This window comes from Streptomyces sp. RPT161 (assembly GCF_027533845.1).
Taxonomy (GTDB): Bacteria; Actinomycetota; Actinomycetes; order Streptomycetales; family Streptomycetaceae; genus Streptantibioticus_A; species Streptantibioticus_A silvisoli_A.
On the sequence record NZ_JAPZVN010000004.1, the window covers coordinates 339,990 to 397,060 of the forward strand.

Consider the following 57,071-nt stretch of genomic DNA (forward strand, 5'->3'; position numbering starts at 1 on the left):
GTCTCCTGGACCACGACCTCCTGGCGCGCCGCGGCCTCCGACAGCGGGCCGGCCTGGCGGGCGGTGGCCGCCGCCTTGTCGCGCTCCGCCTGGTAGCCGGCCTGGAGGATCTCGCTGTCCCGGGTCGCCTCGGACATCCGGGCGGCGGCCTTCTGCTCGGCCTCGGTGGCCAGCCGGTCCGCCTCCGCCTGCGCGATACGGGCGTCCCGCTGGACGGCCGCGGCGTGCGGCGCGGCCAGGTTCTTTATGTAGCCGGTCGGGTCCTCGATCTCGTGGATCTGCAACGAGTCGACGATCAGGCCCAGCTTCTCCATCTCCGTACCCGAAGCGGAGCGGGTCTGCGCGGTGAGCTTCTCGCGGTCGCGGATCATCTCCTCGACCGTCAACCCGCCCACGATGGACCGCAGATGACCGGCGAACACGTTGTGCACCCTGTCGCCCATGTACTTCTGCTGGTCCAGGAAACGGCGGGCGGCGTTGGCGATCGACACGAAGTCGTCGCCTACCTTGAAGATGACCACGCCGCGGACCTTCAGCGGAATGCCCTGCTTGGTCACGCAGTCCACCGACAGCTCGGACTCGTTGAGGTCGAGCGAGAGCTTGCGGACCGCCTGCATACCGGGGAGGACCAGCGTTCCGCGCCCGGTGACGATGCGGAAGCCCATCCCCTCCTCCAGGCCCTCGGTACGGTGCTTGGAGCCGGAGATGACCAGTGCTTCGTTGGGCTCGGCCACGCGCCACATCAGCTTGAACAGCGCGACCAGGATGATGATTGCGACGAGTACCGCACCCGCCACGACGCCGATGACCATCGGCACATGCCCCCTCTTACCACGGCTCCCTGATGGAGCCGACATACGTGAGTCTGCTCCTGCCTACGGCGGGCACCAAGACCCCGACCCGCACAGGACGCGGTTGTCGAACCCTTGGTTCACACCCGCGTCCAGACCGTTATCGATCTTCGGGTTCAGCCGGGGGTTCACACGAAGGGCGCGACGTAAACGGTGCGCGGCGGCTGGTACTCCACGACCACGACCAGCGTGCCGGTCTCGATGCGCTGGCCCGCGTCCATCGGGTAGGCCAGGAAGTGCTCGGCGCCACCCCGGATCCGTACGATCACTTCGCCCACCAGACCCGGGCCGATCGTCCCCGTCACCCGCCCTTGAAGCCCCACCATGTCCGGAGCGTAACTCAGGCCCTGCGCCGACGCCCCCTGCGGTGTGCCCGTTCCGGGCGGTCCGAGCAGACCACCAGGGCCGCCAGCAGCGTGGTCAGCGGTACGGACGCGACCAGTCCGATGCTGCCCACCAGCGTGCGCACGATCTCCTCGGCGACGATCTCGCTGTTCGCCACCGTCGCCACCCCGCTGCGCGCGATGGAGAACAGCAGCAGCAGTGGTAGCGAGGCGCCCGCGTACGCCATCACCAGGGTGTTCACCACGGAAGCGATGTGGTCCCGGCCGATGCGCATGCCCGCCCCGTACAACCGGCGCCAAGTGGCCGCCGGGTCCGCGTCCTTGAGCTCCCACACAGCCGCGACCTGGGTCACCGTCACATCGTCGAGCACCCCGAGCGAGCCGATGATGACGCCGGCGAGCAGCAGGCCGCGGATCTCGATGCCCGGGTAGAGGGTGTGCACCAGACCGGTCTCGTCGGAGGTGTCGCCGGTCAGCAGCGCCCAGTCGATGAACACCGAGCCCAACAGCCCGATCAGCAGCAGTGAGCACAGGGTGCCGAGCACCGCGACCGAGGTACGGGCCCCCACGCCGTGGCACAGGTAGAGCGCCACCAGCATGATCGCGCTGGCCCCGACCACCGCGACCAGCAGCGGGTTCGCGCCCTGAAGGATCGCCGGAAGCACGAACAGGGTCAGCACCGCGAAGCTGATCACCAGCGCCACCAGCGCGGTCACCCCGCGCAGCCGTCCCACCGCCACCACGGCGAGCGCGAACACCGCGGCGAGCGCGGCCATCGGAACGGTACGGTCGACGTCGATGACCGAGTACCTCAGGTTCGCCGGAGCGCCCGGCGAGTAGGCGACCACGACCCGCTGCCCGGTCGTGTAGCGGCGCAGCTGGCCCGGCTGGACGATCTCGGTGAACGTGTGGCCGGTGTCCCTGCCGGAGGTCACCTGGACGACGGTGCGCTGGCAGACACCCGAAGTGGCGGTCGATATCGGGCCGTTGGTGCACGGCGTGTCGACGACCTGGAGGACCTGGGCGCTCTGCGTCTGCTGGTCGAAGCCGACGCCGGTGTGCGTGTGCGCCGGGGCGCCGTTCGGCCACAGCACGACCAGGCCGATGGCGACGGCCGCCGCGAACGGGACCAGGACCGCGGCGATCACCTTGCGCAGGTGCGCGGAGACCGGATGGGCGGGGCCGTGCGCATGGCTGTGGCAGTGCCCCTGAGCGCGGGCGCGGGTCGGGTCGGCGCCAACGGGGTGCGCCGCCCGGGTGAAGCCTGCCGTATCCGACGTGTCCGTCGTGTCCACCCGCAGATCATGGCAAGGGCCCCTGGCGCCGCGCCCGGGTGACCCGCTAGCGTTGTGCGTACCTTTGCAATCGCGGGAGCTCGGAGCACCGGGCTGAGAGGGCGCTGATCTCCGTACCACGGGACGTACGGAAACCGCTGCGTCGACCGCTGAACCTGTTACCGGGTAATGCCGGCGTAGGGAGTGGGTCTCATGACCATGCAGGATGCACGCACGCCTGAAACCTCTTCGGAGATCGGCTGGCACAAGGGCTACCTCGAAGGATCCCGTCCGGATCTGCGGGTGCCCGTGCGCAGGGTGCACCTCACCAACGGCCGCGATGTGACGCTGTACGACACCTCCGGCCCGTACACCGACCCCAACATCGAGACCGATGTGCGGCGTGGGCTCGCCCCGCTCCGGGAGAACTGGATCATCGCCCGGGGCGACACCGAGGAGTACCCGGGCCGTGAGTTGCGCCCCGAGGACGACGGACTGAAGCACACCTCCCCGCGCGGCGGTCTGCGCAACCTGGACGCGGTCTTCCCCGGGCGTCCGCGGCTGCCCCGCCGGGGGCGCGGCGGGCAGGCGGTGACCCAACTCGCGTACGCCAGGCGCGGTGAGGTCACCGCGGAGATGGAGTACGTGGCGCTGCGCGAGGGCGTCTCCCCCGAGGTGGTCCGCGAGGAGATCGCCGCCGGGCGCGCCGTGCTGCCCGCCAATGTCAACCACCCGGAGATCGAGCCGATGATCATCGGCAAGCGGTTCCTGGTGAAGGTCAACGCCAACATCGGCAACTCCGCGGTCACTTCCTCCATCGAGGAGGAGGTGGAGAAGATGACCTGGGCGACGCGCTGGGGCGCCGACACGGTCATGGACCTGTCCACCGGCCGCAACATCCACACCACCCGTGAGTGGGTGCTGCGCAACTCGCCGGTCCCGATCGGCACCGTGCCGCTCTACCAGGCGCTGGAGAAGGTGGACGGCAAGGCCGAGGAACTCACCTGGGAGATCTACAAGGACACCGTCATCGAGCAGGCCGAGCAGGGCGTCGACTACATGACGGTGCACGCCGGTGTGCTGCTGCGGTACGTACCGCTGACGGCGCGGCGCAAGACCGGCATCGTCTCGCGCGGTGGCTCCATCATGGCCGCGTGGTGCCTGGCGCACCACAAGGAGAGCTTCCTGTACGAGAACTTCGAGGAGCTCTGCGAGATCCTGCGGGCGTACGACATCACGTTCTCGCTGGGCGACGGTCTGCGTCCGGGCTCCATCGCGGACGCCAACGACGAGGCGCAGTTCGCGGAGTTGCGTACGCTCGGCGAGCTGAACCAGATCGCCAAGTCGCATGACGTGCAGACGATGATCGAGGGCCCCGGCCATGTCCCGATGCACAAGATCAAGGAGAACATCGACCTCCAGCAGGAGATCTGCGAGGAGGCCCCGTTCTACACCCTCGGCCCGCTGACCACCGATGTCGCACCGGGGTACGACCACATCACCTCCGGCATCGGCGCGGCGATGATCGGCTGGTGGGGCACGGCCATGCTCTGCTACGTGACTCCCAAGGAGCACCTGGGACTTCCGGACCGCGACGACGTGAAGACCGGTGTCATCACGTACAAGATCGCGGCCCATGCGGCGGATCTGGCCAAGGGCCACGCGGGCGCGCAGGAGTGGGACGACGCGCTGTCCGACGCGCGCTTCGAGTTCCGCTGGGAGGACCAGTTCAACCTGGCCCTGGACCCCGACACGGCCCGCTCGTTCCATGACGCGACCCTCCCCGCGGAGCCCGCGAAGACGGCCCACTTCTGCTCGATGTGCGGGCCGAAGTTCTGCAGCATGAAGATCTCGCAGGACATCCGCCGGGAGCACGGCGGTACGGCCGAGGAGATCGAGGCCGGGATGGCCGAGAAGTCGAAGGAGTTCGCGGAGGCGGGGAACCGGGTTTACCTGCCGATCGCGGACTGAGGTTCCGGTCTACCGCGGAGGGGCTCCGGCTGCTGCTGGAGCCCCTCCGGTCTGCCCGAACGCCACTGTGCGCGTGCCCGGATGTTGGCGGCGCGGGAGTCCGGCGCTTCGCTCAGCGGGATGTCCGGTCCGCGCACCGATCGGCTGCTCAAGTACCCCCGCTCACGAGCCCCTTGCGGGCGGCTTTGGCGGACCGTGGCCCGCAGTACGGGATTGGTGCCTCAACCGACCAGTTCTGCCAGGCGGTTGACCTGATCGGGGTCCGAAGACCAGCAGTAGAGCATCACCTCGTCGGCGCCGATGTCGGCGAAGCCGGTGAGCGCCTCGCGGATCTGGTTGGGGGTGGTGAGCATGGTGTCGGCCGGACGGTAGCCGTTGTCGACGAACCCGTAGTACGCGGTGATGGATTCGCGGGCCTCGGCAACCACCCTGTCCGGTCCCAGGACGACGTTGACCTGGGCGACGAGCCGGGGCCGTCCGGTGCGGCCGGCTGACTGCCAGCACTGTTCGACGCGTCGGAACAGGCCGTCCATGTGCTCCGGCGGAAGCGCCGCGCCCAGGAAGCCGTCGCCCCAGCGCGCGACGCGTTCCATCACGACCGGAGCGAAGCCGCCGAAGAGGACCTCCGGTCCGCCGGGGCTCGCGGGCACCGGACCGATGGGGCCGATGTCCGTCGAGAGCGGTTTCCCGGACCAGAGTTGGCGAAGGGCCGCCAGTTGCCCGTCGAGGCGGCGGCCACGGTGGTGCAGGTCGACATCGGCGGCGAGGTAGTCGTCCGCACGGCCGCCCACGCCGATGCCGAGGGTGAAGCGACCGCCGGAGATCCGGTCGAGCGTCGCGCACTGCTTGGCGAGCAGGACGGTGGAGCGCAACGGCACCAGCAGCACCTCGGTCTGCACCCGGACGCGTGAGGTGGCACCGGCGAGCGCGGCCAGGGTGACCATGGGCTCGGGGTTGTCGTACACCAGCCGGTCGAGCAGCCCGAGGGTGCGGTACGGACCCTCGTCGGCGCGCCGCGCCCAGGTCAGCAGCGTGGCCGGGTCATTGATGGGCAGGCCGAGGCCCACCTCGATGCGGGACATGGATTCGATCCTCCGGAAGGGCTCAGGAAATGACTGACCAACTGCCGCCCCTCCATGGCCCGTTGCCGGGCGCGCTCCCACACTGCGGCGTACTTCTGGAGAGCCTGATCCTCAGAGTGCGTCCACATTAACCGCGGTTCCGGCTACGTGCGACAGGGTTTCCGGATGGCACGTCCGGAAACCCTGTCGGCGTTGCGTCAGTGGTGACGGTGGGCGCACCAGCGGGGGGCGTGGCCGAGGGGCTGGACGTAGCGGGCGGACGACCAGCCGTACGTGCCGTCGGTCAGCAGGTACCAGCGCGGGTTGCCCTTGATCGACTCACCCCTGACCGCGCAACGGATGCTGAGGATCGAGCCGGTGGCGTGCCAGCCGACGACGCGGCTGTGCGTGGTCGGGCGCTGGCGGACGTTGAGGCCGAGACGGGCGATGACGCGGCCCCGGTAGTGGCGGTGGTGACGACGCCCGTTGTGCAGGCGGTGGTCGTGGCGGCGGTGTTGACGGTGGTCGCGGCCGTGGTCCCGGCCGTGGTCGTACCCGCCGTCGCCTCTGTGGTCGCGGCCGTGGTCGCGGCCGTGGTCGTACCCGCCATCGCCTCTGTGGTCGCGGCCGTGGTCGTAGCCGTCGTCGCCTCGGTGGTCTCGGCCGTGGTCGTAGCCGCTGTCGCCTCTGTGGTCGCGGCCGTGGTCGTAGCCGTCGTCGCCTCTGTGGTCGCGGCCGTGGTCGCCGTCATGGCGTCCGCCGTGGTGGTGGGGGTCGTCGGTGGGGGAGGACACGGCGGCCGGGTGCACGTCGGCGACCGCGGGGACGACGGCGGTGGCGGTGAGGAACGCGCTCGCGGCGACTGCGATCAGTGCCCTGTTGAGCTTCGACTGCGGAACCATCTGCTCACTCCTGGGAACGGAAGACCGACCCGTCCGCGACCCGTGCCGAAGGGCAGGCGGACAGGCAGGTGGGTGGGGTGGGGGGAAGTCCTGATGAACCGAAGCTAGTTCGCGGTGCGCCGGATGCCCCTCAACGCCTGGTGTGATAGGCCGATTAACCACCCGTCTGCGGAGTACGCGCAGGTCAGCGGGCAGGCCGAATGCCCTTCTGGCCGCCCTGGCATGTCGGTGCCGGCGCCACCCGGCGTACGAGCCGGTCAGCCGCGCCCGGTGTCCGAGTCGCCGAAGTCGGGGCTGCTGAAGTCCGGGCTGGAGTACCGCGGGCTGCTGAACCGCGGCGGACCGGAGTCCGGCTCCTCGCCGCCCGGGCTGGAGAAGCCGGGGCGTGAGTACCCCAGACCGTGCGGCATATGGGGCCGGTCGTCGATGGGCGCGTCCTCGGAACCCGGCAGCCCCGGACCGGCGTTGGCCCGTCCGCTGCTGGCCTGCGCCTCGTGCAGGAACGGCAGCATGCCGCGCTCCAGCAGCGCCGTGAGCCAGGCGTCCTTGGCCGCCATGACCTCGGCCGGGTCATCGTGTTCGGTCGCCCGGATCGCCGACGAGCCGTCGCGCAGCGCGGTCAGCACCAGGCCGACCGTGCCCGCCAGCACCCCGGCACCGGCAATCGCCAGGAACAGCCAGCCCGCCGTGCGTAGCGGTGCCGCTATCGCGGGCTCCGGGTCCATCGCCGCCAGTACGTACCCGACCAGCAGGAAGATCAGCGCGGCGGTTCCGGCCAGGATCGGGGTCAGCACCGCCACGATGGCGAACAGACCGGCACCGCCCGAGGTGTCCCCTGCGCCGCCACCCGCCGTGGCGTGCCCGTTGTCGGCACGCGGCGGCTCGGGGACGACGGCGCGCTGCGCTTCGCGCACCCGCAGGTAGTGGTCGTACTCGGCGGCGGCGCATGCCGAGATCGCGGCGGCGGCACTGAGAGCCATGGTGCGCAACTGCGCGGAGCTGAGCCGGGTGCCGTTGGCGGCGGGTGCTTCCGCCGCCGCTCGCAGCGCCTCGTCGAGGACCCGCTCGAAATCCGGGCGGTCCTCGGTCAGCAGGTGCGGAGCGCTGTTCATGTACATCCCCCGATGCTCCGTTCCCCTCCGACCTGCCATGTCCCGGTCCTGCGCCGGGGCGGCTGGTCGAAAGCGGAAGGCGAGCGTATGACGGATAAACCGATGGTAGAGCGCGGCACTGACACGGTGACAGAGTGTTTACCGAATTCGGCTGCTCAGGCTGGTACTTAAGGTCCTTCCAGGTCGGGACGTTGTCCGGCTCGCGCGGATTGCCCTCTTACCGGAGCTCTATGCGGCAAGGGGCCAAAACCTATACGGTGAGCGGCAGTTGGGCCACCAGTAGCTTGCCCTCCATGGTCACCCCGCCGTCCATCGCGACCGCGAGGTCGTCGGCGTAGACGTGCGGACCGGACACCGCGGGCGCGCTGACCTCGCCGCCGTCCTCGGTGCCCACCTCGCCCAGCAGGTACGGGATGGGGCTGTGGCCGTGGACGACGCGCTGTCCGCCGTAGGCGTCGAGGAGTTCGCGTACCGCCGTGGTTCCCGTGTCGCCGCGGAAGGCGAAGCGTTTGGTGAACTTGCGGAACAACTCCCAGCATTCGTCCGCGTCGGCGCGTTGCAGCACACCGGTCACCGCGTCGTTGACCGCGTCGATGCTGGTGCCGTACTCCAGGTACGCGGTGGTGTCGGAGTGCAGCAGCAGGTGGCCGTCCTCCAGTGCCACCGCGTCCAGCCGGGACATCCAGGCGACATGGTGGTCCTGGAGGCGTTCCATGTCGGTGGGCTGGCCGCCGTTGAGCCGCCAGGCGGCGAGGAACGAGGCGGTTCCGGCCGTGGAGTTGACGGGTGTGTCGTCGAACTTCTTGGCGCCGATCAGCAGTAGTTCGTGGTTGCCCATCAACGCCTTCGCGTAGCCGCCCGCGGCGGCGGCCTCGGCGGACAGCTGCATCACCAGGTCGATGACGCCGATGCCGTCCGGGCCGCGGTCGGTGAAGTCGCCGAGGAACCACAGCCGGGCGCGGCCCGCCGACCAGTGCCCTTCGGCGTCGATGAGCCCTTCGGCGTGCAGCGCGGCGCGCAACTCGTCGAGGTAGCCGTGCACATCGCCGACGACGTACAGCGGTCCTGGCGGTGCCTCGTCCGGGTCGGCCACGGCCTCCAGCTGGACGGTCGGGGTGTACTCGGCGCGCTGCACGACGGGCAGGTCATGGGCGGTCGGCGTGTACTCGACCACGGGCGGCGCGGGTGGAGCCGTCGCGCCCGTGGGCGGGAAGCCGGGTGCGACGGGGGCACCGGTCAGGCCGGGCGCCGGCGGTGGCCCCGGCGGAAGGCCCTGGCCGGTCATGGCGGACCGGCCGGAGGCCGCGGGAAAGCCGGGCGGAGGCGTGATCACCGGGAGGGCGGTCGCCTCCTCGAACACGGTCGGGCCGTCCGGAAACGCCACCGCGCCCTGCGGATAGGCGGGGGGTAGCTCCACACCCGGCGGAACGACGGGGTCGGCCGGGTGCCAGCCCCCCGACGCACTCACCCCGGGCGTTACGGGTTCCTGACCGGCCCCCTGAGTCATCGACCCCTCCACCTTCGCGCCGCCGTGCACCGCCGCCGCGCCCTGCGCGGCCTGCGCCGACGCGTCCTCCGGTGTCATCCGCCCATCATAGGAATGCCGCTCTCGCGTTGCGACGCACCTGCCACCTGCCAATTGGGGCGGAGCGGACAATATCCGTGAAATTGTCCGCGCGCTGTCTGCGGGACACCGTGAAGACGACCGCCGGACCGCCGAAATCCGTTCAATCGTCGTCCGGGGAGCGCGGTGGACTCACCGTGGTGCGCGGGGGACGCCGTTGCGAGGAGGCCCGCACGATCAGATCGGTCGGCATGACCTGCGCCACCGGACGGCCGGCGCCCACTCCCTCGATCGCGTCGATCAGCAACTGGACGACCGCGGTGCCGATCCGGCCGGGCTTGAGGGAGAGTGTGCTGATCGGCGGCTCGGTGGTGGCGTAGGCCGCGCGCTCGCTACAGCAGACCAGCAGCAGGTCCTCGGGAACACGCAGCCCGTACCGCCTGGCGGCGGCCAGCAGGTCGGTGCCGTTGGGGTCGAACAGGCCGTAGACCGCGTCGGGCCGGTCGGGCCTGGCCAGCAGCCGGTCGGCGGCGACCGCGCCCGCGCAGGGGTCGTGCGCCGGGTACGACTCGTACACCGGCTCCTGGCCCACGCGCTCGCACCAGTTGAGGTAGGCCGTGGTCGACAGCCGGGTGTACGTGTCGGTGCTGGTGCCGGTGAGCAGGCCGATGCGACGGGCGCCGGAGTCCGCGAGGTGTTCGAGGATGCCGAGAACGGCCTGTTCGTGATCGTTGTCCACCCAGGCGTGCACCGGAAGGTTGCCCGCCGGGCGACCGTCGCTGACCACCGGGATGCCCTGCCGGACGAGATCGGCCACCACCGGGTCGTGGTCCGACGGATCGATGACGACCGTGCCGTCCAGCGCCACGTTGCTCCAGACGTCGTGCCGGGAGGACGCGGGAAGGATCACCAGGGCGTAACCGCGGGCCAGCGCGGCGGAGGTCGCGGCACGTGCCATCTCGGCGAAGTAGGCGAACTCGGTGAAGGTGAAAGGTTCTTCCCCGTATGTGGTCACCGTCAAGCCGATCAGCCCGGATCTACCCGTGCGTAGTGTCCGCGCTGCGGCAGACGGGCGATAGCCCAGTCGGTTCGCGACCTCGCGGACGTGGCGACGGGTAGCGTCGGGCAGACGGCCTTTGCCGTTGAGTGCGTCGGAGACAGTCGTGATCGAGACCCCGGCCGCGGCTGCCACGTCCCGGATCCCCGCTCGCTCCAGCCGGCGCCCGGACCGGCTCGCCTGGTGGTTACCTGCTGCTGTCATGGCAGGCCGATAGTAGGGCTCGGGTGGTCTGGTGGCGGGGGCTGGCGAACGGCGATGTGCAGTGACGTTTCTGCATATGCGTGGGGCGGGTCTCCCCTTGAAATGCCAGGCAGAACAAGGGATTTGGACTCTTTGGTTGGCTGTACGGTCCGCTTGACTCGCCGTGTGGTCCAGTTTCTCGGGACGTTCCACCTCACCTGTACGAGTGATGCGCGCCAGGGCGTACGCCACCGGCGTACGCCGGGGTACATCACCCCTCCCGTTGGACGCACGCCCCCTCTTAGGGTGTGTGCAGCGGGTGTGAGCAGCCGCTGAGTACGGCGTGGCAGTACGGACGGCCGCCACTGGTCGCCCGTACCCCGGAATGGTCGAGGAGGACCTACGGTGACAGAAGCACAACCCAGGCTCCGTGCCGCCCTGCGCGGCATCCCCGCCTACAAGCCGGGCAAGCCCGCGGTCTCCGGGACCGGCGCGCCCGCCTACAAACTGTCCTCCAACGAGAACCCCTACCCACCGCTGCCCGGTGTGATGGAGACGGTGGCCGAGGCCGCGCGCTCCTTCAACCGCTACCCGGACATGGGCTGCGCCGGACTCACCGCCGAGCTGGCGAAGCGCTTCGACGTGCCGGAGACGCACATCGCGACCGGTACCGGATCGGTGGGCGTGGCCCAGCAGCTGCTGCAGGCCACTTCCGGGCCGGGCGACGAGGTGATCTACGCCTGGCGGTCGTTCGAGGCGTATCCGATCATCACGCAGATCTCCGGCGCCACGGCGGTACCGGTGCCGCTGACCGAGGGCGAGGTACACGACCTCGACGCGATGGCGGAGGCGATCACCGACCGCACCCGGCTGATCTTCGTGTGCAACCCCAACAACCCGACCGGCACGGTGGTGCGCCGCGCCGAGCTGGAGCGGTTCCTGGACCGGGTGCCGTCCGACGTGCTGGTGGTGCTGGACGAGGCGTACCGCGAGTTCATCCGCGACGCCGAGGTGCCCGACGGCGCCGAGCTGTACCGGGACCGCCCCAACGTCTGCGTGCTGCGCACCTTCTCCAAGGCGTACGGGCTCGCCGGGCTGCGGGTCGGCTTCGCCATCGCGCACGAACCGGTGGCGGCGGCGCTGCGGCAGACCGCGGTGCCGTTCGGGGTGAGCCAGCTGGCCCAGGACGCGGCGGTGGCGTCGCTGCGGTCGGAGGAGGCGCTGCTGGAGCGGGTGGAGGCGCTGGTCGCCGAGCGCACCCGGGTCAGCAAGGGACTGACCGAGCAGGGCTGGACAGTGCCGGAGACCCAGGCGAACTTCGTCTGGCTGCGGCTCGGCGACCGCACGCTGGACTTCGCGGCGGCGTGCGAGCGCGCCGGGGTCGTGGTGCGGCCGTTCCAGGGGGAGGGCATCCGGGCGACGATCGGTGAGCGGGAGGCCAACGACCTGTTCCTGCGGGCGGCGGCGGAGTTCCGCGGGGAGCTGTAGGAAGTTGTAGGGGGCCGACAAAGGCCCCGATGACCGCCCGGCGAAGCGGAACGCGGGCGAAACGTTATGTCAGGGGTGCGCCGATACGGCGCGCCCCTGACGCGTTCCCGCCCCAGGTAGTCGGGTGAAACAGCTGTCAGCGCCGTGTGAAGAGTGTCACCCACCCCGCTGTCAAGAGCCGAAACAAGCTGAGACATAATTGCTTGTGAATGTGAACGCGTTCACAAGCTCACCCGCGCGCCAAGGTAAGGAGACGCGACGTGGACCTCGCTCTCGCCCCGGAGACACTGGCCCGGTGGCAGTTCGGCATCACGACCGTCTACCACTTCCTCTTCGTCCCGCTCACCATCAGCCTGTCCGCGATCACCGCCGGGTTCGAGACGGCGTGGGTGCGGACGGGGAAGCTGAAGTACTTCCACGCCACCAAGTTCTGGGGAAAGCTCTTCCTCATCAACATCGCGATGGGCGTGGTCACCGGCATCGTGCAGGAGTTCCAGTTCGGTATGAACTGGTCGGACTACTCCCGCTTCGTGGGCGATGTCTTCGGCGCCCCGCTGGCGATGGAGGCGTTGATCGCCTTCTTCTTCGAGTCCACCTTCATCGGACTGTGGATATTCGGCTGGGACAAGCTGCCGAAGAAGCTGCACTGCGCGTGCATCTGGATCGTGTCGGTCGGCACCGTGCTGTCGGCGTACTTCATCCTGGCCGCGAACTCCTGGATGCAGCACCCCAACGGCTACCGGATCAACCCGCACACCGGACGGGCCGAACTCACCAGCATCTGGACCGTCCTCACCCAGAACACCACGCTCGTCCAGGCCTTCCACACGCTCACCGCCTCCTTCCTCACCGGCGCCGCGTTCGTCGTGGGCATCGCCTCGTACCACCTGTGGAAGGCCAAGCGGCGGCAGAACGCGGGCGAGACGACGACGGACAAGGACCGCAAGAGGATCGGCGCGCTGCGCAGTTCGCTGCGCACCGGCCTGGTCCTCGCGGTGGTCGCCGGACTCGGCACCGCCGTCAGCGGCGACACCCTGGGCAAGGTCATGTTCGAGCAGCAGCCGATGAAGATGGCGGCGGCCGAAGCGCTCTGGGACACCCAGGCACCCGCGCCCTTCTCTGTGTTCGCGGTCGGCGACGTCAGCAAGGGCCACAACACCGTGGAGCTGTCCGTCCCCGGCATCCTGTCCTTCCTCGCGCACAGCAACTTCCACGAGGCCGTCCCCGGTATCAACGACGTCGCCAAGCAGGAGGCGGCCAAGTACGGCGGCAAGCCGGACGACTACATCCCCAACATCTTCGTCACCTTCTGGGGCTTCCGGCTGATGATCGGCTTCGGGATGACCTCCTTCGTCGCCGGACTGATCGGACTGTGGACCACCCGAAGGAAGCGCTGGCTGGCGCCGGAGTTCCGCACCGGCGAGGAGGACGTACCGCGCCTGATGCTCACGCCCAGGCGGGAGATGAGCACCTTCTTCACCAAGTGGTCCTGGCGCATCGGGATCCTGACCATGGGCTTCCCGCTGATCGCCAACTCCTTCGGCTGGGTCTTCACCGAGATGGGACGGCAGCCGTGGGTGGTCTACGGGCTGATGAAGACCCGCAACGCGGTCTCCCCCGGTGTCAGCCAGACCGAGGTCATCGTCTCGATGTCCGTCTTCACGCTGCTCTACGCGATCCTGGCGGTCATCGAGGTGCGGTTGATGGTCCGCTACGCCAAGGCGGGACCGGTCACCGACGAACTGCCACCGGCCGACGACCCGCGGCTGCGCGGCCCGTCCAACGGCTCCGGCACCGGGTCGGACAGCGGCGAGGACGCCGAGTCCGACAAGCCCATGGCCTTCGCCTACTGACCGGCGTACGGCAGAGATCGGGAGAGAACGACCATGCACCTTCACGACGTCTGGTTCGTGCTGATCGCCGTTCTGTGGACCGGCTACTTCTTCCTGGAGGGCTTCGACTTCGGCATCGGCGTGCTCACCAAGCTGCTGGCGCGGGACGAGAAGGAGCGCCGGGTGCTGATCAACACGATCGGCCCGGTCTGGGACGGCAACGAGGTCTGGCTGCTCTCCGCGGGCGGCGCGACCTTCGCGGCCTTCCCGGACTGGTACGCCACGCTGTTCAGCGGCTTCTACCTACCGTTGCTGATCATTCTGGTCTGCCTGATCGTGCGCGGCGTCGCCTTCGAGTACCGGGCCAAGCGCGATGACGCCCGCTGGAAGCGCAACTGGGAACACGCGATCTTCTACACCTCCTTGCTGCCCGCCTTCCTGTGGGGCGTGGCCTTCGCCAACATCGTGCGGGGCGTGCCGATCAACGCGGACAAGGACTTCACCGGCACGCTCCTGGACCTGCTGAGCCCCTACGCGCTGCTCGGCGGGGCGGTGACACTGACGTTGTTCACCTTCCACGGCGCGGTGTTCGCGGCGTTGAAGACGCTCGGCGACGTACGGGCCAGGGCGCGTGCGATGGCCGGTGTCCTCGGACTGGTGGCCGCGGCCTTCGCGTTGGCCTTCCTGGTCTGGACGCAGGCGCACAGCGGCAACGCGCGCAGCCTGGTCGCGCTGGTGGTCGCCGTGGCCGCACTGGCCGTGGCGCTGGTCTGCAACCGGTTCGGCCGGGAGGGATGGTCGTTCGCGCTGTCCGGGGTGACCATCGCGGCGGTGGTGGCCATGCTGTTCCTGGCGCTGTTCCCGGACGTGATGCCGTCCACCACCAACCCGGCGTGGAGCCTCACCGTCTCCAACGCGTCGTCCAGCCCGTACACGTTGAAGATCATGACGTGGATCGCGGGCATCATGACGCCGCTCGTCCTCGGCTACCAGGCATGGACCTACTGGGTCTTCCGCAAGCGCATCGGGACCCAGCACATACCCGACCCGATCACCCACTGACGCCACCGTGCGACCCGTCGACCCGCGCCTGCTCCGGTACGCCAGGACCACCCGCGTCTTCCTCGCCGCGACGGTGGCCCTCGGCCTCGCCGGGGCGGGCCTGGTCGTCGCCCAGGCGATGCTCATCGCCGAGATCGTGGTCGGCGCCTTCCAGCACCACTACGGAACGTCCCAACTCGCTTCCGCCATAACCCTCCTCATCGCAGTCTCCATCGGCCGCGCCGCCGTGGGCTGGCTCACCGAACTCGCGGCCCACCGCACCAGTGCCTCCGTCAAGTCCCAACTGCGCCGCCGACTGCTCGCCCATGCCACCCGGCTCGCTCCCACGCCGTCCGACCCGGGGCGCGGTGGCCCGCAGCGCATCGGTGAACTCACCACCCTCGCGCTGCGCGGAGTCGACGCCCTGGACGACTACTTCGCGCGTTACCTGCCCCAACTCGGCCTGGCCGTGGTCGTACCGGTCGCCGTACTGGCCAGGATCGCCACCGCCGACTGGGAGTCGGCGCTGGTGATCGTGGTGACCCTGCCGCTGATCCCGGTGTTCATGGCACTGATCGGCTGGTACACCGACGCGCGGATGAAGCGGCAGTGGCGGCTGCTGTCCCGGCTGTCCGGCCACTTCCTCGACGTGGTCTGCGGGCTGCCCACGCTGAAGGTCTTCGGCCGGGCCAAGGCCCAGGCGGCCTCGATCCGCAGGATCACCGACGACTACCGGCGGGCAACGCTCACGACACTGCGCATCGCCTTCCTCTCCTCCTTCGCTCTGGAACTGCTCTCCACGATCTCGGTGGCACTGGTCGCGGTCGGCATCGGCTTCCGGCTGGTCGACGGCGGGCTCGACCTCCACACCGGACTGCTGGTGCTGGTCCTGGCACCCGAGGCGTACCTGCCGTTGCGCCAGGTCGGCGCCCAGTACCACGCCGCGGCGGAGGGACTCGCCGCAGCGGACGAGGTGTTCGTGCTGCTGGAGACCCCGGCGCCGGCCGAGGGCACGGTCCCGGCTCCCGACGCCCGTGCCGCCACGGTCAGCGTGGACCAGCTGACCGTGACCCATCAGGGGCGGGACGAACCCTCGCTTGCGCGGACCAGCTTCACCGTCCACCCCGGCGAGACGGTGGCGATCACCGGTCCGTCCGGCGCGGGCAAGTCCACGTTGCTGGGCGCCCTGTTGGGCTTCGTCCGGCCGACCTCCGGCCGTATTCGTATCAACTCCACCGATCTCACCTCCCTGCGTCCCGACAGTTGGCGGAACCAGATCGCCTGGGTACCGCAACGTCCTTACCTGTTCGCCGGATCGATCGCCGACAACGTCCGGCTGGCGCGCCCGGAAGCGAGCGACGCGGAGGTAACCGAAGCGCTTCGGAACGCCAACGCCCTCGACTTCACCGAAAGCTTGCCACGGGGCACTGACACTCGGCTCGGCGAGGACGGCGCGGGCCTGTCGGCCGGACAGCGGCAACGCCTGGCGCTGGCCCGCGCGTTCCTCGCCGACCGCCCGTTGCTGCTACTGGACGAGCCGACGGCGAATCTGGACGGCGAGACCGAGGCGGTCGTGGTGGAGGCGGTCCGGCGGCTCGCCGAGGGGCGCACCGTGATCCTGGTCGTGCACCGCCCGGCGCTGCTCGCGGTCGCGGACCGGGTGGTTCGGGTGGGGGAGACCGCGGCGGCCGGGGCCCAAGGGCCGTACGCTGCCGTGGACCCGCCGGGATCGGGTGTCCGGGCCATGGGATCGCCGCGTTCCGCCGAGGGCGGGGCCGGAGCGCCGAGCGGCACTGCGGCCGGGCCAGTGGGGGCGGCGGGTGCACTCGCCGGGACCGTCGCGCCCGGGGACGTGACGGACCCCGCGCCCGAAGGACCAAGCGCGTCTGGGGCGTTGGCCCGCATGCGGCGAATGGCGCACCCCCTACGTGCGCGGTTCGCGCTCGCCGTGCTCCTGGGCGCCCTCACGCTCGGCAGCGCGATCGGGCTGATGGCCACCTCGGGGTGGCTGATCTCCCGTGCCTCCCAACACCCCCCGGTGCTCTACCTGTTGGTGGCCACCACGGCTACCCGTGCCTTCGGCATCGGTCGCGCGGTGTTCCGCTACGCCGAGCGCCTGGTCTCGCACGACGCCGTCTTCCGGGCGCTCGCGGACCTGCGCGCCGCCGTCTACCGACGGCTGGAGCGGCTCGCGCCCGCCGGGTTGCGGGGCACCCGGCGCGGCGATCTGCTCTCCCGGCTCGTCGCCGATGTCGACTCACTACAGGACTACTTCCTGCGCTGGCTGCTTCCGGCGCTCACCGCGGTGCTGGTCAGCGCGGCATGCGTCGGTTTCGTCGGATGGCTGCTGCCGGCGGCGGGCGCGGTGCTCGCGGGTGGTCTGCTGGCCGCGGGGGTGGGCGTTCCGCTGCTCGCCGCCGCGGTGTCCCGGCGTACGGAGGCCAAACTCGCGCCCGCGCGTGGCGAGTTGTCCACCCAGGTGGTCGACCTGCTCTCTGGCACCGCGGAGTTGACGGTCGCGGGTGCGCTGCCCGCCCGGCTGGACGGGACGGTACGTGCGGACCGGCTGCTGACCCGTATCGCCGCCCGCTCGGCGGCGGCGACCGCGCTGGGCGCCGGGCTCAGCGCGCTGATCACCGGCCTGACCGTCGCGGCCAGTGCTTATGTGGGGGTGCTGGCGGTGGCCGACGGCCGGTTGGCCGGGGTGGAGTTGGCCGTTGTCGTCCTCACTCCGCTCGCCGCGTTCGAGGCCGTTGCCGGGATGCCGCTGGCGGCGCTGCACCGGCGCCGTGGCCGCCGGGCCGCGGAGCGCGTCGACGAGGTGCTGGACGCTCCCGTTCCGGTGCGCGAACCGGCGGAGCCCGCCGCTCCGCCCGGGTCCCCGTTCCCGGTCAACGTCAGGAACCTGGCGGTACGGCACCCTGGGCAGGAGGGGCTGGCGCTGGACGGGCTCGACCTGGAACTTGTCGCCGGGCGGCGGATCGCCGTCATCGGGCCGTCGGGCGCGGGGAAGACGACGCTCGCCCAGGCGCTGCTGCGGTTCGTGGACCGGGCGGACGGTAGCTACACCCTCGGCGGCGTCGACGCGGCGGCGCTGGACGGTGACGCGGTGCGCCGCATGGTCGGACTGTGCGCGCAGGACGCCCATGTCTTCGACAGTTCGGTGCGGGAGAACCTGCGCCTGGCGCGTCCAACGGCGGACGAGGCGCAGTTGCGCGCCGCACTCGCCGCCGCGCGTCTACTCGACTGGGTGGACTCGCTGCCCGAGGGTTTGGACACCCTCGTCGGCGAGCATGGCGCGCGGATCTCCGGTGGACAGCGGCAGCGCCTGGCGCTGGCCCGCGCACTGCTGGCCGACTTCCCGGTACTGGTGCTGGACGAGCCCGCCGAGCACCTGGACCTGCCCACCGCGGACGCGCTCACCGCGGATCTGCTGCGGGCCACCGAGGGCCGCACCACTGTGCTGATCACCCACCGGCTGGCCGGGCTCGCGGCCCCCGGTGCGGTGGACGAGATCATCGTCCTCGATCATGGACGTGCGGTGCAGCGCGGCACATACCAGGAGCTGGCCGCCGCTGAGGGGCCGTTCCGCGGCCTGCTGGAACGTGAACGGGCCAGCGAGGCGATACCGGTGGGTTAATGCGCCGCCCAGCGCTCCACCGCCTGTCTGATGCCGGGGAAAGCGTACTTACAGCTTCTTTAGGGACTTCTCATACCAAAGTTGCCCATTTACCCTCGTGGGCATGGCGGACCGCGTAGGTGACTTCGGGGAGCTGACCGAACTGAGCGATCGGCTTCCTCAGCTGCTGTCCGCCGTGGTCTCCGTGGGCTCCGGCCTCGACCTCCATGAGACGTTGCGCCGGATCGTCCTCACCGGTGCCGAACTGGTCGGTGCCCGCTACGCGGCGCTCGGCGTGATCGATCCGGACGGGGACGGGCTGCGCGACGTCGTCACACACGGCATCGACCAGCACGTGGCCGACCGCATCGGTGTGCTGCCGGACGGGTACGAGGGGCTGCTGGAGGCGCTGCTCCACGCTCCCGCGCCATGCGGCGTCCTGGGCGTTCCGGTGCGGGTGGACGGGAACGTCTTCGGGAACCTCTACCTGGCCGGGAAACTGGACGGCGGCGAGTTCTCCGACGTCGACCTGCACACCGCGCAGATCCTCGCCGCCCAGGCGGGCGTGGCGATCGGCAACGCCCGGCTGTACGAGGCCACCCGGCAGCGCGACCGCTGGATCGACGGCGTCAACGCCGTGACCACGGCGCTGGTCAGCGGAAGCGACGCGGACGAGGCGTTGCAGGTGGTCGCCGACCAGGCGCGGCGGCTGGCCGAGTCGGCGGCCGGGGTGGTGCTGCTGCCCACCGAGGACCTCGGAATGGAGATCGTCGCGGTCTCCACCGAGGAGCCGCTGCCGCTGCTCGGCACGGTGGTCGCGCCGACCAGCCCGATCGTCTCCCAACTCCTCGCGGGCGAGCCGGTGTTCGTCGCCGACTCGGCGACCGATGAGCGGATGACCACCGATGTCTCCCGCTTCTTCGGCCCGAGCATGATGCTGCCGCTGAGCAGTGGCGGACAGGTGATCGGCACGTTGGCGCTGCCGCGGAGGCGGGGGGCCAGGCCGTTCTCCGAGACCGAGCGGCGGCTGGCCGAGCAGTTCGCGCACCAGGCGGCGGTGGTGCTGGTGCTCGCCGACGCGCAGCGCGACCGCGAGCGGCTCGCGGTCTTCGAGGACCGTGACCGGATCGCGCGCGATCTGCACGATCTGGTGGTGCAGCGGTTGTTCGCCACCGGGATGCTGCTGGAGAGTGCGCAGCGCCGGGTGGTGGTTCCCTACGTGCGGGAACGTATCGCCGATGCGGCGGACGAACTGGACGCCACGATCCAGGAGGTGCGGACCGCGATCTTCGCCCTTCAGCAGGGTCCCGCCGATGCACCGGCCGGGCTGCGCACCCGCGTGCTGCGGGAACTCGGGCAGGCCTCGGTGCCGCTGGGATTCGCGCCCTCGGTGCGGTTCACCGGCGCGGTGGACGCGCTGGTGAGCGAGACGACCGGGAAGAACCTCATCGCGGCGCTGCGGGAGACGTTGTCGAACGCGTTCCGGCACGCGCGTGCCTCTCGCATCGACATCCATGTGGATGCGACGGTCACCCTGCCGGGTGGGTTGAGCGGGGTGCGGTTGACGGTGGTCGATGACGGTGTCGGCATCCCGGAAGGTGGACGGCGCAGCGGCCTGCGGAATCTCGCCCGCCGCGCGGAGGCCCTGGGCGGCTCCAGCAGCTACGGGGAGGGGCCGGACGGCGTGGGGGCGCGGGTGGTCTGGGAGGCCCCGCTTTAGCCTCCGGCGGTTGGGGGCTGGGTTGCGGCTGGTTCCCGCGGGCCGGATCCTCGTCGTCGCTCGCCGCTGCGGCGGGACCTTTTCCGGCGAGAGAGCCCGTGGACTCCTGGGTTCCTTCTCGGCAAGCCTCCGCACCGCCGGGGGGTTACGTGTGGTCGGCCAGGATCGCTTCGATCACATGGGCCACGCCGTCGTTCTCGTTGGCGGCCGTGTGGTGCACGGTGGCCGCGAGTACGTCGGGGTGCGCGTTGGCCACCGCGTACGACGTACCCGCCCAGCCGAGCATCGCCAGGTCGTTCGGCATGTCGCCGAAGGCGACCACCTCGTCGGCGGTGATCCCGCGCTCAGCGCAGCAGCGGGCCAGGGTGCTGGCCTTGCTGATGCCCACCCCGCTGATCTCCAGCAGCGCCGAGGGACTGGACCGGGTGAACTCCGCGTGCTCCCCGGCCGCACCTCGCGCCGCCGCCAGGAACACGTCCGGGTCGGCCGAGTCATGCCTGGCCAGCAGCTTGAGCACCGGCTGATCGGCGGCCAGTTCCAGCAACTCCTCGATGGGGCCCACGACGGAGTCGGCCTCCGCCCAGGCCGCGGCGTACTGCGGCTCGTAGTGGAAGCCGCCGGTCCGCTCGATCGCGAAGGAGGTGCCGGGTACGGCGTCCCGTACCGCGGCCACCACCGCGCGGGCGTCCCGCTCGGCGAGCGGGAAGGCCTCCAGCAGCAGGTCGCGGTGGAGGTCGTAGACGGCGGCGCCGTTGGCGCAGATCGCGATGCCGTTGGTGAGGAACGAGCGGCGGGCCGGGTCGCCGTCCAGTGGCTCGGTGGCCACTACATGCATCCAGCGGGCCGGGCGGCCGGTGACGAAGAACACCTCGATGCCTGCGGCCTCCGCGGCCGCCAGGGCGGCGACGGTCCGGGCGGAGACCGTGCGGTCGTCGCGCAGCAGGGTGCCGTCCAGGTCGGTGGCGATCAGCCGGGGCGGCTTGGGAACCGCAGGCTGCTGCTTGGACCGGGAGGGCTGTGGGGGCCGGGAGAGCGAGGTCACGGGGTCCATAGTGGCGCACGACGGCGCACGGGTGCGTGGGAGGGGCGGTGGAGCGCGGGTGGCCGACCGAGTGCGACCGGCCACGTGTATCCGCAGGGTGGAAGGCGTATGGCGGCGGGTATGGCGGCGGGATCAGAGATCGAATATCTCGCCTTCCGGAGGCGGCGGTCCCGACTTCGGGATGGTCGGGATGATCTCCTCCACGAGCATCCCGCGGATCTGCTGGCGCAGCTCCGGGCTGTCCTTGTGGTGGTGGTCGGCGACCGCGTGCTCAACGGCCACCCGGACCACTTCCTCCTCTTCCCCCGTGATGGCGATCGTGCAGTGCGACTCGCTGGGGAACTTGCTGCAGTCCGCGACTTTCCTGGTCATGACGGCCTCCTGGGGGCGACCCACGCTATTCAGGTTAAACCCGTCTGAATTAGACGTCTCGTGCAGCGGTGGGGCTGTTCACGCGGGCTCGCCGGGCGGATTCCGGACGGTTCGTGGTTGGCGCGGTGGGCCGCTTACAGTCGACGGCATGCGACTGAGCACTGTGATTCTCCCGGTACACCGCTGGTCGGAGGGGCGCGAGATGTGGTGGCGTGCCGAGCAGCTCGGCTTCCACACCGCGTACACCTACGACCACCTGTCCTGGCGCAGCTTCCGTGACCTGCCGTGGTTCGGTGCGGTGCCGACGTTGACGGCGGCGGCCGGGGTCACATCGCGGATGCGCCTGGGCACCCTGGTGACCTCGCCGAACTTCCGGCATCCGGTGACCCTGGCGAAGGAACTGATCACGCTGGACGATGTCAGCGGGGGCCGGGTGACGCTCGGGATCGGTGCGGGCGGCACCGGATTCGACGCGACCGCGCTGGGCAACGAGGCGTGGTCGCCGCGTGAACGCGCCGACCGCTTCGGTGAGTTCATCGGGCTGCTCGACCAACTGCTGACCCACGATGTGGTGACCCACGAGGGCGAGTTCTACTCGGCGCACGAGGTGCGCAACATCCCCGGCTGTGTGCAGCGACCGCGGCTGCCGTTCGCGGTCGCCGCGACCGGTCCGCGCGGTCTGCGGCTCGCCGCCCGGTACGGGCAGGCGTGGGTGACGTACGGCGACCCGCGCGGGCCGAAGGACGTGCCGGTGGCGGACTGCCCTGGTGTGGTGCGGGCGCAGATGGAGAAGCTGGAGGCGGCCTGCGCTGAGTCCGGCCGCGATCCGCGGGAGCTGGACCGCGTCCTGCTCCAGGGCTCCACGAGCGAGCGGCCGCTGGACTCGGTGGACGCCTTCGTCGACTACGCGGGCCGGTACGCGGAGCTGGGGATCACCGAAATCGTCCTGCATTGGCCGATCCCCGATTCGATCTTCGAGGCGGACATGGCGGTCTTCGAGAAGATCGCCACGGACGGGCTGTCCCAGCTGTAGCCACCGGCGGTTTCCCGGGGCGCCGGTTGGGTGCTCCGGCACGCCGGGCCGCGCCGTCGCGGGTGTTCGCCGTTGCGGCGGGAGCCTCTTCCCGTCGCGACGGCGGCTAGCGGGCCCGGGCACTCAGCCAAGGGGTGAGCCCTGAGCGGTAGACCTCCACCGCGACATGCGGCGAACCGGGGATCTCCACATACGCCTCGTGCGGCAGGCCGCCGTCCGGGTCGGTGACCGTGAACGCACCCGCCGCGGTGCGGCGAGCGGAGCGGTCCGCGCCGATGTCGTGGGTGACCCGCGCCGCGCGGCCGTACTCAGCCGCGGTTTCGCGTATCGCGACGACCGTGGCCTCGGTGCTGGGCAGCTGAGGATGGCTCATGAGCACCATCCACGCCTATGGCACCAAGCCGTCCATGGTGCGTGCCTGGACCTCGCGTTCGGCGGCGGCGGCGATGAACGCCGCCGTGTTGCGGGCGCCGACCAACGCCCGCACCGAACGCACCGTGGCCGCGGGCAGGGTGACGGTGATGTGCTGCGGCTGAGCCGGTGGCTCCTGCGCCGCCGGTTCCTGCCGCGCTTCCGGTCGCTGATGTTCCGGGCCGAGGTGGCGCTGCACCAGCTGGGTCGCCAACGTCCGCATCGCACGGGCGAGTTCCGCGTCCACGGTCTGCTGGGCGAGCGGACGCAGCCGTCGCACCAGCGCGGCGGCTTCGGTGGCCTCCGCGTCGGTCGGCGGATGGTCGAGGTACGGCTGGAACACATACTCGGTGGTGAACGCCATGAACCGCTCGGCCATGTGCTCGACCTGCCCGCGCAACTCCCTGAGGTGACCGGAGATCGCGGGCAACGGCACTCCGACCGCGTGGAGTTCGGCGGCGACCGCCAGCTCCTGCGGGCTGGGCACCATGAACTCGTCGGCCGCGCCGGGCACCGGTTCGAGTACGCCGAGCTCCACCGCTTCGGCGATGGCCTCCTCGTCCGCGATGCCACCGAACGCCTCGCTGAGCTGGGCCCGCCCGATGCGCGCCGGGCGCTCATCGGACCACGGCCGCTCCACCTCGCTGACCAGCCCGAGGACTCCGCCGAGCCCCGTACCGGCATCCCACGCCGCCAGCAGCTCCTTGATGCTGGCGAGGGTGTATCCACGCTCCAGCAGCTCGGCGATCTGCCGGAGCCGGGCCAGGTGTAGGTCTCCGTACAGGTTGGCCCGGCCGCGCCGCTCGGGCTTGGGCAGCAGCCCTCGGTCGAGATAGGCGCGGATGGTGCGGACCGTGGTGCCGCTCTCGTGGGCCAGGTCCTCGATGCGGTACGCCGGATCGGCGGCCGTTCCGGTCGGTGGCCCCGGGGTGCCCCGCGACTCTCGCGTCACTTTCTCGTGCTCCTTACGGGGGCTTCGGCTACGACGCCGCCGTCCGGCCGATCGCGCCCGCCGCCGCCCTGGCCGCCGGAGAGCTGGCCAGGTACTCGACGGCCGCGCGCAGCGACCCTTCCTGAGAGGGATGGTACGACCGTCGCAGGTAGCGCGGGATGGCCGCGCCCAGCTCCCGCCAGCTGGGCAGCAGACCCTTGCGGACCGCCCTGTTGTGCTCGCGCAGCGTGTAGCGCAGTCGCCCCCGCAACTGGGGGTCGTGGCGTATGAGGTACGCGGCCCCGAACGCCCACAGCCACAGCAGCATCGGGGCGGTGAAGGCCATGCCCTCGACGCGCCGGACGTACCGCGGCAGTCCGCTGCCACCAGTGTGCTGGTACATGTCGAACGCGACCGCGCGGTGCTCGACCTCCTCCGCGCCGTGCCAGCGCAACAGGTCCAGCATCACCTCGTCCGGCCGCGCCAGCTCCAGTTCCTCGGCGCGCAGCACCCAGTCGCCGAGCACGGCGGTGAACTGCTCTATCGCGGCGATCAGCGAGAGCCGGAAGCGCAGCCACTCGCGGGCCGAGACCGGCAGTCCACCCGGCGGACGCTCGCCGAGCATGACGTCGAACATCCAGTCCACGTGCTTGGTGTAGGGGCGGGTGTCCAGGCCCTGCTCTGCCAAGTGGTCCAGCACATAGGAGTGTTGGACGCTGTGGGTGGCCTCCTGGCCCATGAAGCCCTTGACGTCCTTGAGCAGTTCCGGATCGGTGACCAGGGGCAGTGCCTCCTTGAACACCTTGACGAACCAGCGCTCTCCGGCTGGCAGCAGCAGGTGCAGCACATTGATGACATGGGTCGCGGTGGGCTCGTCCGGTATCCAGTGCAGGGGGGTGCGCTGCCAGTCGAAGGAGACCCGACGTGGCCTTATGGGGTGCGTGGCGGTGGACGCTGTGGTCGAGGTGGGGCTCGGGACCGGGTCGGTGGTGTCCATGGCGGTGCCTCCTTCTGGCTGTGGCCGGTGCGGTGCTTACAGGGGTGGGTCGATCCGGGCCATCGCCCGCAGGGCCTTGGGCGACAGCCGGGCGAGCAGATGGGCGGCGCGCGCCTCGGGCGTCACCGGCACGACCGCGGCATTGCGCAGTACGCCGTCCAGCACGGCGTCGGCGACCTTCTCCGGCGGGTAGTTGCGCATCCGGTACAGCCGGGAGGACTTGGCGCGCAGGCGCTCCTGCTCACTCTGCGAGGCGCCGGTGAAGTGCGCCGTGGCGGTGATGTTGGTGTTGACCAGGCCGGGGCATATGGCGGTCACCCCGATGCCGTGAGCGGACAACTCGGCGCGCAGGCACTCGCTGAGCATGAGGACGGCGGCCTTCGAGGTGCTGTACGCGGGCAGGGCGCGAGAGGGCTGGTAGGCCGCGGCGGAGGCGGTGTTGACGATGTGCCCGCCCTGGTCGCGGTCGACCATCTGCTGGGCGAAGGCCCGGCAGCCGTGGATGACCCCCCACAGGTTGACGTCCAGCACCCTGCGCCAGTCGTCGGCGGAGGTGGTCAGGAACGAGCCGGACATGCCGATCCCGGCGTTGTTCACCAGGACGTCCACCACGCCGCGTTCGGTGGCGACCCGGGCGGCGAGCTTGTCCATCGCCTGTTCGTCGGAGACGTCCACCGGTTCCGCCCACGCGGCCGCAGCGCCCAACAGCCGTGACAGCTCGGCCGTTCTGCTCGCGGCCTCCGCGTCCCGGTCGACGGCGATGACCCGTGCGCCCGCCTCGGCGAAGGCGAAGGATGTGGCGCGGCCTATGCCGCTGCCGGCGCCGGTCACCAGCACCAACTGCCCAGCGAACCGCTCCGCGTAGGCCGCCCGCAGTCGGGCCGAGCTGGTGGACGGTCTGCCGCCGCGCGACTTGCGCACCGGGCCGATCGCGGCCGTGCCCACCGGTGGGCCGGTGTCAACGCCCTCGTGGGCGAGCACGAACTCGCTGATCCAGTCCGCCAGTTGGTCGGGCCTGGTGCGCGGCACCCAGTGCTTGGTGGGCAGGGTTCTGCGCCGCAGCTCGGGAGCCCAGCGCTCCAGGTCGTCGTAGAGCCGTGGGGACAGGAACGGATCGCCGAGCGGGGTGATCAGCTGGACCGGTACATGGGCGTAGGCGTCGTCACGCGGGTTGCGCAGCCGGGGGCGGACGTTGTCCCGGTACAGCCAGGCACCGTGCGCGGCGTCGTGCGGCAGCGACCCCGTGGGGTAGGTGCCGGGTTCGAGTCGCTCGGCGCGGGCCATGAGCTTCGGCCACCGCCGGCCGAGCGGCCCTCTCCAGGCCAACTCGGGTAGCACGGGCGTGTGGAGCGCGTAGACGTACCACGACCTTGCACCCTGGCCGAGGAGTTGGGCTGTGCGACGTGGGGTGGGGCGTGCCAGACGCTGTTTGATCCAGTGGCCGAAGTGGTCCAGGGAGGGCCCGGAGATGGAGGTGAACGAGGCGATCCGGCCCTCGGTGCGGCGTACCGTGGCGAACTCCCAGCCCTGTACCGATCCCCAGTCATGGCCGACAAGGTGGACCGGGCGGTCCGGGCTGACCGCGTCCGCCACCGCCAGGAAGTCGTCGGTCAGCTTCTCCAGCCGGAACCCGCCGCGCAGCGGCGTCGGCACCGAGGACCGGCCGTGCCCCCGCACGTCGTACAGCACCACGTGGAAGCGGTCGGCCAGCCGCTCGGCGACCGGAGTCCACACTTCCTTGCTGTCCGGATAGCCGTGCACCAGGATGATGGTCGGGTGCGCGGTGTCCCCGTACTCGACGGCGCACAGATCGACTTCGCCCGAGCGCACCATGCGCTCGCGTACCTCGGACATCATGCTCCCCCCTTCGCTTCCGTGAGTGACGCCGCTTCCTTCCACCGCTTCACATGCGGCAGTTCGTCATCGAGCCAGAAAGCGCTCTGCTCGGGATCGGCCGAGTCGGTGACGACGAGGATCTCCTCGAACTTCGCGCCGGTGCCGCGGAACCCCAGGTGCGGCTCAACCGCCCACAGTCCCGGGTGTGGTGGATGGTCCGACATCCGATAGGGGCTCCACAGCGGAGACCAGCCCTCGCGGTGGCCGTGCAGCGCGTCGTTGGCCAGACCGCGCAGGCTCTGGGTGCCGAATCCGGCGATGTGCGGTGACCAGCGGCGCTCTTTGACCCGGTCGACCTTGTGCGCGATCACCCCGAACGGGTAGGCGCGGTGCCGGTTCTGGTAACCCTGCCTGCCCATCAGCCGGTCGACGTCCTCATATATCTGTCGCAGTGACCGGCGCTGCCGCACCTCGCGCAGGATGAACTCGCGGTGCTCGCGCAGATCGGCCATCAGCCGGTCTTGCAGGGGGTTGGGGCCGAGGCTGCCGGAGTAGCCGATGTCGGCGGTGAATCCGCCGTGGATCGGGGCCAGGTCGAGGATGAACGGCATCCCCGGCTCCAACTGGCGGTTGGTGGGGAAGAACTGCGTCGGCAGCCTGAACCCGGCGAACGCCGTGCGGTCCCCGAACCAGGCGAACGGCAGATGGAACCAGTCCCGCACGCCGCGGGCGGCGGCTTCAGCGCGCAGCGCACGCGTCGCCTCCCGCTCGGTCGTGCCCGGTCTGAGCTGGGCGGCCACCGTCTCCGCGCACTCGTACGCGAGCCGCTGCACCGCCTGGAAGCCGCGCAGCTCCGCGGAAAGTCCCGCTGCCATGGCCGCCCTCCCGTCCCCCTCAGCCGCCCCGCGTCTCCTGACATCCGCGCGGGCGCGTGCGAATATGACATCAACGAATGTGACAACGCTCGATGGCCGAGTCAAGAGCCATGCACCGGCCTGTGGACAACGGCGCTGATGTGGACAACCCCGCCACCCGCCGGAGGGAAAGCCCGCGGGACGGCCGACCCCGAGATCCGGTAATCCCCAGGTCGCGGGTCCCCTACGGGAGGTCCGCCTGAAGGACTACCCAAAGCCGACCCGCGGGAGTGACGACGGATGTCCGTCACTACCCCTACCGTCGACTCGTGACTGTGATCGAGACCGAAAGCCTGACCAAGCGGTACCCGCGGGTGACCGCTCTGGACCGGCTGTCCGTGGGCATCGAGCCGGGTGTGACCGGGTTGGTGGGCGCCAACGGGGCCGGTAAGTCCACCCTGATCAAAATCCTGCTCGGGTTGTCCCCGGCGACCGAGGGCACCGCCGCGGTGCTCGGTCTCGACGTGGCCACCGAGGGACCGCGGATCCGGTCGCTGGTCGGCTACATGCCGGAGCACGACTGCCTGCCGCCCGACGTGTCGGCCACCGAGTTCGTGGTGCACATGGCCCGCATGTCCGGGCTGCCGCCCACGTCCGCGCGTGAGCGCACCGCCGACACGCTGCGCCACGTCGGGCTGTACGAGGAGCGGTACCGACCGATCGGCGGCTACTCGACGGGCATGAAGCAGCGGGTGAAGCTGGCGCAGGCGCTGGTGCACGACCCGAAGCTGGTGCTGCTGGACGAGCCGACCAACGGTCTCGACCCGGTCGGGCGGGACGAGATGCTCGCCCTGATTCGCCGGGTGCACAGCGACTTCGGTATCTCGGTCCTGGTCACCTCCCATCTACTGGGCGAGTTGGAGCGCACCAGTGACCAGATCGTCGTCATCGACGGCGGGAAGCTGCTGCGTGCCTCTTCCACAAGGGACTTCACGCAGGCCACCGCCTCACTGGCGGTGGAGGTGACGGACACCGACGACCATCCGGACGGGACCCGCGCCGCGCTGGAGGCGTTCACCGCCGCGGGGCTGACGGCGCACGCCGACGGCCACCTGCTGCTGGTCGACATAGCCGACGAGTCGACGTACGACACCGTCCGGGACGCGGTCGCCGCGCTCGGACTGGGCCTGATCCGCATGGAGCAGCGCCGCCACCGCATCGCCGAGATCTTCAAGAGCAAGCAGGACCAGGAAGGAGGCAGCCGCGATGCCGCCTGAGCGCACAGCAGCAGTGGCGGTGAACGCCCCCGCCGACAACTCCCGCATCCACGACATCGGTTACCGGCACTACGACGGCGTCCGGCTGGACCGCTCGTACATCCGCCGCTCGCTGTTCACCCAGAGCCTGCGCGGTGCGTACGGGCTCGGCAGGTCGGCTAAGTCCAAGGTCCTGCCGATGATCCTGCTGGCCGTGATGTGCCTGCCCGCGGGCATCATCGACGCGGTCGCCATCTACACCCACATGACCAAGCTGCCGCTGGAGTACACGCGGTACGCGCTCTACCTCCAGGCGGTCATCGGGCTTTACCTCGCCGCCCAGGCCCCCCAGTCCGTCTCCCGTGACCTGCGGTTCAAGACGGTTCCGCTCTACTTCTCCCGGCCCATGGAACGCATCGACTACGTCATAGCCAAGTTCGGGGCCATGGCCGCGGCCCTGTTCATGCTCATCGGGACGCCGCTGGTGATCCTCTACGTCGGCGCGCTGCTGGCGAAGCTCGACTTCGCCACGCAGACCGCGGGCTTCGGCAAGGGGCTGCTGGCCGCCGCGCTGATGTCGCTGCTGTTCGGCGGCATAGGGCTGGTGCTGGCCGCGCTCACCCCGCGCCGGGGCTTCGGGGTGGCGGCGGTGATCGCGGTGTTCACCATCTCGTACGGCGCGGTGACCAGCGTGCAGGCCGTGGCCTTCCACCAGGGCGCCCAGACGGCGATCGGCTGGCTCGGGCTGTTCTCGCCGGTCACGTTGATCGACGGGCTGCAGACCTGGTGGCTGGGCGCGCACTCGGACTTCGTCGGGGGCTACGGGCCGTCCAACGCCGTCGCGGGACTGTTCTATCTGCTCGTCGTGCTCGGCCTGATCGCCGGCTCGTTCGCACTGCTGATGCGCCGCTATCGAAAGGTCGGGCTGGGATGACCACCGTAACGATCGACAAGGTCTCGCGCTGGTTCGGCAACGTCGTCGCCGTCAACGACGTCAGCATGACGATCGGCCCCGGCGTGACCGGGCTGCTGGGTCCCAACGGGGCAGGCAAGTCCACCCTCATCAACATGATGGGCGGTTTCCTGGCGCCCTCCACGGGCAGCGTGACGCTCGACGGCCAGACCATCTGGCGCAACGAGCAGGCGTACCGGCACATCGGCATCGTGCCCGAGCGCGAGTCGATGTACGACTTCCTCACCGGCGCGGAATTCGTGCTGGCCAACGCGGAGTTGCACGGTCTGCCCAACCCCGGGGCGGCGGCGCGCAAGGCGCTGGCCACGGTGGAGATGGAGTACGCGCAGGGCCGCCGCATCGACACCTACAGCAAGGGCATGCGGCAGCGGGTCAAGATGGCCTCGGCGCTGGTCCACGAGCCGTCGGTGCTGTTGCTGGACGAGCCGTTCAACGGGATGGACCCGCGCCAGCGGCTCCAACTGATGGATCTGCTGAGGCAGATGGGCGCCGATGGCCGGACCGTGCTGTTCTCCTCGCACATCCTGGAGGAGGTCGAGCAACTCGCCCACCACATCGAGGTGATCGTCGCCGGCAGGCACGCGGCGTCCGGTGACTTCCGCAAGATCCGCCGGTTGATGACCGACCGCCCGCACCGCTACCTGGTGCGGTCCAGCGACGACCGCGCGCTGGCCGCGGCGCTGATCGCGGACGGCAGCACGACGGGCCTGGAACTCGGTGTCGAGGGAGGGCGCGGTGCGCTGCGCATCCAGGCCGTCGACTTCGCGCGGTTCACGGAACTGCTGCCGCGCGTCGCACGCGAGCACGGCATCCGGCTCTACGAGGTGTCGCCCTCGGACGAGTCGCTGGAAAGCGTCTTCTCCTACCTGGTCGCGGCATAGGGAGCGAACGACATGTCCACGGTGTACCACCCGACCGTCGCCAGGCTGACCTACCGGGCACTGCTCGGCAGGCGCCGCGCGGCGATCCTCTTCGCGCTGCCGGTGCTGCTGATCATCATCTCCGTCGCGGTGCGGACGCTGACCGGCGCCGACGACTCCACGGCCCGCGATGTGCTGTCCGGGTTCGCGCTGGCCACGATGGTCCCGCTGATCGGCGTGATCGCCGGTACCGGCGCCATCGCCCCGGAGATCGATGACGGATCGATCGCCTACCTGCTCGCCAAGCCGGTGAAGCGGCCGACGATCATCCTCACCAAACTCCTGGTCGCCATGATGGTGTCGGTGGGCTTCGCCGCGATACCGACGTTCGTGGCGGGCCTGGTGCTCGACGGCAACAGCCAGCACCTGGCCGTGGCCTTCGGAGTCGCGGCGGCGGTGGCCTCGCTCGCCTACAGCGCGATATTCCTGCTCCTGGGCGTCGTCACGCGGCACGCGGTGGTGGCGGGACTGGTGTACGCGCTGGTCTGGGAGTCGCTGATAGGCAACCTGGTGCCGGGTGCGCGGACGCTGAGCGTTCAGCAGTGGGCGCTGGCACTGGCGGCCAAGGTCGCCGACGGCGGTGCGGTCTCCTCGGACGTGGGGCTGCCGCTGGCGGTGGTCCTGCTGGTGGGCGTGACGCTGGTGGCGACCTGGTTCGCGGGCCGCAGGCTGCGGGCGCTGACGCTGGTCGGCGAGGAGTAGGAATACCCTGGCCGGCGTGGAGACCTCGCCGATCACCTCACGGATCGAGATTGACGGACGCCCGGCCACCGCTGAGCAGTTGGCGTTCCTGGCCGGATTCCCGTACGGCCACTTCACGGCCATGCAGGTGCGCGGCCGGAGGACCCGTGGCCTGGAGGCGCATCTGCGGCGGCTGGACGCGGCCTCACGGGAGCTGTTCGGGTTCGGGCTGGACGGCGGCCGGGTGCGGGAACTGGTGCGGCACGCGCTCGGGGCGGACGTCGCGGACGCCTCGGTGCGGGTGTACGTCTTCCAGCCCGAGGCGGGGCAGGCGCCGTCCGTCCTGGTCACGGTGAAGCCGCCCGCGGAGGATCCGGACCACCCGCAGCGGTTGCGGGCGGTGCGGTATTTGCGGCCGGTACCGCATATCAAGCACCTCGGTGGGTTCGGGCAGAAGCACCATGAGCGGCAGGCCCAGCGCGAGGGGTTCGACCATGCGCTGCTCGTCGGTCCCGACGCGGTGGTGGCGGAGGGCGCGATCGCCAACATCGGGTTCTTCGCCGGGCCCACGGTGGTCTGGCCGGAGGCGCCCATGCTGCACGGCATCACCATGCGGCTGATCGAGGGCGCGCTGGCCGAGCGGGGGACGCCTTCGCGGCGGGCGGTGGTGCGGCTGGCTGAAGTCGCCTCGTACGACGGGGCGTTCGTCTGCAACGCGAGGGGGATCGCGGCGGTCGGGTGGATCGACGGGGTGGAGCTCGCGGTGGACGCGGAACGGATGCGGGGGTTGATGGAGTTGTACGACTCCATCGGGTGGGACGAGATTTAGCCTCGGGCCGGATCTCGGCCGGATCTCGGCGGGGCCCGGTGGGTCCGGCGCCGCCGCGCCATGGTGGTCGCTCGCCGTCGCGGCGGGCAATCCGTTGCCGTGGCGACGGCGGGCACCGTGGCAGGCTGGAAGGGTGAGTGGTGCGGAGCTGCGGGTCTGTGTGGCGGATGACCTGCGGTTTTTCCTGGCGGTACGGAATCGGGGGGCGTCGGGGGTACGGGTGGCGGTCGATGGGACGTCGTCGCTCGGGCATGTCGTCCAGTCGATCGGGGTGCCGCTGACCGAGGTCGGCGGCCTGGAGGCCGACGGGCAGACAGTGCCGGACACATACCGGCCGCGTGGCGGTGAGCTGGTGCGGGTGCACGAGGTTCGGCGCCCGCAGCGGGTCGCGGACGTGCGGTTCGTGCTGGACGTTCATCTGGGCGCGCTGGCACGGCGTTTGCGGTTGGTGGGCCTGGACACCGCGTACCGCAACGACATGGACGACGACGCGCTGATCACGCAGGCCAACGGGCAGGGCAGAGTGTTGCTCACGCAGGATCGCGGGTTGCTGTTCCGTAGGAGCCTGTGGTGCGGGGCGTTCGTACGGGGGTCGCGGCCAGATGCCCAACTCGCCGACGTACTCCACCGGTTCGCGCCGACGCTGGCGCCGTGGACGCGGTGCATGGCGTGCAACGGTGAGCTGGAGCCGGTCAGCAAGGACGAGGTGGTGCATCTGCTTCAGCCCGGGACGCGGCGTACTTATGACGCGTTCGTGCGGTGCCGGGAGTGCGGACAGGTCTACTGGCACGGTGCCCACCACGGCCGCCTGGACGCGATTGTGACCTCGGCCACAAGGACTGCCGGCACTTGGATGTGTTAGCCGTCGGAAACTGGGCAGGCGCTCGTCTCAGTATTGATCACGAACGGAGTGAGCGGCATGCACGGCGGCGGTGGGTTCAGTGGCGGCGGTCATCACGGTGGGGGGTTCAGCGGGCACCACGGTCACCACGGAGGGCTCGGTCAGCACCATCACCACCACACGGGAGATGCTTCGGCTGGCTTCGTCGGGGCCGCCTTCGGCCGCCGTCGCCCCTCGTCAAGCCCTTACACGGCCAACGGCCGCTTTGGCATGATCTTGGGCGCGCTGCTGCTCATGGCCGTGCTGACCTGTGTGCTGGGTGCGCGCTAGCAGCCCCAGAAAGGTTTCCGCGTCACGCACCGCGGCCCCGCCCGGGTCGTTGTTGAAATACGCGTACACGTCCGACTCGTCCGGCCAGGTCTCCGTGATCCGCCGCACCCAGGTGGCCAGCGACTGGCGGCCGTAGCGCGGCCAGGGCTGCGCGATGCCCACGTGGAAGCGGACGTATCCCCAGTCGGCGGTGCGCCACAGTGGTCCGGTGGGCCTGGCGCGCCAGTCCGCCCAGCACAGGGCGGCGCCGTGCTTTTCCAGCAGTGCGCGGACCTCGTCCGTCCACCACGAGTCGTGGCGCGGTTCGACGGCCACCCGCGTGCCGGTCGGGAACGCGGTCAGGCATGCGTCCAGTGACTCCACCGTCTCCGCGTCCGCGCGCAGCGTCGGGGGCAACTGGAGCAGTACCGGGCCGAGGCGCGGCCCCAGCTCAGCCGCGCGGGACATCAGCCGCTCCACCGGTTCCCGCGGCTCCCGCAGCCGCTTGATGTGCGTCAGATAGCGGCTGGCCTTCACGGCCATGACGAAACCGTCAGGCGTACGGTCGCGCCACTCGGCGAAGGTCGCGGCCGTCGGCAGGCGGTAGAAGGCACCGTTGTTCTCCACGGTGACGAAGCGCTTCGCGTACTCCTCCAGCCACAGGCGCTGCGGGCACCCTGCCGGGTAGAGGACACCGCGCCAATCCCGGTACATCCAGCCGGACGTGCCTACCAGTACGGACACATCCGTATGTCTACCCGGCTGCGGTGCCGGAAATCACCCCGTTCGCGGGGCCGCCGCCAGGAAGGAGCCGCGCTCGATCCGGCGGCTGCCCGTGGTGACCGGGGCGTTGACCGCACCGTCGCCACCTCACAGCTCCCCACTGCCACGCCTTCACCACAGCACTCGCACACTTTTGTGTGCGATCCGTTTATGCCTGGTCAGGCTGGCCTCGGGCCGGGAACGTGGAAGGCATGACGCTGGAATCCCCACCCATCGTGACGACGTCGAGTCCGTGCCGACTCCAACTCGGCGCGAAGCAGGACCTGTTCGGCGCCGCACGGCGGATCGTCAGGGCCAATCCGCGGCTGTGGGGGCGGGCGGGGCTGGTCGACGCGGCCGGGGTCTGTGTGACGGAAACACCGGCTCATGTGAACCCGGCTGACTGCGAACTCGTTCTGGGGAACATGCGCGAGGGGGTGCGGGCGGCCGTCCGTGATCAGTCGACCGCGCTGCCGGTGGTCGTGGAGGAGGCGGACCGTTGCGCGGAAAGCGGTCGGGGGGCGTTCATCGTCGTCAACACCGCGGACTTATGGGCGACTTCGCCGATCGAGGGCGGCGGCAAGCAGGTGTGGGCGCTGTTGCGGGCGGGCGCGTGATGGCGACGCCCACGCCCGCGTTCGTCAACTCGCTCGCGTCATGGGCGTGGTTGGAGCGCACCAGTGCGGGACCGGTCGCGTTCCTGCTGCTCGCGCATCCTGATGCGCGGCAGGTTGAACGGGAGCTGGTCGGGCTGGCCAGGGCGCTGGGGCTGGTGCCGCCGCGTACCCGGTTGCCGGACACGGGGGCGCGGGTGACGTTGGTGGGGCGGCTGCGGGCAGTGGTCCAACTGGACGGTTGCGCGCACCGGGTGCAGGTGGAGGTGGGGGAGCGGTGGTCGGCGTTCGTGGGGGACGGGGGGCCGGTGCTGTTGCTGGTGGGGCTGGACCCGCTCGCGCGGTGTTCGCCGCGCGAGCGGGTTGAGGAGTACCTGGGCGTCGGCACGCTGGGGGGCCGGCTGAGGTTGGGCGCGGCCCGGGGGTTTCGACCCCGAACGCCCTAGACCGTGCGGCGCCTTGCGGCCGCCAGGCCGACCAGCAGGGCCGTGAGGCAGACGCCCAGCATGACCACCAGGGGGACGGTCCAGTTGCCCGTCGCCTGGTACAGGGCGCCCGCCCCGAAGGGTCCCACCGCGGCCACCAGGTAGCCGACCGTCTGGGACATGCCCGAGAGGCGGGCGGCGGTGTGGGCGTCGCCCGAGCGCAGCACGATCAGGGTGAGCGCCAGTCCGATGCCACCGCCCTGGCCGACGCCGATCAGTGCGGCCCACAGCCAGGCGTACGCCGCGGGCGCGACCAGCAGGCCCGCGTATCCGGTGCCGACCAGACCGGTGACCAGGACGACCAGCAGGCGCTGGCTGCTCATCCGGCCCGCGAGCAGCGGTACCCCGAAGGCGCCGGCGAGTTGCACCAGGGTGTTGAAGGCGAAGACGACACCGGCCGTGGAACGGCTCATTCCGTGGTCGGTGAGGATCGTCGGCAGCCAGGCGATGAGCACATACGTCCACAGCGACTGCAACGCCATGAACCCGGTGACCTGCCAGGCGAGCGCGCTGCGCCACACGCTCTTGCCGGAACCGCCGCCCGCAACGACCTTGGTCTCATGGCCGGTTCGGCCCCAGGCGATGACCACCTGCGGCAGCCAGGCGAGGGCGGCGATGCCCGCCAGCAGCGACCAGGTGGCCAGGGACGCCTGCCAACTGCCGCCGAACGCCTTCTCCAGCGGTACGGAGGCCGCGGCGGCCAGCGTCGCTCCGGCGATCATCGCGCCGGTGTAGACGGAGGTCATCGAAGCGGCGCGGTCGGGGAAGTCGCGCTTGATCAGGCCCGGCATAAGGACGTTGAGCAGGGCTATCGCGGTACCGGCGAGCAGGCCGCCACCGTAGAGCGCCACGACGGAGGGCAGCACGCGCACCAGGATGCCGACGCCGAGCAGCACCAGGGCGCAGAACAGCACCAGTTCGGTGCCGAAGCGCTTGGCGAGGACGGGAGCGATGATGCCGCCGAGGCCGAGGAAGAGTACCGGGACCGAGGTGACCAGGCTGCTCGCCGTCGAGGAGAGCCCGAAGTGCGCGCTGATCTCGCTGACCAGCGGGGAGATGCTGGCGAGCGCGGCGCGCATGTTGAGCGAGGCGAGTACCACGCCGACCAGGAGCACGACCGGGTGCGCGAGGAGCGCGCGGCGGGCGGCGACACCGGAAGGAGTGGGGCGCAGGTCGGTTTCGGCGTCGACGAGCAGTTGGTCGGGGTCGGGGCGGGTCAAGCGTTGCTCCTTTCGGCTCCGCGCGGGAGGTTCCTGTTACCGCTGGGCCTCGGTGTCGTGCGTGATGAGCGCCTCAACGGCGCGCATGGGGGACATGAGCAGGTTCCGGGCCGCGGTTTCTGCGGTCTGCGGGTCGCCGGACTCGATGGCGTCGACCAGCGCGGTGTGGGTTTCCAGGTCGATGGGCGGCATGCCGTCCTGGCCGAGCGAGGCCACCAGCGCCTCGCGTACGGACGAGCTGAAGTAGCCGTAGACCTCGGACAGCGCGGTGTTGTGCGCGGCGGCGACGACCGCCAGGTGGAAGTCGACGTCGTCGTCGGCCTGGATGGCGCCCTCGGGCTGCGGGCCGTGCTGGTGCAGTGCCCGCAGCCCGGCACGCATCCGGCGCAGGTCGTCGGCGGTGCGGCGGGTGGCGGCGAGGCGGGCGGCCTCGGTCTCCAGGGCGATGCGCAGTTCCAGTACGTCCCGGACGTTCGCCTGCTTCATGCCGCGCAGGACCGCCGCGGGGTCGGCGGTGGACCGTACGAAGGTGCCCTGGCCCTGGCGGGACTCCAGCAGTCCGGCGTGCACCAGGACGCGCACCGCCTCGCGCACGGTGTTGCGGCCGACGCTCAGGCGTTCGGCCAGTTCGTGCTCGGTGGGGATGCGGTCGCCGACCCGCCAGGCGCGTTCGGCGAGCTGGGTCCTGAGCTGTTCGACGACGGTGTCCACGAGGGAGCGGCGGTCGGCGGCGCGCAGCTCTGGGGTCACGGCGTCCTCCGGCTGGGTTGAGGGGTTACCCGGTCATCCTACAAGTTCCGTGGGTTCGGCTCGGTGCGGGCGCACAGAGAATGCCGTCATCATGTGGAGGGTGACCGCAACCGACCACGAGCCCCGTAAGGGCCGCCGCGTCACACCACGCGAGGCGGTCCGGATCGGCCTGCGCGCCGTCGGGGAGTGGGTGGGCCATTCGCCGGGCACGCACATCTGGCTGCTGGTGCTGGCGGTCACCAGCGGGGTGATCGCGGTGGTGTCGCCCGGGGTGCGGAACTTCCTGCTGCACCACAACAGCACCAATCTGGTGCAACTGCGTGATCACCCCCTTCGGGTGCTGTTCGTCAGCGCGCTGTGGATCGAGTCGCCCTCAGGGTTCCTGATCTACGGGGTGTTCTTCGAGCTGATCCACGCCCCGGCGGAGCGCTGGCTGGGCACCTGGCGGTGGCTGCTGACGGTGGGGATCGCCCATGTCGGCGCGACGCTGGTGAGCCAGCAGGCGGTGCGGCTGGGGATCCAGTACGAGCGGCTGCCGAAGTCGATGGCGCACACGGTGGACATCGGGGTGAGCTACGGGATCGCGGGCGTGATCGGGATCCTGGCGTACCTGGTGCCCAGACCGTGGCGGTGGGGGTACGTGGTGCTGGTGACCGGTTTCTTCGGCTGGTCGGTGGTCAACGGGCGTACGTTCACCGATCTCGGGCACTTCACGGCGCTGCTGCTGGGGTTCGCGTGCTACGCGTTGACGCCCACGGCACGGTCGCGTGGGCGTCGGCCGCCCGGGGGGCCGACGTCGGGCGATGGGTCACGGACCTGGCCGGGGGCCGGGCCCAGGGGCGGCCGGTTGGCCGTGTGGTCTCAGGTTTGAGGCGTCGGCCGGTACAGAGACAGGCGGAACGAGGCGGTCACCTGGCGGTCGCCTTCCACGGCGCGCGGGGCGTGGTGCGCCGAGGGCCCCATCGCCACGGCGTCGGTCGCCTCGGCGGCACTGAGGGTGAGCGGGTAGTCCAGATGCTCGGTGCGGGCCGGCTCGAAGCGGCCGGACAGGGTGCGGTCCAGGCGCTCCTCCTTGGCGGCGTCGACCTCCAGCAGGCCCGCCTCCGCGCGGAGTTCCGCAAGGTGGGCGCCGGTCGGGGTGACGACCAGAAGGGCGCCTTCGGGCCGCAGTACGCGGGCGAACTCGGCCGCGTTGCGCGGGGCGAACACATTGAGCACCAGGTCGACTTCGGCCGAGCGTACGGGCAGTGGCCGCCATACGTCCCATACCGCCGCGGCGGCCCTGGGATGGGCGCGGGCGGCGCGGCGGAGGGCGTACTTGGAGATGTCCAGGCCCAGGCCGACGGCGGTGGGGAGAGCGTCGAGGACGGCGGCGAGGTAGTAGCCGGTGCCGGTTCCGGCGTCCAGGACCGTGCTCGGGCCGAGGTCCGAGGCGATGCGCGCGATCGCCTCGGCGAGGGGGGCGTAGTGGCCCGCGGCCAGGAAGTCGGCTCGGGCGCGGACCATTTCGGCGGTGTCGGCGGTTCCGGTGTGGGCTCCGCCCGAGAGCAGGTTGACGTAGCCCTGGCGGGCGATGTCGAAGGCGTGGGCCTTGGGACACTTCAGCGCGCCCGCGCCCGCGGTGAGCGATTGCCCGCAGAGCGGGCAGGTCAGGAGGTTCAAAGCCGTGCCGAGCATGGACTCACGCTAACGCGAAGGGGTGCGGGGGCTTCGCGCCCGCACCCCTTCGCGGGGCTTCGCCCGCCTGCCGCGGTGCGGGGGTTCGAAGACTCTGCCGCCGAACCCTCGCCACCTCAGACCGAGTCCGCCGTCTCCGCGACCGGTTCCGCGAACTGGGCGGCGTACAGCCGGGCGTACGCGCCCTCCGCGGCCAGCAGTTCGTCGTGCGTGCCCTGTTCCACGATGTGGCCCGACTCCATCACCAGGATCACGTCCGCGTCGCGGATGGTGGAGAGGCGGTGGGCGATGACGAAACTCGTGCGGCCGGACCGCAGTTGGGCCATCGCGTGCTGGATCAGCACCTCGGTGCGGGTGTCGACCGAACTCGTGGCCTCGTCCAGCACCAGGATGGCCGGTTCGGCGAGGAACGCCCGCGCTATGGTGATCAACTGCTTCTCGCCCGTGGACACGTTGGCGCCCTCGTCGTCGAGGACCGTGTCGTAACCGTCGGGCAGCGTGCGGACGAAGCGGTCGACGTGGGTCGCCTTGGCCGCCTCGATGATCTGCTCGCGGGTGGCGCCCTCACATCCGTACGCGATGTTGTCGGCGATCGTGCCGCCGAACAGCCAGGTGTCCTGGAGGACCATGCCGATGTGCCCGCGCAGCTCCTCGCGGGACATCCCGGCGATGTCCACCCCGTCCAGGGTGATCCGGCCGCCGGTCACCTCGTAGAACCGCATCAGCAGGTTGACCAGCGTGGTCTTGCCCGCGCCGGTCGGGCCGACGATGGCCACCGTCTGGCCGGGGCTCACCGACAGCGACAGGTCCTCGATGAGCGGCTTCTCCGGGTCGTACTGGAAGTGCACACCCTCGAACTCCACCTTGCCGGTGACCTGCTCCGGGCGCAGCGGCTCGGCCGGGTCGGCCTCCTGCTCCTCGGCGTCGAGGAGGTCGAAGACCCGCTCGGCGGAGGCCACACCGGACTGCACCATGTTGGCCATGCTGGCCACCTGGGTCAGCGGCTGGCTGAACTGCCGCGAGTACTGGACGAACGCCTGCACGTCACCGATGGACAGGGTGCCGGAGGCGACCCGCAGACCGCCGATGACGGCGATCAGCACGTACTGCAGGTTGCCGATGAACATCATCGCGGGCTGGATGGTGCCGGAGATGAACTGGGCCCTGAAACCCGCCTGGAACAGCGCCTCGTTGTGCTCGGCGAAGATCTCGGCGGACTCCTTCTGGCGACCGAAGACCTTCACCAGGGAGTGGCCGGTGTACATCTCCTCGATGTGCCCGTTCAGCTTGCCCGTTGACTTCCACTGGGCCACGAACTGCGGCTGGGCGCGCTTGCCTATCCGGGCGGCGACGATCACCGACAGCGGCACGGTGAGCAGCGCGACCAGGGCGAGCAGCCAGGAGATCCAGAACATCATGGTCAGCACGCCGAGGATGGTCAGCAGCGAGGCCACGATCTGGCTGAGCGTCTGCTGAAGCGTCTGCGCGATGTTGTCGATGTCGTTGGTGGCGCGGGAGAGCACCTCACCGCGCTGCTGCTTGTCGAAGTAGCTGAGCGGCAGTCGGCCGAGCTTCTCCTCCACCTCCTGGCGCAGCCGGTAGACGGACCGCTGCACCACTCGGGTGGCGATGCGGGCCTGACCGAAGCCGCACAGCGCGGCGGCCACGTAGATCAGCAGCACCCACAGCAGGACGACGCCGACCGCGCCGAAGTCGATGCCGTGGCCGGGGCGCACGTTGTGCATCGGGGCCACGATGTCGGCGATCTTGCCCTGGCCGTGGGCGCGCATGGCGGCCACGGCCTGCGCCTGGGTGGTTCCGGGCGGCAGTTGGCGGCCGATGACGCCGGCGAAGATCAGGTCGGTGGCCTTGCCGAGAATCTTGGGTCCGAGCACGGACAGCCCGACGCTGCAGACACCGAGCACCAGGGCGAACACGATGATGCCTCGCTCGGGGCGCAGCATGCCGAGGAGCCGCTTGCTCGATCCCTTGAAGTCCATGGACTTCTCGGCCGGTTGGGCGCCCATCCAACGCGCCGGTCCGGCCGCGGGGGCCGGACCTCTACGGGGTGCGGGGGTGCTCACCGTGCCTCCTTGTTCGCTTCTCCGCCCGCGCGGCGCAGAGGTGCGGGTTTCGTGGTCGTGTGCGGCAGGGCGGCCGCGTGTGCGACGCTCACGCCGCCTCCTGCTCGGTGAGCTGGGAGAGCACGATCTCCCGGTAGGTCTCGTTGCCGTCCATCAGTTCCGTGTGGGTGCCGGTGCCGACGACGCGGCCCTCGTCCAGGACCACGATGCGGTCGGCGTCGCGGATGGTGCTGACCCGCTGCGCGACGATGACCACCGTGGCGTCCCGGGTCTCGCGGGCGAGCGCGGCGCGCAGCCGGGCGTCGGTCGCGTAGTCCAGGGCGGAGAAGGAGTCGTCGAAGAGGTAGATCTCGGGCCGCCGGACCAACGCCCGCGCGATCGCGAGGCGTTGCCGCTGGCCGCCGGAGACGTTGCTGCCGCCCTGTGCGATGGGCGCGTCCAGGCCCTCGGGCATGCGCTCCACGAAGTCGCGGGCCTGCGCGATCTCCAGCGCCTGCCACAACTCCTCGTCGCTCGCGTCGGGCTTGCCGTAACGCAGGTTGGAGGCGACCGTTCCGGTGAACAGGTACGGCTTCTGCGGTACGAGGCTGATCAGTTCGGCCATGGTGGCCGGGTCCAGCTCCCGTACGTCCTCGCCGTCCACCAGTACCGAACCGGAGGTGGCGTCGAACAGCCTGGGCACCAGGCCGAGCAGGGTGGACTTGCCGCTTCCGGTGGAGCCGATGATGGCGGTGGTCTCGCCGGGCAGGGCGATCAGGTCGATGTCCTTGAGCACCGGTTCCTCGGCGCCGGGGTAGCGGAATTCCACACCCCGCAGTTCGAGTTGGCCGTGCCGGGTGACCGAGGAGACGGGCGTCACCGGGGGCACCACGCTGGTCTCGGTGCCGAGCACTTCCTGGATCCGCTCGGCGCACACCTCGGCGCGCGGGACCATCATGAACATGAAGGTGGCCATCATGACGCTCATCAGGATCTGCATCAGATAGTTGATGAACGCGGTCAGCGCGCCCAACTGCATGCCGCCGCTGTCGATGCGGTGCCCGCCGAACCACAGCACGGCCACGCTGGCGATGTTCACCACCAGCATGACCAGCGGGAACATCATCGACATCAGCCGGCCGGAGCGGACCGAGACGGCCATCAGTTCGCTGTTGGCCTCCTCGAACCGCTGGCGCTCGTGGGTGTCGCGGACGAAGGCGCGGATCACCCGGATGCCGGTGATCTGCTCACGCAGGACGCGGTTGACGGTGTCGATGCGCTCCTGCACGCCGCGGAACACCGGACGCAGCTTGCGGACCAGCAGCGAGACGATCACGCCCAGCACCGGCACGATGACCAGGAGCAGACCGGACAGCGGTACGTCCTGGTTGAGCGCCATCAGGATGCCGCCGACGCACATGATCGGCGCCGAGACCATCAGGGTGAACGTCATCAGGGTCAGCATCTGGACCTGCTGGACGTCGTTGGTCGTCCGGGTGATCAGCGAGGGCGCGCCGAAGTGCCCCAGCTCGCGGGCCGAGAAGGACTGCACCCGGTCGAACACCGCGCCCCGCACGTCCCGGCCGAGGGCCATGGAGGTGCGTGCGCCGAAGTAGACCGCTCCGATCGCGCAAATGATCTGGAGCAGGGTTACGGCGATCATGAAACCGCCGGTGCGGAGAATGTAACCGGTATCACCTTTGACGACGCCCTTGTCGATGATGTTGGCGTTGAGCGTCGGCAGGTACAGCGTCGCCAGCGTTTGCACCAGCTGGAGAAGCACGATCAGCGCTATGGGTTTGGTGTAGGGCTTGAGGTAAGCCCGCATAAGTCGGACCAGCACATCGCGCAGAGTACGCGAAGCGGGCGTCCGGATGCGCACGTATTTGCGGGTACCCGGACGATGTTGTGTACGGGTTTCGGGAATACTGCAATGAGGGGCGTGCGGGCCCGGACCAGCCAAGGGAAACAAGAGGAAGAAGAGGTGGGACGCCGATGCTGCGCAACGGTTTGGAACCCTGGCACCTTGTCGTTGTCGTACTCGTGGTGTTCCTGCTGTTCGGAGCGAAGCGGCTGCCCGACACGGCCCGGGCGCTCGGCAAGTCACTGCGGATCCTCAAGAGCGAGACCAAGGCGCTGAAGGACGACTTCAAGGAGGGCGCCAGCGGCGAGTCCGCCGCGCCCAGGACGCAGGACGAGCCCGTGCGCCGCACCATCCAGTCGGCGCCCGGTGACACGGCCAGCGCCCGGCCGGTCGAGGATCCCCGACAGGCGCGTAACGATTAGGTCCGGGTGTCAACCTCCGTGCGCGCCGATGCGTCCTGTCTTTACGTACTCTTGGGTGATCGATTGATCTCGGATGGTCGATCGCAGGAACGTCAGCAGGAACTACGGAGGCTTTTCGTGGGCACGTCCCTGAACAGAGCACGCCGGGGGCTGCTCGCGCTGCTCCCGGCGATGCTGCTCGCCGTATTGGCACTGGCGGCTTCGCCCGCGCACGCCGCCGGGGGTCTGGACGCGGTGGCCGAGGGGTTGAAGAAGAGTCCTGTCTATGTGGACCCGCGCGCCTCTTCGCAGCTTTCGTCGGCGGACGCCGCGGCGCTGGAGAAGAAGATCAAGGACGCGAACAAGCCGGTGTTCGTCGCCGTGCTGCCCGACTCGCCGGAGTACCCGCGCGCCACGCTGCTGCGGCTGCTGCGCACCAAGGTCGGCGTCACCGGCGTCTACGTGGTGCACCTGGGCGACAAGGGCTTCAACGCCGCGGCCGACGCCAAGGTGATGTCCCACAGCACGGTCAGCAACATCGTGCTGGACGCCAAGTCCTCCGCGAGCGACGCCAAGACCGAGCTGAACACGTTCGTCGACCAGGCCGACCAGGTGGCCAAGGGCCACGCCCCCAGCTCCTGGGGTGACTCCGGCGGCTCCGGTGGATCCGGCGCGGCGGCCGGTGCGATCGCCGCTGGCGTGATCGTGCTGGGCGCGGGCGGCGGCGGGTACGTGCTGTACCGCCGGGCCAAGAAGAAGAAGGCCGAGCGGGAGCGGGCCGCCCTGGACCAGCTCCGCACGGTGGTGGACGAGGACATCACCGCGTTCGGCGAGGAGCTTGAGCGCCTGGACTTCAGCCCGGCCGACCCGTCCGCCACGGACGCGATGCGGGGCGACTACACACACGCGCTCGACGCGTACGACCGGGCCAAGTCGCTGATGGCCGCGGCGGCCAAGCCGGACGACGTACGGCCGGTCACCGAGGCGCTGGAGGACGGCCGGTTCTCGCTGGCCACGCTGGCGGCCCGGCGCACCGGTGCGCCGCTGCCGGAGCGCCGGGTGCCGTGCTTCTTCGACCCGCGGCACGGGCCTTCGGTGCGTGACGTGGAGTGGGCGCCCGCCGGCGGGGCGGTGCGCAGCGTTCCGGCGTGTGCGGCGGACGCCAGCCGGATCGCCGACGGCGCCGAGCCGATGACCCGCCATGTGCAGACCGCGTACGGCCCGCAGCCGTACTGGGACGCCGGACCGGCCTACGCGCCGTGGGCGGGCGGCTACTTCGGCGGCGGAATGCTGCCGGGGCTGCTGATCGGCACCATGCTCGGCAGCGCGCTCAGCACGCCCGCGTACGCCTACGACGGCGGCGGGTTCGGCGGCGGCGAGATGGGCGGCGGATTCGACAGCGGTCCGCAGGGCGGTGACTTCTCCGGTGCCGACTTCAACCCCGGTGACTTCTCCGGTGGGTTCGGGGACACCGGCGGCGGATTCGGTGACTTCGGCGGGGGCGACTCCGGCGGATTCGGCGGCGGCGACTGGTAGTCCGCACCGCAGCCGATGAACACCCTGGCTGGACCTGAACCAAACTTCAGGCCCAGCTAGGGTGTTCTTGTGAGCGGCGTGTCCTGGCAGGCCAAGGAACTGACCATCGGCGAACTGTCGGAGCGCAGCGGGGTTCCGGCGTCCGCACTGCGCTTCTACGAGCGCCGGGGGCTGATCGACAGCAGTCGCACCAGCGGCAACCAGCGTCGCTATGCGCGGGACACACTGCGCCGGGTGGCCTTCATCCGGGTCTCCCAACGGGTCGGCATTCCGCTGGCCACCATTCGCGAAGCGCTCGCCCTCCTGCCGGAGGGGCGCACACCCAGCAAGGAGGACTGGGCATGCGTCTCCGAGCACTGGCGGCAGGACCTGACGGAGCGGATCAGGCAGATGACGATGCTGCTGGAGAAGCTGACCGACTGCATCGGATGCGGGTGCCTGACCCTTGAGCGCTGCGCCCTGGCCAATCCGTGTGACGTGCTGGGGGAACAGGGGTCCGGGGCGCGGCGGTTCGAGGGTCAGACAGTTCGCGGAAGCGAGCCCGCTATCGCGCCAACTGGCGAGTCAGCAGGCACTCCTCCGCGAAGGCCAGGGTTTTCAGGTGGTACGAGCGGGCTGCCCAGCCGAGGCTGATGTTGTGGCCCGCGCTTTGCTGTCGGTCGAAGAGGATCCTGGGGGCGGCCAGCAGGGTCCGCATGGACTCCAGGGTTTCCTCGTCGTGGTGCCACCAGCGTTCGTGTTCGGCGTACGTGAACCGCACCGGCACCTGCAACCGTGCGGCCACCGAGGGGAAGACGTCCGGCCAGTTCCGCAGCTCCCGGGCCTCGCGCACCGGCATCGGGGACACCAGCGGTTCGGCGAGCCGGAACGTGTCCGGCGGATACAGCCGCAGCGGACCCCAGTTGAGGGAGCCGAGCCGCACACCGTTCAACGCGCCTTCACCGTCCGGCAGTTGTGAGACGTCGACCGCGTAGCGGTGGCTGATCCCGGAGATGTCCAGCCCGAGCAGGTCGGCGCCGCGCTTGTCGGCGGCGGCGGTCAGCGCGAGCTTGCCGCCGTAGGAGTGGGCGACAAGGAAGAAACCGGCGCCGGTCTGGTGGCGCAGCGCGAAGTCGCTCAGGGCCGCGTGCAGCGTCGCCGACTGCTCGGCCAGGGCCATTCCCTCCGGGAGCCGGCCGGCCGACAGACCGTAGCCGGGGCGGTCGACGGCGAGCACCGTGAAGCCAAGCCGTGCCCCGAGGGACAGCAGGGAGAGGCTGGGATGCGCCGGGCCGTGGAAGTAGCCCGCCTTCATGCCTCCGCCGGGCACGGCGACCACGACGGCCCGCGGCGGCAGGTGCTCGGGTTCGGCGAGCAGTGCGGAGAGCTGGACGCCGTCGGCGTCCAGGACGATGTCCCGCGGCTGCGGTGCGGCGGAGTTGATCGGCTCAGTCATGTCGGTCCGTTTTCAGGAGGCGTGAAAGGCGAATCGCGGGGTTGCGCCGAGAGGATTCGAACGTACCCCGTGATCAGATCACGATGTGGGCCGTCGGCCCCGGACGGAGCGCGGGGTGCGCCGAAACCGTTCGGCGCACCCCGCGCGTGGTGTGGTCGGGCCGGCACGGCCCGGTCGGATCAGCTGCCGTACGGGTGCTTGGCGCGGGCGTCCCGCAGGGCGTTGCCCCACCATGCGAGCTGGTCCAGGAGGACCTTGGCGGCGGCCTCCGGGCCCGAGGGGTCCTTCGGCGCGCCGTTCTCGTCGAACTGGCCCCAGGGGGTGTGGAAGCTGACCGCGTCCCGGACCGTCACGGCGTGCAACTCGGCGAAGATCGGCCGAAGCTGCTCCACCGCGCGCAGGCCGCCGGACAGGCCGCCGTAGGAGACGAAGCCGACCGGCTTGGCCTGCCACTGCGTGGAGTGCCAGTCGATCAGGGACTTCAGCGTGGCCGGGAAGCTGTGGTTGTACTCGGGGGTCACCACGACGAAGGCGTCGGCCTGCTCCAGGCGCGGGGAGATCTTGGCCAACTCGGCGGCCACCTCGGGCGACGGGTTGTGCGACAGCGCCATGGGGAGCTGGTGGTCGACGAGGTCGATCACGTCGACGGTCAGGTCCTCGCGCTGCTTGGCGATGCTGGTGAACCAGTTGCCGACGGTCGGGCCGAAACGGCCTTCACGGACGCTGGCGACCACGATCGCGAGGCGCAGGGGAGGGGTGGACATGTTTCGCTCCTTGGAGATCGCTTAATGCGCGGGTGAAATAAGGGAGTTTGCGGCTAACGGCTGATGGCTCGGCGCCCGCCGAGGTAGTAGGCGGCGGAGACCACCGCCGCGCCCACGGAGCAGGAACACCACTCGCCAGTCCAGGTCAGCCAGCGCGCCGCCACCGAGCAGCAGCACGCCGCCGAAGGCACCAGCGGCGGTCTGCCGCCGCAGCAACTTCTGCCGCTGGGCGCCCTCGTAGAGGTCGGCCAGCATGGCGACGCTGCTCGTCATGATCAGGGAGACCCCGATGCCGAGCACCACCCGACCGGCCAGGACGCTCGGCAGGTTGGGCAGGAACGCACCTGAGCTACCACCGACGGCGAATGCCAACACGCCCGTGACCAGCGCTGCCTTGAGGCCCAGCCGCTCCACGACGGTTCCGGCCAGCGGGGCGAGGACAACGATCGCCAGCGCGTGGGTGGTGGTGACCATCCGGGACAGCAGGTCGACGTTGGCGGTACCGGCGAACGCGGCACGGATGCCGGGGATCGCGGGCGCGACGGTCGCCCCGGCCATGGTGGTCAGGGTGCCGACCAGAACCAGGGTGGCGGCCTGACCGTTGCCGTCTTTCCTGGCTGGTGTCGCTGTCTTGGCGACCTGTGGGCAGTCGCTGGTGGTACTCATCAGGTTCTCCTGGGACCGCATCGCAGTTCGACATGGGGCGCGCGAAGGCGAGCACGGCCTGACGCTAGGAGTTGAACTTAGGTTCAGGTCAACTGTCCGCCGCTGCGCGCAGATCCTGGGCGGGGCTGTGCTCGGGCTGGAGAAACAAACCAATTTGTTGGTTTGATGTTGGGTGTGGTTCACGTATGTCTTGAGTGCCGGGGCACCGCCGCCTTCAGCGCGGCCGTCACCACGGCAGGGGTTCACCAGCAGTGGGCCCGCGAGGTGGCGGTTCGGTGAGGAAGCAGGAACGCGCGGCCCGTACCCGTCAGGGACTGATCCGCGCTGCCGCGCAGGCATTCGCCCAACGCGGCTACGTACAGGCGAGGTTGACCGACATCAGCGCCAGCGCCGGGGTCAGCCCGGGTGCGCTGCACTTCCACTTCGAGAACAAGGCGGCGCTCGCCGCAGCGGTGGAGGCGGAGGCGTCGGCGGCGCTGCGCGGTGTCGCGCGCGATGTCTACCATGGCCGTCAACTCGCGCTTCAGACGCTGACGGATGTCACGCACGCGCTCGCCGAGCTGCTGCGCGAGGACGTGGTGGCGCGTTCCGGTTTCCAGCTGAGCTGCCAGCGGGCGCTGGGGCCTGAACTGAACCTGCGTCAGGAGTGGCAGGGTTGTGTACAGCATCTGCTGGCCCTGGCCGCGAGCGAGGGGACGCTGGCCGAAGGCGTGGCTCAACAGGACATGGTCACCACGATCGTTGGTGCCACGATCGGGTTCGAGGTGTTGGGGCGCGACAACCCGGAGTGGCTGTCCCGGCAGACGATCACTGGTTTCTGGCGGGCGATGCAGCCGCGGTTGGCGGCTCCCGGGGTGCTCGGACGGCTCGATCCGGAGGGCCGTCAACAAACAGAGCCGTCGGTTTGTTAGGTTCGCGGCTCGCGAGCCCCCGGTCAGCGCGGGGCGGCGGCGGGTTCCTCGGTGAGTTCCGGCTTCGGGGCCCGCGGCGCGTCGTCGCGCCTGTTCGCGGCGAGCAGACGTTCGCCGCGGTCCGGGGACATGTCCAGGGAGGCCAGTACCGCGGGCACGGTGATGCACGGGAGGACGTGGCTGAACAGCACGGCCGTCCGGTGACCGAGGTCCTCGCGGTCGGCGAGGGTCTGGGACATCGCCTGGATACCGGCGAAGGCGCCGACGAACATGTCCGCGGTGTCCTCGAGGACGACGTGCGGCAGCAGCTCGCCGTTGTCCCTGGCCGCCGTGAGCATCTGGAGGTTCTGGGCGCTCCAGTTGAGGAACGGCCCGCGGCGGTCCAGGCCGCTGGCGCCCTGGTCGAGGGTGAGCCGCACGCTGGCCCGTACCAGGGGGTCGTGGCGCAGCCGGTGGGAGAGCACCATGCCCGAGTCGATCAACTGCTGGAGCTTCAGGGGCTGTTCGGGTAGCGGTTCGTCTTCCAGTTGCGCGTCAAGGACGGCGAAGGCCAACTCCTCCTTGGAGGCGAAGTGGAAGTACAGCGCCCCCTTGGTCACTCCCGCGGTCGAAATGATCTCACCGATGGTGGCGGCCTCGTAACCACGCTGGTCGAAGACCGTCGCCGCCGCCTCCACCAGGACTTTGCGGGTTCGGATCGCACGGTCCTGTCGCGCCTGTCGCGCCACGAAGCCTCCAAGCAAGATTCACAGCAGCGTTAAAAAGAAAACCGATTAGTACGTATGTTAGCAGTGGGGGTCTCCTGCCCCCCAAGGCGCAGATTCCAGGGGGGATTTATGACGCAGCGGCTTTCTGTCGTCCGTACCGCGGGCGATGTCGTTCCGGGAGTGGCGCGGGGCATGGCCGCGTCGGACGCGGCGGCTCCGGTGGCCAGGGAACTGGTGCACAGGACCTCCGAACACGAAGTGCTTCCGACCGGATGGACTCGGCTCGATGGCTCCCACTTCTCGGTGTCGGTTCGCTGGCCGCGTGATCACAGGTGCTTCGCTCCGGTGGGCGGCCACCATGACGCCCTGCTGGTCGCGGAGACGATGCGACAGGCCACGATACTTCTGGCCCATGCCGAGATGGACGTTCCGCTGGACCATCACTTCGTCATGTGGGGACTGGAGTACTCGGTCACCGATGTGGCACGGCTCGCGCTGGACGATCGGCCCGACGCCGTGGAGACCGTGGTGACCTGCAGCGGGGTGCAGCGGCGCGGCAACCGGTTGTCCAGCATGCGCACCAAGTACGTGCTGTGGCGCGCGGGCCGGGTGCTGGCCACCGGCAGGGCCCGGCTGACCTGCACCAGTGCCCAGGTCTACGCTCGGCTGCGGGGCGAGCGGCTGGCCGCCGCGGGCCTCGCGGTCCCGCTGCTGCCCGCCGTACCGCCGGAGCAGGTCGGCCGCACCGCCATCGAGGACGTCGCGCTCGCCCCCGTACCGCAGGAGCGCGTCTGGAGGCTGCGCGTCGACAGCGGCCACCCCTCGTACTTCCACCGTCCCAACGACCACGTTCCCGGCATGCTGCTGCTGGAAGCGGCGCGGCAGGCGGCCCGCTCGGTCAGCTCCGCCGACCGGTTCGTCCCGACCGCCGTGGACGTGGCGTTCCACCGCTACGCCGAACTCGACAGCCCCTGCTGGATCACCGCCGGTCCGCCGCGCGCCGACCCCTGGGGCGGCCGGACGGTGCGGGTCAGCGGACACCAGGACAATGAACTGGTGTTCCTCGCCACGCTGGCCTGCGCGGCCCCTGACGAGCCCGACGAGTGGAGGTCGCGTTGATCCTGGTGACAGGTGCTACCGGAACGGTGGGCGGCCGGGTCGCCCGCCGGCTGCTCGACCGCGGTCCGTTGCGGGTGCTGGCGCGGCGGCCCGAGCGGGTGGCGTTCGCGGGACCGTCGGCGGAGGTGGTGCCCGGCGACTACGGGGACCGCGCCTCGCTGGACGCGGCCATGGTGGGCGTCAGGGCGGCGTTCCTGGTGACCAACGACCCGCAGCGGCCACAGGAGGACGCCGACCTCCTGGACGCGGCCCGGGCCGCCGGGGTGCGGCGGGTGGTCAAACTCTCCGCGCACGCGGTCGGCCAGCCAGGCGCGGACGACCTGATCACCGACTGGCACCGCGCAAACGAGGACCGGCTGCGCGCCTGCGGTCTCGACTGGACCATCCTGCGACCGCGTGCCTTCATGACCAACACCCTGTCCTGGGCGTCCTCGATACGTACCGAGGGCGTGGTCCGCGCGTTCGACGGGGAGTCGCCCAACGCCTGTGTCGACCCGGACGACATCGCCGAGGTGGCCTGCCGGGCGCTGACCGAGCCGGGGCACGAGGGCCGGGTGTACTCGCTCACCGGTCCCGAGGCCCTCACCGTGCGGGAGCAGACCGACCAGCTCGGCGAGGTGCTGGGCCGGTCGCTTCGGTTCGAGCAGCTCACCGCGGACCAGTTCCGCGCGGGGCTGCGGCGGCGCTATCCGGAACCGGTGGTCGAGGCGCTGATGGCCAGCGCGGAACGGGGCCGCAGCGGAAGCAAGGCACAGGTGGACCCCACCGTCCGGGAGGTGACGGGCCGACCGCCCAAGAACTTCCGTGCCTGGGCGGCCGAGAACGCCGAGCGGTTCAACTAGCGGACTCCGCGGTGTCGTTGGGGCTGCCCAGGATGGCGGGCAGGTATCGGTGGCCGTTGGATATGAACGAGTTGAGGCTGCCCAGCTCGTGTACGGGCGCGGCCAGGGCGAGTTCGGGGAACCGGGAGAACAGCGCGGGCAGCGCCACCGACACCTCAAGCCGGGCAAGCGGCGCGCCCAGGCAGTGGTGCACCCCGTGGCCGAACGACAGATGGTCCCGGCGGGTGGGCCGGGTCGGGTCGAACCGGTCCGCGTCCGGGCCGTGTTGCCCGGGGTCGCGGCCCGCACCGGCGAGCGAGACGATGACCGCGTCTCCCCGGCGGATCGTCACGCCGCCCAGCTCGATGTCCTCGACCGCGTACCGCAACGGCACGTTCGCGCCCGGTGCCTCCACCCGCAGGGTCTCCTCGACGACGTCCGCCCAGGAGACCTCCCCGGAACGAACCCGGCGCAGCTCGTCCGGGTGGGTCAGCAGCAGCCGGACGGCGTGGCAGATCAGGTTGATCGTGGTCTCGTAGCCCGCCGAGATCATCAGCAGTAGGGTGTCCACGAGTTCCTGCCGGCTGAGCCCGGTGCCGTCGCCGTCGTCCCGGGCGGCGATCAGACCGCTGGTCAGGTCATTGCCGGGCTGTGCGGTTTTGTCGGCGACGAGTTGGTCCAGCATCCGGTACAGCCGCTCGCCGTTGTCCTGCGCCTCCTCGACGGTCAGCGCGGTGCTGAACGTCAGGTCGATGGTGCGGCGCAGTTCGGGGCGGGACCGCTCGGGGATGCCGAACAGTTCGCAGATCACCTGGGTGGGCAGTGGGCTGGCGAACTCGGCCCGCAGGTCCACGGGTTGGCCGGCCGGGGTGGCCGCCAGGCGGTCGAGGAGGTCGGCGGTGATCTCCTCGACGCGGGGTCTGAGTGCCGCGGTACGGCGCGCGGTGAACGCCTTGGAGACCAGCTTCCGTAGCCGGGTGTGGTCCGCGCCGAATGCGGTGATCATGCTGCGGACGGAAATCCACAGCGCCAGCGGCCAGTCCCGGGGTATCTCGCCGTTGATCCAGGCTGGCCAATGCTGGTAGGCGTCCTTGGAAACGCCGGGATGGGTCAGTAGTTTCTTGATCAGTGCATGACTTGTCACCGACCAGGCGGGAACACCACCCGGCAGTATCACGGGGACCACGGGCCCCCGTTCGCGTAGCCGTGCGGTTTCCGCGTGGATGTCCCGACCCGTGGGGTCCAGAACGACGGGTTCCACCATTGCCGTTTCCATTGGCAGTTCTCCGCTCTGTCGGCGGGAGTGCGGCCCCACGGAATGGGGCCGCACTTGGTCACTGCCGTGATTCTCCGTGTCCGGAAAGGGATTTGACGGTTCGGGCCGACGGGCGTCAGCGGCGCGGGATGCGTTGTTGGGCGGCGAGGACGGCGGCGCCGAAGCGCGGGTCGGGGCGTAGCGCGTGTTCGCGGATGCACGCCTCGGTGAACTTCAGTACGTGTTCGTCCTGGTGCTCCACCGCGCGGGCGGCGAGTTCGTCGAACGACGGCACGTCGGTCTCCAACGCGGTGCGCAGGACGGTCTCCTCCTGCCGCCGGTCGCCGGTGAAGGCGAGCAGCAGCGCGATATGCACCTGCCACAGGGCGGCCAGGGTCGGCGTGTGCAACTCCGTGGGCAGATGGGGGAGTACCAGCCGGGCGGCGGCGGGCGCGGTGACGGCGTGGACCAGCGGCACGGGAAAGACCTCGGGGTGGGCGAGGTATATCCCGGCGAACTCCACGGTCATGTCGCTGAGCATGGCCTGCGGGTCGGCAGGGGCCAGTGCGTCCAGCGCCTGCCCGTATCCCTCGAACCGGTCCAGCGCACGCAGCCGTTCGGCGGCGGAACCGCGACTGACGGTGGCGGCCATGGGGCGGCGGGGCAGCGCCGCCACCGCGTAGGCCAGCCGGCCCTCGCCCTGCGCGGCGCCGAACCTCGCCTCACCGGGCAGCCCGGTGTAGCGGGCCGCCCAGTAGGCCAGGCCCCGGGCCAGTTCGGTGAGTTGGGCGCCGGTCGGCTTCGGGGCGGCGGACAGCGAGCGCACGGCGTGTGCGGTGCGGATCATGCCGTGGGTGAGTCCGGCCAGTGTGCCGGGCAGTAGCCGTCCCCACCAGCGGGCGAGCACATCGCGCCACGGCCGCTCGGCCAGTTCGCGCTCGAACAGCTTCTCCCAGTCGCCGGCCCGCTCGAACGCGCCCAGCGCGGGCCGCCAGGCGGACTCGTCGTCGGGGTCCAGGGCGAACCGCGGCGCCGGTGGCTCATGGTGCGGCATGGCCTGCCGGTACCCCTCCACCCAGGCGGCCACCTGGGCCCCGTGGCCCAGCACGGCCAGTGCCTCGGCGCCCATGGGGCCGTGGTTGGCGAGGTCACCCTGTGCTCCGCGCTCGTATCCGAGGTCGTCCATGCGCTCCAGGGCGTCGTTGACCGCGTCCTGGTAGCCGATGACATGACTGGTCACTGGCGGGCCCGCCTTCCGATAGCCGGTCTCCGGTATCCGAATACTTTGGATATCCAAGCTATACACTGGTCCGGTGACGGACAAGATCGCCCCCGCCCCTCCCGACCCGGCGCAGCTCCAGGAGACGCTCGCCTTCGTTCCGCTGCTGGCCGCCTTCTTCCGGCGGGCGCACACGGACATGCCGGACCAACTGCGGGAGGCGTTCAGCAGCCATCGGCTCACCGCCCGGCACGGTGCGGTGCTCACCCAACTGCTCGCCCAGGACGCGATCGGCGTCAGCGAACTGGCCCGGCGGATGGGCCTGTCGCTGTCGACCGCCAGCGAACTGGTCGGCGACCTGAGCCGGGCGGGCTGGGCCAGCCGCCGGGAGGATCCGGCCGACCACCGCAGGACCCTGGTGGCGCTGCCCGAGGAGCGCCGCCCGGTCGTGGAGGAGTTCGTCGCGGTGCGCGCGGCGCCGCTGCTGCGGGCCATGGACGGGCTCTCCGCCGAACAGCGGCAGGGCTTCGTGGCGGGGCTGCGGGCGTGGGCGCACGAGGTGCGCGACTGGTAGCGGCCCAGGGGCCCGGTTGGGGCTACGTCGGCTCGCCCATGTCGGGTGCGGGCCGTGGCCGCACCCGGGCGGCGAGCACCGCGATGTCGTCCTCCGCGGCCTGCGGCACCAAGCCGCGCAGCACCTCGTCCAGCAGGTCGTCCAGGTCTCCGGCCACCGGCAGTTTGAGGTTGGCCAGCCGGGCCAGCGAGACGTCGATGTCCTCGCCGCGCCGCTCCACCAGGCCGTCGGTGTACAGCAGCAGCACCTGGCCGGGCTGGAAGGCAGTGGTCACCAGGTCGTAACCGCCGAAGCAGGTGCCCAGCGGCGGACCGTTGGGAACGCCGATCAGCTCGGCGCCGCCGTCCTCGCCGAACAGGGCGGGCGGCAGGTGCCCGGCGCTCGCGAAGGCGCAGCGCTCACGGGCCGGGTCGGCCAGTGCCAGCAGGCAGGTGGCCGGGCGGACGGACTCGCTCTCCTCGCAGATCAGGGTGTCGAGCTGGCGCAGGATCCGGTGCGGCGGCAGATCGGTGGCGGCCACATAGCGCAGTATCGAGCGGTAGCTGCTCATGTCGACGGCGGCCTCGATGCCGTGCCCCATCACATCGCCCATGGCCAGCAGGGTCCGCCCGTACGGCAGCCGGATGGTCTCGTACCAGTCGCCGCCGACCACCGCACTGGTGCCGGACGGCAGATAGCGCGAGGCCATCTCCAGGTTGGGGTGCGGGCTCCCCGGCTCGGCGAGCAGGGCGCGCTGCAGTTCCAGGGCGATGCCCTGGGAGCGGGCGTACCGGCTGGCGTTGTCGATGCCGATCGCGGCGCGGCCCGCCAGATCCTGGGCGAGCACCGTGTCCTCATCGGTGTACTGAGGCGTCAGCCCGGCCCTGGCCAGGGTCATCGCGCCGATCGCGTGGCCGCGGGCGGCGAGCGGCACGACCAGCAGCGAGTGGATCCCCATCGCCCGGTACTCGGCGATGTGCTCCGCCTCCGGCGGCTCGTCGTCGTCCTGTGGCCGCCACAGCACCGGCGAGGCGGTGGCCAGGCAGCGCTGCACGGCGGAGCCGTACGGATGCCGGACGAACTCGCCGGTCACCCCCAGCGCGTTCGCCCGGGCGCTCAGCGCCGGAACGGCGGCCAGCGCGGTCCTGCGCAGCCGTAGCGCGCCCGCCCTGGTCGCGGCGCCGTGCGGGGCGTCGGACGGGAAGACCTCGACGGTGGCCAGGTCGGCCAGCCGGGGGACGACGAAGTCGGCCAACTCGGCGCAGGTCATGTCCACGTCGAGGGTGGTGCCGATCCGCGTGGCGGCGGCGTCCAGCAGGGCGAGCCGGTGGCGGGCCTGCTCCAGGTCGTGCTGCTGCTGACGGAACTCGGTGATCTCCAGCATGATCCCGACCAAGCCCTCCCGTCCGCCCTCGGCCGTCAGCCGGTGGTACGCGCAGTGCCACCAGCGGCGGTCCCCGGGCACGTCGGCGGGGGTGCGGCCGCTGATCACCACTTCCCTGGGCCGGCCGTCGTCCAGCACCTGCCGCAGCACGTCCGGCCGGTCGGCCACCTCCGGCAGCGCCTCGGTCAGGGTGCGGCCGATCAGGTCGGCGGCCGGGACCCCGGTCATGCGGGTGAAGGCGGGATTGGCGTACAGGTGGCGCAGCCCCGGATCGAGGACGACGACCCCGGCGGTGGTGCCGTTCAGCACGCCGCGCAGCACCTCGTCGGTGCCGTGCGCCGCGAGGGCGGCGGCGGCCGCGTCGAACAGGGCGTCGGCGTGCAGCGCGTCGGCGTCGTCCCGGCCGGAAGCATCGGGGCACACCCGGCTACCTCCTCCTCTCCCGTGTCCGAACCGCCTCGTCTTCATCGTCTGACCACGGTGGGTGATCCGCATCCGCGTTGCCCCGCCGGTGCGCCGGGGAAGCGCGGAGGCGGCGGACGTGCCATATCGTCTGGGCGTGACTGCGTCGACTGCCGCTGGGCCGGATCGGGACATCGAAGGCTTACCGGGGCGCGCCGCTCGGCGCCGCTTCGGCCGGGGCTGCGCGGGACGGTGCGGCCCCTCGTCGAGAAGCGCCGCGCCATGATACGCGGGCGTCGGCGCACTCGCGACGCCCCGGCGCGGGCGGGCTCGCTGCGCGGCCGGGTGCTGGTGTCCATCGTGGCGGTCACCGCGTGCGCGGTGCTGGTGTTCACCCTGCCGCTGGCGGTGACGGTGCATCGGATCTACCGCAGCAACGCGGTGGTCACCGTGGAGCGCAACGCCGTCTGGGCCGCGCTCTCGCTGCCGGTTCCGGCGAGCACCCGGCACGGTCGCGCGGTGCTGCCGAGCGGCCGCTCCGCGGACACCCATGTGGCGATCTACACCGCCTCCGGACACCGGCAGGACGGCTGGGGCCCGGACTTCTCCAACCTGGTGCTCCAGGCCCGCGACGGCCGACTGCACGAGGCGGTGGAGAACGACCAACTCGCCGTCGCCGCACCGGTGTCCAGGAACGGCGAGGTGGTCGCGGTGGTACGGGCGTGGCTGCCATGGGACTTCGTCACCGACCGCACCCTGGGCGTCTGGCTGCTGCTCGCCGCGCTCGGCGCGGTGGCGGTGGCGCTGTCCGCGGTCCTCGCCCGGCACCTGGCGCGCCGCATCGCGATACCCCTGGAGCGGCTCACCGCCACCGCACGGGCGCTGGGCGACGGGGACTTCAGTATCCAGCCCGCGCGCAGCGGCATCCGGGAGGCGGACGCGGTCGGCCTGGCGCTGAGCGCCACGGCGGAGCGCCTGGGCCAACTGATCGAGCGGGAACGGCGGTTCAGCACCGCCGTCTCGCACCAGCTGCGCACTCCGCTGACCGCGCTCATCCTCGGCCTGGAGCGTGCGCTTGAGCAGGACGGACCGGTACCGCGCGAGTCGCTGACCACGGCACTGCGCCGCGCCGACCAACTGGGCCGCACCGTGGAGGAGT

Annotated in this window: 53 protein-coding genes (2 of these 53 cut by a window edge); 24 read left to right on the top strand and 29 right to left on the bottom strand. The window is 70.6% G+C overall.

What is annotated here, in order from left to right; genetic code table 11:
* The 3 genes from O5O46_RS12595 to O5O46_RS12605 form a co-directional block, all read right to left on the bottom strand.
* Window positions 1–812 carry the 5' portion of a flotillin family protein gene (locus tag O5O46_RS12595; protein ID WP_269855440.1) on the bottom strand. 700 nt of this gene lie to the left of the window's left edge, so the window shows 812 of its 1,512 coding nt (coding positions 1–812); its start codon is at window positions 810–812; its stop codon lies beyond the left edge, outside the window.
* Between the two features lie 167 nt (window positions 813–979).
* Window positions 980–1,177 carry a hypothetical protein gene (locus tag O5O46_RS12600; protein ID WP_269855441.1) on the bottom strand — a complete coding sequence of 66 codons (198 nt, stop codon included), beginning with the start codon at window positions 1,175–1,177 and terminating at the stop codon, window positions 980–982.
* 14 nt (window positions 1,178–1,191) lie between these two features.
* Window positions 1,192–2,490: a YibE/F family protein gene (locus O5O46_RS12605; RefSeq protein ID WP_333482363.1), complete on the bottom strand. Its 1,299-nt coding sequence runs from the start codon at window positions 2,488–2,490 to the stop codon at window positions 1,192–1,194.
* Window positions 2,491–2,682: 192 nt separating this feature from the next.
* Between O5O46_RS12605 and thiC the strand changes: the two genes are divergently transcribed.
* A complete protein-coding gene (gene thiC, locus O5O46_RS12610) occupies window positions 2,683–4,440 on the top strand; it encodes a phosphomethylpyrimidine synthase ThiC (RefSeq protein WP_269855442.1) in 1,758 nt (585 codons plus the stop codon).
* Window positions 4,441–4,661: 221 nt separating this feature from the next.
* On the opposite strand, the gene O5O46_RS12615 is transcribed toward thiC, so the two are convergent.
* The 5 genes from O5O46_RS12615 to O5O46_RS12635 all read right to left on the bottom strand — a co-directional run bounded on the left by O5O46_RS12615 (window position 4,662) and on the right by O5O46_RS12635 (window position 10,340).
* Window positions 4,662–5,513, bottom strand: coding sequence for an LLM class flavin-dependent oxidoreductase (locus tag O5O46_RS12615; protein WP_269855576.1), 852 nt, complete (start codon window positions 5,511–5,513; stop codon window positions 4,662–4,664).
* 206 nt (window positions 5,514–5,719) lie between these two features.
* Window positions 5,720–6,403, bottom strand: coding sequence for an SH3 domain-containing protein (locus tag O5O46_RS12620; RefSeq protein ID WP_269855443.1), 684 nt, complete (start codon window positions 6,401–6,403; stop codon window positions 5,720–5,722).
* 257 nt (window positions 6,404–6,660) lie between these two features.
* Complete coding sequence (locus O5O46_RS12625) at window positions 6,661–7,521, bottom strand: hypothetical protein (RefSeq protein ID WP_269855444.1); 861 nt, start codon at window positions 7,519–7,521, stop codon at window positions 6,661–6,663.
* A gap of 244 nt (window positions 7,522–7,765) precedes the next feature.
* On the bottom strand, window positions 7,766–9,022 hold the full coding sequence (locus tag O5O46_RS12630) for a metallophosphoesterase (RefSeq protein ID WP_443072496.1): 1,257 nt from the start codon (window positions 9,020–9,022) through the stop codon (window positions 7,766–7,768).
* Between the two features lie 220 nt (window positions 9,023–9,242).
* Window positions 9,243–10,340, bottom strand: a complete 1,098-nt coding sequence (locus O5O46_RS12635) for a LacI family DNA-binding transcriptional regulator (protein ID WP_269855446.1) — start codon at window positions 10,338–10,340, stop codon at window positions 9,243–9,245.
* A 384-nt stretch (window positions 10,341–10,724) separates the two neighbouring features.
* Here O5O46_RS12635 and hisC point away from each other — a divergent pair, with 384 nt between their 5' ends.
* The 5 genes from hisC (at window position 10,725) to O5O46_RS12660 (ending at window position 20,019) form a co-directional block, all read left to right on the top strand.
* Entirely contained in the window at window positions 10,725–11,807 is a 1,083-nt protein-coding gene (hisC, locus tag O5O46_RS12640; RefSeq protein WP_269855447.1) for a histidinol-phosphate transaminase, read from the top strand.
* 260 nt (window positions 11,808–12,067) lie between these two features.
* Window positions 12,068–13,660: a cytochrome ubiquinol oxidase subunit I gene (locus O5O46_RS12645; protein WP_269855448.1), complete on the top strand. Its 1,593-nt coding sequence runs from the start codon at window positions 12,068–12,070 to the stop codon at window positions 13,658–13,660.
* 33 nt (window positions 13,661–13,693) lie between these two features.
* On the top strand, window positions 13,694–14,701 hold the full coding sequence (gene cydB, locus O5O46_RS12650; protein ID WP_269855449.1) for a cytochrome d ubiquinol oxidase subunit II: 1,008 nt from the start codon (window positions 13,694–13,696) through the stop codon (window positions 14,699–14,701).
* A 7-nt stretch (window positions 14,702–14,708) separates the two neighbouring features.
* Window positions 14,709–18,320: a thiol reductant ABC exporter subunit CydD gene (gene cydD / locus O5O46_RS12655; RefSeq protein ID WP_269855450.1), complete on the top strand. Its 3,612-nt coding sequence runs from the start codon at window positions 14,709–14,711 to the stop codon at window positions 18,318–18,320.
* A 103-nt stretch (window positions 18,321–18,423) separates the two neighbouring features.
* Window positions 18,424–20,019: a GAF domain-containing sensor histidine kinase gene (locus tag O5O46_RS12660; RefSeq protein ID WP_269855451.1), complete on the top strand. Its 1,596-nt coding sequence runs from the start codon at window positions 18,424–18,426 to the stop codon at window positions 20,017–20,019.
* A 145-nt stretch (window positions 20,020–20,164) separates the two neighbouring features.
* On the opposite strand, the gene O5O46_RS12665 is transcribed toward O5O46_RS12660, so the two are convergent.
* Both O5O46_RS12665 and O5O46_RS12670 read right to left on the bottom strand, forming a co-directional pair.
* Window positions 20,165–21,070: an HAD-IIB family hydrolase gene (locus tag O5O46_RS12665; RefSeq protein ID WP_269855452.1), complete on the bottom strand. Its 906-nt coding sequence runs from the start codon at window positions 21,068–21,070 to the stop codon at window positions 20,165–20,167.
* A 123-nt stretch (window positions 21,071–21,193) separates the two neighbouring features.
* Window positions 21,194–21,433, bottom strand: a complete 240-nt coding sequence (locus O5O46_RS12670) for a DUF1059 domain-containing protein (RefSeq protein WP_269855453.1) — start codon at window positions 21,431–21,433, stop codon at window positions 21,194–21,196.
* 148 nt (window positions 21,434–21,581) lie between these two features.
* Here O5O46_RS12670 and O5O46_RS12675 point away from each other — a divergent pair, with 148 nt between their 5' ends.
* Window positions 21,582–22,466 (top strand): LLM class flavin-dependent oxidoreductase, encoded by an 885-nt coding sequence (locus O5O46_RS12675; protein ID WP_269855454.1) that lies wholly within the window; start codon window positions 21,582–21,584, stop codon window positions 22,464–22,466.
* A 106-nt stretch (window positions 22,467–22,572) separates the two neighbouring features.
* On the opposite strand, the gene O5O46_RS12680 is transcribed toward O5O46_RS12675, so the two are convergent.
* The 5 genes from O5O46_RS12680 to O5O46_RS12700 are packed head-to-tail and all read right to left on the bottom strand — an operon-like array spanning window position 22,573 to window position 27,516.
* Entirely contained in the window at window positions 22,573–22,839 is a 267-nt protein-coding gene (locus tag O5O46_RS12680; RefSeq protein WP_333482364.1) for a hypothetical protein, read from the bottom strand.
* A 15-nt stretch (window positions 22,840–22,854) separates the two neighbouring features.
* Complete coding sequence (locus tag O5O46_RS12685; RefSeq protein ID WP_269855455.1) at window positions 22,855–23,829, bottom strand: MerR family transcriptional regulator; 975 nt, start codon at window positions 23,827–23,829, stop codon at window positions 22,855–22,857.
* 28 nt (window positions 23,830–23,857) lie between these two features.
* Entirely contained in the window at window positions 23,858–24,805 is a 948-nt protein-coding gene (locus O5O46_RS12690; RefSeq protein WP_269855456.1) for a metal-dependent hydrolase, read from the bottom strand.
* Between the two features lie 36 nt (window positions 24,806–24,841).
* Window positions 24,842–26,662: an SDR family oxidoreductase gene (locus tag O5O46_RS12695; RefSeq protein ID WP_269855457.1), complete on the bottom strand. Its 1,821-nt coding sequence runs from the start codon at window positions 26,660–26,662 to the stop codon at window positions 24,842–24,844.
* On the bottom strand, window positions 26,659–27,516 hold the full coding sequence (locus O5O46_RS12700; protein WP_269855458.1) for a M24 family metallopeptidase: 858 nt from the start codon (window positions 27,514–27,516) through the stop codon (window positions 26,659–26,661). Before O5O46_RS12700 ends, O5O46_RS12695 begins: the two co-directional genes overlap by 4 nt.
* Window positions 27,517–27,824: 308 nt before the next feature.
* Here O5O46_RS12700 and O5O46_RS12705 point away from each other — a divergent pair, with 308 nt between their 5' ends.
* The 6 genes from O5O46_RS12705 (at window position 27,825) to O5O46_RS12730 (ending at window position 33,016) form a co-directional block, all read left to right on the top strand.
* Window positions 27,825–28,772, top strand: a complete 948-nt coding sequence (locus tag O5O46_RS12705; RefSeq protein ID WP_269855459.1) for an ABC transporter ATP-binding protein — start codon at window positions 27,825–27,827, stop codon at window positions 28,770–28,772.
* Window positions 28,762–29,685: an ABC transporter permease subunit gene (locus O5O46_RS12710; protein ID WP_269855460.1), complete on the top strand. Its 924-nt coding sequence runs from the start codon at window positions 28,762–28,764 to the stop codon at window positions 29,683–29,685. Before O5O46_RS12705 ends, O5O46_RS12710 begins: the two co-directional genes overlap by 11 nt.
* Window positions 29,682–30,605 (top strand): ABC transporter ATP-binding protein, encoded by a 924-nt coding sequence (locus O5O46_RS12715; protein WP_269855461.1) that lies wholly within the window; start codon window positions 29,682–29,684, stop codon window positions 30,603–30,605. Before O5O46_RS12710 ends, O5O46_RS12715 begins: the two co-directional genes overlap by 4 nt.
* Window positions 30,606–30,626: 21 nt before the next feature.
* Window positions 30,627–31,346, top strand: coding sequence for an ABC transporter permease (locus O5O46_RS12720; RefSeq protein WP_269855577.1), 720 nt, complete (start codon window positions 30,627–30,629; stop codon window positions 31,344–31,346).
* 16 nt (window positions 31,347–31,362) lie between these two features.
* Window positions 31,363–32,154, top strand: a complete 792-nt coding sequence (locus O5O46_RS12725) for an aminotransferase class IV (protein WP_269855462.1) — start codon at window positions 31,363–31,365, stop codon at window positions 32,152–32,154.
* Between the two features lie 133 nt (window positions 32,155–32,287).
* The gene (locus O5O46_RS12730) at window positions 32,288–33,016 is read left to right on the top strand and encodes a Mut7-C RNAse domain-containing protein (protein ID WP_269855463.1); all 729 of its coding nucleotides are present in this window, start codon (window positions 32,288–32,290) and stop codon (window positions 33,014–33,016) included.
* A gap of 27 nt (window positions 33,017–33,043) precedes the next feature.
* Here the strand turns inward: O5O46_RS12730 and O5O46_RS12735 are convergent, their stop codons facing one another.
* Together O5O46_RS12735 and O5O46_RS12740 are read right to left on the bottom strand one after the other, a co-directional pair.
* Window positions 33,044–33,175 (bottom strand): hypothetical protein, encoded by a 132-nt coding sequence (locus tag O5O46_RS12735; RefSeq protein WP_269855464.1) that lies wholly within the window; start codon window positions 33,173–33,175, stop codon window positions 33,044–33,046.
* Between the two features lie 57 nt (window positions 33,176–33,232).
* Entirely contained in the window at window positions 33,233–34,048 is an 816-nt protein-coding gene (locus O5O46_RS12740; protein WP_269855465.1) for a DUF72 domain-containing protein, read from the bottom strand.
* Window positions 34,049–34,278: 230 nt separating this feature from the next.
* Between O5O46_RS12740 and O5O46_RS12745 the strand changes: the two genes are divergently transcribed.
* Together O5O46_RS12745 and O5O46_RS12750 are read left to right on the top strand one after the other, a co-directional pair.
* Entirely contained in the window at window positions 34,279–34,683 is a 405-nt protein-coding gene (locus O5O46_RS12745) for an ATP-binding protein (protein WP_269855466.1), read from the top strand.
* The gene (locus O5O46_RS12750) at window positions 34,683–35,126 is read left to right on the top strand and encodes a hypothetical protein (RefSeq protein WP_269855467.1); all 444 of its coding nucleotides are present in this window, start codon (window positions 34,683–34,685) and stop codon (window positions 35,124–35,126) included. Before O5O46_RS12745 ends, O5O46_RS12750 begins: the two co-directional genes overlap by 1 nt.
* Here the strand turns inward: O5O46_RS12750 and O5O46_RS12755 are convergent.
* Entirely contained in the window at window positions 35,123–36,385 is a 1,263-nt protein-coding gene (locus O5O46_RS12755; protein ID WP_269855468.1) for a CynX/NimT family MFS transporter, read from the bottom strand. The genes O5O46_RS12750 and O5O46_RS12755 overlap by 4 nt on opposite strands.
* 36 nt (window positions 36,386–36,421) lie before the next feature.
* Window positions 36,422–37,135, bottom strand: coding sequence for a FadR/GntR family transcriptional regulator (locus O5O46_RS12760; RefSeq protein ID WP_269855469.1), 714 nt, complete (start codon window positions 37,133–37,135; stop codon window positions 36,422–36,424).
* Window positions 37,136–37,235: 100 nt separating this feature from the next.
* On the opposite strand from O5O46_RS12760, the gene O5O46_RS12765 reads away from it, so the two are divergent.
* Complete coding sequence (locus O5O46_RS12765; protein WP_269855470.1) at window positions 37,236–38,006, top strand: rhomboid-like protein; 771 nt, start codon at window positions 37,236–37,238, stop codon at window positions 38,004–38,006.
* Here the strand turns inward: O5O46_RS12765 and O5O46_RS12770 are convergent.
* The 3 genes from O5O46_RS12770 to O5O46_RS12780 all read right to left on the bottom strand — a co-directional run bounded on the left by O5O46_RS12770 (window position 37,997) and on the right by O5O46_RS12780 (window position 42,718).
* Entirely contained in the window at window positions 37,997–38,812 is an 816-nt protein-coding gene (locus O5O46_RS12770) for a putative RNA methyltransferase (protein WP_269855471.1), read from the bottom strand. The genes O5O46_RS12765 and O5O46_RS12770 overlap by 10 nt on opposite strands.
* A gap of 116 nt (window positions 38,813–38,928) precedes the next feature.
* Window positions 38,929–40,839 carry an ABC transporter ATP-binding protein gene (locus O5O46_RS12775; RefSeq protein ID WP_269855578.1) on the bottom strand — a complete coding sequence of 637 codons (1,911 nt, stop codon included), beginning with the start codon at window positions 40,837–40,839 and terminating at the stop codon, window positions 38,929–38,931.
* 145 nt (window positions 40,840–40,984) lie between these two features.
* On the bottom strand, window positions 40,985–42,718 hold the full coding sequence (locus O5O46_RS12780; protein ID WP_269855472.1) for an ABC transporter ATP-binding protein: 1,734 nt from the start codon (window positions 42,716–42,718) through the stop codon (window positions 40,985–40,987).
* A 152-nt stretch (window positions 42,719–42,870) separates the two neighbouring features.
* Here O5O46_RS12780 and tatA point away from each other — a divergent pair, with 152 nt between their 5' ends.
* The 3 genes from tatA to soxR all read left to right on the top strand — a co-directional run bounded on the left by tatA (window position 42,871) and on the right by soxR (window position 45,309).
* Entirely contained in the window at window positions 42,871–43,161 is a 291-nt protein-coding gene (gene tatA, locus O5O46_RS12785) for a Sec-independent protein translocase subunit TatA (protein ID WP_269855473.1), read from the top strand.
* A gap of 171 nt (window positions 43,162–43,332) precedes the next feature.
* Window positions 43,333–44,676, top strand: coding sequence for a hypothetical protein (locus O5O46_RS12790; RefSeq protein ID WP_269855579.1), 1,344 nt, complete (start codon window positions 43,333–43,335; stop codon window positions 44,674–44,676).
* A gap of 69 nt (window positions 44,677–44,745) precedes the next feature.
* On the top strand, window positions 44,746–45,309 hold the full coding sequence (gene soxR, locus O5O46_RS12795; protein WP_269855474.1) for a redox-sensitive transcriptional activator SoxR: 564 nt from the start codon (window positions 44,746–44,748) through the stop codon (window positions 45,307–45,309).
* Here the strand turns inward: soxR and O5O46_RS12800 are convergent.
* From O5O46_RS12800 to O5O46_RS12810, 3 genes are all read right to left on the bottom strand, one after another.
* Entirely contained in the window at window positions 45,221–46,111 is an 891-nt protein-coding gene (locus O5O46_RS12800; RefSeq protein ID WP_269855475.1) for an alpha/beta hydrolase, read from the bottom strand. The genes soxR and O5O46_RS12800 overlap by 89 nt on opposite strands.
* A 179-nt stretch (window positions 46,112–46,290) precedes the next feature.
* Window positions 46,291–46,875, bottom strand: coding sequence for an NADPH-dependent FMN reductase (locus O5O46_RS12805; protein ID WP_269855476.1), 585 nt, complete (start codon window positions 46,873–46,875; stop codon window positions 46,291–46,293).
* A 21-nt stretch (window positions 46,876–46,896) separates the two neighbouring features.
* On the bottom strand, window positions 46,897–47,541 hold the full coding sequence (locus tag O5O46_RS12810; protein ID WP_269855477.1) for an MFS transporter: 645 nt from the start codon (window positions 47,539–47,541) through the stop codon (window positions 46,897–46,899).
* A gap of 275 nt (window positions 47,542–47,816) precedes the next feature.
* Here O5O46_RS12810 and O5O46_RS12815 point away from each other — a divergent pair, with 275 nt between their 5' ends.
* On the top strand, window positions 47,817–48,452 hold the full coding sequence (locus tag O5O46_RS12815) for a ScbR family autoregulator-binding transcription factor (protein WP_269855478.1): 636 nt from the start codon (window positions 47,817–47,819) through the stop codon (window positions 48,450–48,452).
* A 23-nt stretch (window positions 48,453–48,475) separates the two neighbouring features.
* Here the strand turns inward: O5O46_RS12815 and O5O46_RS12820 are convergent, their stop codons facing one another.
* Complete coding sequence (locus tag O5O46_RS12820) at window positions 48,476–49,180, bottom strand: ScbR family autoregulator-binding transcription factor (protein WP_269855479.1); 705 nt, start codon at window positions 49,178–49,180, stop codon at window positions 48,476–48,478.
* Between the two features lie 108 nt (window positions 49,181–49,288).
* On the opposite strand from O5O46_RS12820, the gene O5O46_RS12825 reads away from it, so the two are divergent.
* Together O5O46_RS12825 and O5O46_RS12830 are read left to right on the top strand one after the other, a co-directional pair.
* Window positions 49,289–50,278: a ScbA/BarX family gamma-butyrolactone biosynthesis protein gene (locus O5O46_RS12825; protein ID WP_269855480.1), complete on the top strand. Its 990-nt coding sequence runs from the start codon at window positions 49,289–49,291 to the stop codon at window positions 50,276–50,278.
* A complete protein-coding gene (locus O5O46_RS12830; RefSeq protein WP_269855481.1) occupies window positions 50,275–51,120 on the top strand; it encodes an SDR family oxidoreductase in 846 nt (281 codons plus the stop codon). The genes O5O46_RS12825 and O5O46_RS12830 overlap by 4 nt, the downstream gene beginning before the upstream one ends.
* Here O5O46_RS12830 and O5O46_RS12835 read toward each other — a convergent pair.
* Window positions 51,113–52,363 (bottom strand): cytochrome P450 family protein, encoded by a 1,251-nt coding sequence (locus O5O46_RS12835; RefSeq protein ID WP_269855482.1) that lies wholly within the window; start codon window positions 52,361–52,363, stop codon window positions 51,113–51,115. The genes O5O46_RS12830 and O5O46_RS12835 overlap by 8 nt on opposite strands.
* Window positions 52,364–52,490: 127 nt before the next feature.
* Window positions 52,491–53,594 (bottom strand): questin oxidase family protein, encoded by a 1,104-nt coding sequence (locus tag O5O46_RS12840; protein ID WP_269855483.1) that lies wholly within the window; start codon window positions 53,592–53,594, stop codon window positions 52,491–52,493.
* 73 nt (window positions 53,595–53,667) lie between these two features.
* Between O5O46_RS12840 and O5O46_RS12845 the strand changes: the two genes are divergently transcribed.
* Window positions 53,668–54,147: a MarR family winged helix-turn-helix transcriptional regulator gene (locus O5O46_RS12845; RefSeq protein ID WP_269855484.1), complete on the top strand. Its 480-nt coding sequence runs from the start codon at window positions 53,668–53,670 to the stop codon at window positions 54,145–54,147.
* A gap of 22 nt (window positions 54,148–54,169) precedes the next feature.
* Here the strand turns inward: O5O46_RS12845 and O5O46_RS12850 are convergent, their stop codons facing one another.
* Window positions 54,170–55,933, bottom strand: a complete 1,764-nt coding sequence (locus tag O5O46_RS12850) for a SpoIIE family protein phosphatase (RefSeq protein WP_269855485.1) — start codon at window positions 55,931–55,933, stop codon at window positions 54,170–54,172.
* Window positions 55,934–56,194: 261 nt separating this feature from the next.
* Between O5O46_RS12850 and O5O46_RS12855 the strand changes: the two genes are divergently transcribed.
* Window positions 56,195–57,071 carry the 5' portion of a sensor histidine kinase gene (locus O5O46_RS12855; RefSeq protein WP_269855486.1) on the top strand. Its footprint extends 464 nt past the window's final position, so 877 of the gene's 1,341 nt are visible here — the first part of the coding sequence; it begins with the start codon at window positions 56,195–56,197; its stop codon lies beyond the right edge, outside the window.

Bases quoted from the DNA above. Each gene is read 5' to 3' on its own strand.
- O5O46_RS12670 (WP_269855453.1), bottom strand. From the start codon at position 21,433: ATGACCAGGAAAGTCGCGGACTGCAGCAAGTTCCCCAGCGAGTCGCAC.
- O5O46_RS12715 (WP_269855461.1), top strand. From the start codon at position 29,682: ATGACCACCGTAACGATCGACAAGGTCTCGCGCTGGTTCGGCAACGTC.
- O5O46_RS12625 (WP_269855444.1), bottom strand. From the start codon at position 7,521: ATGTACATGAACAGCGCTCCGCACCTGCTGACCGAGGACCGCCCGGAT.
- O5O46_RS12745 (WP_269855466.1), top strand. From the start codon at position 34,279: ATGACGCTGGAATCCCCACCCATCGTGACGACGTCGAGTCCGTGCCGA.
- O5O46_RS12660 (WP_269855451.1), top strand. From the start codon at position 18,424: ATGGCGGACCGCGTAGGTGACTTCGGGGAGCTGACCGAACTGAGCGAT.
- O5O46_RS12835 (WP_269855482.1), bottom strand. From the start codon at position 52,363: ATGGTGGAACCCGTCGTTCTGGACCCCACGGGTCGGGACATCCACGCG.
- O5O46_RS12680 (WP_333482364.1), bottom strand. From the start codon at position 22,839: ATGAGCCATCCTCAGCTGCCCAGCACCGAGGCCACGGTCGTCGCGATA.
- O5O46_RS12790 (WP_269855579.1), top strand. From the start codon at position 43,333: ATGCTGCTCGCCGTATTGGCACTGGCGGCTTCGCCCGCGCACGCCGCC.
- thiC (WP_269855442.1), top strand. From the start codon at position 2,683: ATGACCATGCAGGATGCACGCACGCCTGAAACCTCTTCGGAGATCGGC.
- O5O46_RS12810 (WP_269855477.1), bottom strand. From the start codon at position 47,541: ATGAGTACCACCAGCGACTGCCCACAGGTCGCCAAGACAGCGACACCA.
- cydB (WP_269855449.1), top strand. From the start codon at position 13,694: ATGCACCTTCACGACGTCTGGTTCGTGCTGATCGCCGTTCTGTGGACC.
- O5O46_RS12710 (WP_269855460.1), top strand. From the start codon at position 28,762: ATGCCGCCTGAGCGCACAGCAGCAGTGGCGGTGAACGCCCCCGCCGAC.
- O5O46_RS12600 (WP_269855441.1), bottom strand. From the start codon at position 1,177: ATGGTGGGGCTTCAAGGGCGGGTGACGGGGACGATCGGCCCGGGTCTG.
- O5O46_RS12750 (WP_269855467.1), top strand. From the start codon at position 34,683: ATGGCGACGCCCACGCCCGCGTTCGTCAACTCGCTCGCGTCATGGGCG.
- O5O46_RS12635 (WP_269855446.1), bottom strand. From the start codon at position 10,340: ATGACAGCAGCAGGTAACCACCAGGCGAGCCGGTCCGGGCGCCGGCTG.
- O5O46_RS12630 (WP_443072496.1), bottom strand. From the start codon at position 9,022: ATGACTCAGGGGGCCGGTCAGGAACCCGTAACGCCCGGGGTGAGTGCG.
- O5O46_RS12665 (WP_269855452.1), bottom strand. From the start codon at position 21,070: ATGGACCCCGTGACCTCGCTCTCCCGGCCCCCACAGCCCTCCCGGTCC.
- tatA (WP_269855473.1), top strand. From the start codon at position 42,871: ATGCTGCGCAACGGTTTGGAACCCTGGCACCTTGTCGTTGTCGTACTC.
- O5O46_RS12675 (WP_269855454.1), top strand. From the start codon at position 21,582: ATGCGACTGAGCACTGTGATTCTCCCGGTACACCGCTGGTCGGAGGGG.
- O5O46_RS12620 (WP_269855443.1), bottom strand. From the start codon at position 6,403: ATGGTTCCGCAGTCGAAGCTCAACAGGGCACTGATCGCAGTCGCCGCG.
- O5O46_RS12770 (WP_269855471.1), bottom strand. From the start codon at position 38,812: ATGCTCGGCACGGCTTTGAACCTCCTGACCTGCCCGCTCTGCGGGCAA.
- O5O46_RS12775 (WP_269855578.1), bottom strand. From the start codon at position 40,839: ATGGGCGCCCAACCGGCCGAGAAGTCCATGGACTTCAAGGGATCGAGC.
- O5O46_RS12800 (WP_269855475.1), bottom strand. From the start codon at position 46,111: ATGACTGAGCCGATCAACTCCGCCGCACCGCAGCCGCGGGACATCGTC.
- O5O46_RS12690 (WP_269855456.1), bottom strand. From the start codon at position 24,805: ATGGACACCACCGACCCGGTCCCGAGCCCCACCTCGACCACAGCGTCC.
- O5O46_RS12695 (WP_269855457.1), bottom strand. From the start codon at position 26,662: ATGATGTCCGAGGTACGCGAGCGCATGGTGCGCTCGGGCGAAGTCGAT.
- O5O46_RS12805 (WP_269855476.1), bottom strand. From the start codon at position 46,875: ATGTCCACCCCTCCCCTGCGCCTCGCGATCGTGGTCGCCAGCGTCCGT.
- O5O46_RS12700 (WP_269855458.1), bottom strand. From the start codon at position 27,516: ATGGCAGCGGGACTTTCCGCGGAGCTGCGCGGCTTCCAGGCGGTGCAG.
- O5O46_RS12825 (WP_269855480.1), top strand. From the start codon at position 49,289: ATGACGCAGCGGCTTTCTGTCGTCCGTACCGCGGGCGATGTCGTTCCG.